Here is a 57,671-nt window from a genome sequence, read left to right as displayed (position 1 = left end):
ACAATTAGCTGGTTCTGCTGGTTTCACTGCCTTAATTGGGATTACAGAGCCTTCACTTTACGGAGTTACACTTAAATTAAAGAAACCATTAATCGCGGCGATGATTGGTGGGGCATGTGCAGGAATTTATGCCGGTCTTTCTGGTCTTGTCCGCTACGCATTCGTTTCACCAGGTCTTGCGGCTATCCCTGCTTTTATCGGGGAGAATCCAATGAATATCATACACGCACTCATTACCATTGCCATTGCGTTTGTTGTCGCATTTGCCGCAACATGGATTTTAGGCTTTGAGGATTCAGTAGAAGAAACAACACAAACACATACACATACAAAAACAGAAACAATGAACCAAACAGAAGTCATCGCTAGTCCGCTATCCGGAAAAGTCATGCCCCTAAACACTGTAAACGATCATGTCTTTTCAAATGAACTGATTGGAAAAGGGATTGCGATTTTACCGGATCAAAATGAAGTGAAAGCACCGTTTGCCGGTGAGATCTTGACAATGATGGAATCCAAGCACGCCGTTGGTCTTCGAAGCGACAATGGCATTGAATTATTGATCCATGTGGGGATTGACACAGTCAGCCTAAAAGGGGAATACTTTGAGACGCACGTAAAACAAGGCGACCGAGTAGAACAGGGTGATACACTTGTCACGTTCGACCGGCAAGCCATTCAGGCAAAAGGATATGAAACTGTCACACCGATCATCATCACTAATCATGACGAATTTAATTCATTGGATGTAATTAAAGAAAAAAGCATTTCTTCAGGCAAACCACTGATGCACATTACGAAACTGGAGGCATAAATTATGCATTACACAAATCTGAAGCCATTCCCAAGGGATTTCCTTTGGGGGGCTTCCACATCTGCTTATCAAGTCGAAGGTGCTTGGAATGAAGACGGCAAAGGAAAATCCGTCATTGATATGATGGATCATCCAGAAGGCACCGCCGGCTTCACCGTAGCGAGCGACCACTACCATCACTACAAAGAAGACATCAAATTGTTCCATGAGCTCGGCCTAAAAGCGTACCGTTTTTCCATTGCTTGGACGCGTATTTTACCAGAAGGCTCCGGCACCATTAATGAAAAAGGACTTGCCCACTACGAGCGTGTTATAGACGAATTACTTCATTACGGAATCGAACCCATCGTCACGCTGTACCATTTTGACCTCCCGTACGCACTTGAAGAAAAAGGCGGATGGAACAACCGCGAGACAATCGATGATTTCGCGAACTATGCCCGTATTTTATTTGAACGCTTTGGAGACAAAGTCACGCACTGGCTCACAATCAATGAACAAAACACGCTCATTTTACATCCTGGAGCTGTCGGCATTCCAAAAGGTGGATCGTCGCCATCCAAAAAAGAGCTTTATACGCAAAATCATCACATGCTCGTTGCGCAAGGAAAAGCGATGTCACTCTGCCATGAACTCTGTCCACATGCAAAAATTGGACCAGCACTAAATATGACATCCATGTACCAAGCAACCAGCAAACCAGCAGACGCGATTGCTGCCCATAACTGGGAAACGCTCCGTGGCTGGAGTTTTCTCGATCTTGCTGTACACGGACGATACAATCGATTATTATGGAGTTACCTAGAAGAGAACGGCTGGACACCTGTGATTGAAGAAGGCGACTTGCTTGCGATCCAACAAGGGCAACCTGATTTTATTGCCATCAATTATTATTCAACCGCAACGATTGCAGAGAGTAGGGGAGATTCAAGTGACGTAAGCCCCCGAGCTGGTGACCAGCAAATTATGCTAGGCGAACCTGGCGTCTATCGACCAGAGGAAAATCCATATGTCAATAAAACAAAATACGGTTGGGTCATCGATCCGGTTGGCTTACGCCTCACCTTGAGAAAAGTATACGAACGGTACCATCTGCCAATCATCATTACCGAAAACGGCATCGGCGCACCCGATGAACTCACAGAAGATGGCGCTATTCACGACGAATACCGAATCGACTTTATTCAAGCACATCTTGAACAAATTCAATGGGCTCTTTCTGATGGCGTTGAAGTGTTCGGTTACTGCCCATGGGCTGCGATGGACGTTGTCAGTACGCACCAAGGCTACGCCAAACGATACGGATTCATATACGTAAACCGGGGAGAATTTGACTTAAAAGACATGAGCCGAATCAAAAAAGACAGTTTTTACTGGTATCAACGTGTCATTACATCCAACGGAAATGAAAGGCTATGCCAACGCACGTAAATGTTACGATAAAGATGGTGATGATTAATGAAGGTAAAAAAAGTATTAAATAACAGCCTTGTGCTCTCAAGCGATGAAAATGGACAAGAAATCATTGTCATGGGAAAAGGCCTTGGCTTCAATAGCAAAGAAGGCGATCTCATTCAGGAAAGCTCTGTCGAAAAAATCTTCACGCCAAAAGATCAGCGCACAAAACAAGAATACGTCCACCTACTCGAAAGCATCCCAAGAGACTACTTGGACACAATCAATAGCGCACTCGAAGAAATGAAATCCGATTGGCGTAACGAACTCGACGACCGCTACTTCTTAATGCTACTCGACCACATCGCCTTCGCCATCGAACGCGTCGAAAAAGGCGTAATCTTACAAAACAAACTCTTAAACGACGTACGCATTCACTACCCGGAAGAGTACGCAGCAGGCATGATCGTCATCACACACCTAAACGAGCACCTGCACATCAACTTACCAGAAGAAGAAGCTGGCAATATCGCCTTTCACCTCGTCAACGCCAAAAACGAGGAAGAAAACTTTGAAAACACCGTACTCGCCGTCACCATGCTCAAAGATATACTTAACATCGTACGGTACCAACTAAATGTCAAACTCGACCACCAATCCATGCGATATAACCGATTCGTCACCCACCTGCAATACTTTATCCGACGAATCTTCGACAACAAACAACTGAATTCCAAGGACTCATTCCTATACGAACACCACAAAACCAAATATCCAAACGAATTCAAATGCGCCCAATCCATCGCTACCTACTGCGAAAGCATGACTGGCAAATACAGTACCAACGAAGAAGTCTTTTATCTAATTATTCACCTCGTCAGATTTACAACCAATGAAACCTAATTACCCAAAAAAAGAGCCTTCGTTGATCTGAACCCAAAAAGTTAGGCACAAATATCAAGCAGCTTTCTGGGCATGAATCCGGTATTGAACCGGACTCATGCCCTTTAATTTTGCCTAGATTCGTTTGTGGTTATAATAGGTCATGTAGCTTTTTAACTCCTCAATGAAATGATCCATGCTCTGGAACTCTTGAAGATAAAGCAGTTCTGATGATTCTTATCAATAGAGTTAGTTCTACTACGCTTTGCCAAATGAATCACCTCTGAAATATCAGAAGAATAAAAAAAATGACCTCTTAATATCCCAAGAGATCATTTTTATCAATCTTTTTTATAAATTATCAATTTTTTTTATCAATTTTCGAACTTTAAAATCCACATTTCGATACACCTTCCATCTTTCCTTCCAAATTTCTTATTGAACCTGCCCGTTACTTTAAGTACAGAATTTCACAATCTCTTCTAAATTTTAACCTACAAATCCAATTTTCTTTAAAGGTATTGCTCCAGAATATGGCCCGTTTGCGGAAGACTTGAATTCAAGATAAATTCCTATACCCATTGACCGATTTTTTAAGATAACAACTTATAAGAGAGACTGGTTATACTAGAAATCATTAAGGGGCTGTCTCAAAAGTAACTGAGACAACCCCCGTTTACATTATTAAAGATTTTCTTTATAGAAAGCGCCCAATTTTTCAACGGCTTTGCTCACTGGCACTGGCCTGTCGTACAGGTCATAGTGGCTTGCCCCTTCAATAACGAACAAATCTTTTTTCTCAGAAGCTGCTCTGTCATAAAGCTCATGACCATCCTTGTATGAACCAAACGCTCCTTGTACGTCACCGACAATGATTTGCAAAGGTTGAGTCAGCAGACTTTCTGCTAAATGGAAAGCATCAAAACCGATTACCGAGTCCATGCTGGTGAATTTCAATTTGTTTGGAGAGTTAGGGTTCTGACCTCTTGGTGTTCTGTAGTAATCAACCGCTCCTACAAGATCGAGTTCAGACATACCAGCTTCTTCTCTTTCTGCATGACTATTAGGAATCCATTGTGTAACCATAGGTTCGGCTCCGCGCGCTTCAGCAGTGCGTTGTTGAGCAATTTCCTCTAAAACTTTGATTGGATCTTCTTCACGATATCCACGACCGATATTCACGCCGACGACTGTTCCAACTGCTTTGATGCGACGTTCTGTCATTGCAGCATTTACAGCATATCCGCCTCCTGCACAAACACCTAACACGCCAATACGATTTTCGTCGACATAATTTAGTGTAGTTAGGTAATCAACCGCAGACCGAATATCCTCAACACGTGCAGCCGGGTATTCGGCATAACGAGGCTCGCCTTCGCTTTCTCCTTGATAGGATGCATCAAATACAATCGTTACATACCCTAGCTCAGCAAGTTTCTCCGCATAAATGCCCGCCGTTTGATCTTTACAGCTGCTGCCCGGATGAATGCAAACAATTACTGGATTTTGTTTCTTTTCTCCAGCATGTTTAGGTGCATTTACTATTGCTGCTACTTGTAGCCCATGTACATGAAATTTTACTTTCTTTTTAGTAACTGTCACAGTTAAAACCACCTATTCATGTTTTAAATACACTTGTGCGTATTAATCGCCTTGTGTATATTTATATTAAAATGAAGGAGCAGTTGATTCAATTACCACATTAAGCAATATGCGTATTAATACACGAATTGTTTTGATTGTGTACAAAATAGAGGAGGACTGCTGTGTGCATAAAATAGATCGAAGAATTTTAAAATCTCGACAGGCTATTCAATCGACTTTTTTGCAGATGTTAGTGAAGGAAGGGTTTGACAAGATTACGGTTAAAAATATTACGGAAAAAGCCAACATTAGTAGAAAAACATTCTACCTACATTATATTGATAAATATGATCTGTTAGGTAAGGTTGTGGATGACCATTTAGTAAAATTGCGAGAAATATGTGATCAAAAACAAGACAAAGGCATTATAGAAGGTTCGATATTATGGTTTTCTTATTTTGAGCAGCATAAATCATTTTTTGCGGAATTGTTTAAAAGTAAAGGTGCTTCATCCTTTCGCAAAAAGCTATTGGCTTTTACTATGGGGGAGATAAATAAAAAGCTTAATGAAGAGTCGAATCCCCTTATCGATAGGCATATTTTTTTGAAGTTTTTAGGAACGGCAACAATGGGAGTATTGGAATCTTATGTACTAGAAGAAGTAGATAGTGATATTGAAGCTGTAGCAACGCAAGTTGTGCAGCTATATAAAAAACATATTTAGATTCCTCAATATAGAAAGAGCACCATGGAGACTCTATCTCGAGGGGAGTTGGTCCTCCCATAGAAGCCTGTGTGACAAGATCTTCAGCCCCCTCACCGTTGTGATTTGAAAATAAAGTTGGTAACTAACCAAGCTTTAAACACGCATTATACCTACCATTGTAAAATATGTTTCTACAATAAAGTCGGTAACTGAATTTTTACCCTCAAAATTTAAAGAAAGGTACCAGCTCTTTGTTCAACAATCTCGCGTTCGTGGAATAACTAAGATGCTTATATTAACTGATATAGTTCCTTAAATCTTCTAATTCGACTGATAAAAGCTCCCTTGTTTGCTTCGACAGGCATCAACTCGTTGAATCCCCCAGTCAAGATTATTTCGTCAATGAACAGCTGTTGCAATTATAAAAGACCAAATCTACTAATGATTTGGTCTTCTATTTGTAACCTACCTAAGTTATACGGAGTTGTTTACTCAATATTCAGTAATTTAATTATATGCTTTCTTATTTCCTTTTAGGTATTCAACAATTTCTTCTGGTGTTTTATTGTTTAAACCTAAATCAGTTAATTGTAAGGCATTTGCTCGTAAATCCTCTTTTCTAATTAAGGATGCCAAATCAATAAGTAAATTGGATGCAGGAGTTTCTACACCTAATTTTTCACCTAGCTTTACAAATGGATATAACCCATAAGGAATATCTTCATAAATATACCGATAATTTATCGTCGCCGGTGCTTTACCAGTCTTATAAGCTGGATTGTTTTGAATTGCATCGTATATATTATCTTCATCCACATCATAGAATCTGTTAAGAAGTTCTGGACAAGTAGATAGATTTATATTTAATTTTTTACCGATTTCTAATCGTTCATTTTCAATTTCCTCAATTACATTTACAACAGACGGCGTTGCACCATCTGGGTAAAAGAAGAAATCTCCCTCTGATTCTATTCTGCCAGTATTTAATAACAATATAGGTACATGAAATTGAGGATTCAAGTTGTTTAAGGTAGTAGTTAGTACACTGTCCGTAGCAACTAATTGCGGATAAACTTCTTTTAGTCTTTCCTTTACGATTGAAGCGTCAGTTGCTGGGAGAGTGGCAAACTCTAAATTCTCCTTTATCTTTCTGATACGAACATGCCCTGGTTCAATATAGCGGCAAGTATAAATAAGGGATTCCGTTTCAGCAATATAAACTTTTTTATTCATTCCGACTTCGTTAAATATATTTCTAAACTCAAGAGCTCCCCAATAGCCTGGGAATATCATGATAATCTGATTGTCTTTAAGATACGGTGCAATAGAACGAGCAACACTCTTATGGGCCGTTCCAGTAGTTGTTACCATTATTACTTCGGATTCGCTCATAGCAAACTCCAAATCTGTTGTTGCAGTTACAGAAGCAAACCCTTCAAATACGCCCTCTGCCTTAATACCACCATTTTCTTTAATTTTTGCAATTAATTCAGTTTGAATATCATATAATGCAACTTCATGATTTAGATGGGTAAGATGCGCAGCCATACTTTGACCGCCATTTCCCGCTCCAATAATAGTAAATTTCATTTTTTATCCCTCTATTTCGTTTATTTTTTTTGTTACTTTTTGATCTTCTTTTTTGGAACTAAAGTACAATTGAACTATTATACTAGCTAAAATTAATCCTAAACCTATTGCATCTGTTATTAACCCTGGAACAATAAGTGTTAAAGAGGCTGCAACGAGTAAAATTCTTACGAGAATATTAGCCATCTTACCTATAAACCATCCTTCTACGCCGCATGCCAGTACGAATGCCCCAATTAATGCAGTTAATGTAGCAACAATAATTTGAGTCGGTGTACCTTGTAATAAAATAGCTGGGCCATAGACAAATACAAAAGGAATGACAAATGCTACAATTCCAATTTTCATGGATGTCATTGCAACCTGCATTGGTTTCGCATTAGCTATACCTGCAGCTGCGTATGCTGCAAGTGCCACAGGTGGTGTAAACGCTGACAAACAAGCAAAATAGAATACAAACATATGTGCAGCTAAAGGAGATACGCCCATCTGAATTAATGCTGGGGCAACAACGGCGGCTGTTATTAAGTAGGCAGCGGTTGTAGGAAGTCCCATTCCTAATATAATCGTTGCACACATGGTCATAACCAAGGCCAATGCTAAATTATCACCAGCTATTGATAGAATCAGTGAGGCAAATTTTAACCCAGCACCTGTTAAATTTAAAACTCCGATGACGAGCCCAGCAGTTGCACATGCCGCAATCATTCCAAGGGCAGATTGGGCTCCGTCAACTAAACAATTCATGAGTTTTGAAAAGTTCATCCTTGTATGTTTTTTAAAAAAAGATACAATAATTGTTGATGCAATTGCCCAAATTGCAGCTTTAATTGGACTTGTATTTAAAATGGTCATCGTAAAAATTAGAACTAACAATGGAATAAATAAGTGACCTTCCTTCACTAAAACATTTTTTAAGTTAGGAAGTTCATTCTTAGGTAAACCCTTTAAGCCTAATTTGGCCGCCTGTAAATCAATCATGATCATGACTGTAAAAAAGTATAATAATGCGGGTACAATAGAAGCATAAACGATATTAAGATAGGAAGTTCCCAGCAATTGAGCCATAATAAAAGCGGCTGATCCTAATATAGGCGGCATAATTTGTCCGCCAGTTGATGCTACTGATTCCACCGCACCAGCATAACGGGCAGGATAGCCAATTTTCTTCATCAATGGGATAGTAAAAACACCTGTTGAAACTACATTCGCCACTGAGTTTCCAGAAACCGAACCAAATAAAGCACTTGAAACAACAGCTGCTTTTGCTGGCCCTCCCCTTTTTCCACCAGTTGCACCAATAGCAAAGTTTATAAAAAACTTACTTCCACCCGTTTCGCCTAAAAAGGATCCAAATAGTATAAATAAGAATACAAAGGTTGCAGACGCACCAATCGGTACACTAAAGATAGCATCCATACTATTCAAATAACTTAATATGCGGTCCCAGCTATAACCTCGATGTCCTAAATCACCTGGAATATACATTCCAAAATGTGCATACAAGATAAAAATTAAAGCTAAAATTGGTAGAATTAATCCTGTCGTTCTTCTGGTAATTTCCAAAACTGTAACAATTAAAATAATACTAACTAGTAAGTCCAAAGATGTAGGGGCGACACCTATTCTATAAACTAATTCATCCATTTCAATAATGAGGTAAGATCCTGCAAATAAAACTAGCAATATTAATAGATAATCAATAATGGTAGTTAATTGGCTTTTATGCGCTGATTTCCTCATTGGATAAACCATTAAAACTAAAATGGCCCCTAATCCTAAGTGGACTGTGTATAAAACCCATGGTGTAATTGGATAAAATCCTAGCACATATAGGTGAAATAACGACATAAATATGGCTATAAGGGTGAAAAGCTTTAACTCTATCCCACTAAGGGCTTTCCTTGAGCCAGAATTCTCTTGAATCTCCAAATCAGTTATTTTTTTTTCAGACACGGTGAACCTCCTGATATCAGATTCCTTGAAAACGCTTCTATGCTATTAATCGTAATTAAATAGGTTAATAAAACTTTTTTAATTCTTTTGTTGTAAAATTCAGATATTTTTCAGATTAATATTGTATCTACAGATTTTGTAGATACATATTATTTGTTAGAAAATTAAGGTTGATATATAATGATAATGGGGACTTCTCGGCAATTTTTATTGACTAATAAGTCTCCTTTTGAAGATTTGACGAATTCCCTTAACTTCCTTCTATAAAAAGTATTTTCCTATTGTGCTTCAGGAGGCATAAGGTGATCAGGAATTTCAACCCCAACTTCCTTATAATACTTTACTGCACCTGGGTGGTATGGGATAGTACTATACTTTACATTTTCAACCAGCGTTTCTTTTGCACTTGGGTCTACTGCTAATAAGTCTTCATGTTTTTCAAATGTTGTTTTCACTAGATTATATACTAAATCTTCTGATAATTCAGATGATGCAACTGCTATGTTCCAAAAGCCTGGCAGTAAAATATCTTCTTCTTGGTGCTTATAAGTACCATTCGGAATCGTTGCCTCAGACCAATAAGGATATTTTTCTAGTGCCTTTTTCATTTCTTCTTCAGTTAAACCAATGTGCTGAACTTCGTGCGTAGTTTCAAGATCAAGCATGAAAGGCCCTGGTACTCCTGTTACCGCAAAACCAGTATCGATTGTTCCATCACGTAAACCATCAACTGCAGCATTAGTTGGTATTGCATTAACCCTAGCCGGCTTTAAACCTAATACCTCCAAAAGCCCATTTCCTGCTTCAGCACTAGTACTTCCTGGACCCCCTGTACTAACATTTTTACCAGCAAAGTCGCTAATACTTGTAATACCACTATCTTTTAAACTGTAAATATGCATGACACTGGCATACATTGGGAAAATCGAACGAATCTTAGTATATTTTTTATCTGCCCAACCTTCTCCGTTATAGGCTTCGCCTCCAAGCCAAGCGGTCACAAAGCCTAAATCCATCTCTCCATCTTCAATTAATTGAATATTTGCAGTTGGACCACCTGTAACTTCAACAGCAACGTCAGTACCTGGGACATTCTTTCCGATAATATCGGCCCAGCCGCCTCCCCATACATAGTAAGTACCACCTTGGCTGGACGTACCTAAGAGAAGTCTATGCTCTTCTACTTTTTCCTTATCAGTAGTTCCGCTATTAGTAGTTTCTGAAGTGCTATTTTGAGAACAACCTACAAGAGCAAGAGTTAAAATAACAACTATAATAAATAACTTTGACAATCTGCTTTTCATTTCATTTTCTCCCCCTATCAATTATTTATTAACTCAATCCTTTCCTTATAAATCTATTAAATCTTGCACTCCCCCTTTACTTAGGTAATATTTTTCACACTTGAACTTTTGACAATTGTTGCTTTTTATATTGAAAAATACCTTGATGCTCATTTAACCATTCTTTATCTTGCTTAAATACTTCATTTAATTTTTGTAGCTGTTTTTTAACTTCCTCTGGTGCTGGGCCACCACTTGTATTCTTTGATTCAACATTATGTATCGGATCTAAAGCCTTTTGAATGCCTTCTTTTGATAAAATGATTTCTCTACCTAATACTAATTTTGAAATATCCTTAACGATCTCAGAATTTATTTTAGAAACCGGAATTTTTTTATCTATCATTTCACTTACTAGGTACCCTATAACCTGATGCGCTTCTCTAAATGATATATTTGCCTCGCGAACGATTGTATTAGCAAGCTCAGTAACTGTTGAAAAGTTCTCTAATGAGCGAATAAACATTTTTTCTTCATTAAATTTTAATGTCTTAATTGTCACTGTCATAAGGTGAAGACAAGAATCTACCTCATAGAAAGCATCCCAAAGATATTTAAAACTTTCAGTGGCATCACGACTATGTCCATAAGAAGTGTTCTTTAAACAACTAGTTGCTGATACTAAGGCTGCAATTACATGTCCTGATTTTGCCTTGATATGCTCTAATGTAATTGGGTTTTTCTTCTGTGGCATGATGCTGCTGCTAGCAGCTACCGAATCCCCTACTTCAACAATTCCAAATTCATCAGTAGACCATATGTATAGGTCATGACTAAAACGACTTAAGTTGTTCATTAATATATTCATAGCTGAAAGTGCTTCTAAAACGTAATCTCTAGAAGCCACACCATCAATTGAGTTAGCCATTGCGTTGTTAAATCCTAGTAGTTGTGAAGTTTCACTGCGGTCAATATTAAAAGATGTTGATGCCATTGCTCCGGCACCTAATGGGGAGATGTTGGTCTGGTTGAAGGATTGAATAAATCGTTTATAGTCTCGTTCTAATGCAGAAAGAATAGCCGACAGATAATGAGCAAGTGTTACTGGCTCTGCTGGTTGCATATGAGTATAACCTGTCAAAACCGTATAAAGCGTGTTTTCGGCTATTTTAATAATTTCTTCTCGAAGCTTAATGATCTGTTCACAAATGTTCAAAAGACTCTCTCTGCTGTTCATCCTTGCCAAGGTGGCATATAAATCATTTCTACTTCGGCCGGTATGAAGTTGACCACCAACCTCGACACCTACTATCTTTATGAGAGCAGCTTCTATATTAAAATATAATTCCTCTAATTTAGGGTCTAATTCTAAACTAGAGGCACCCTTTTGACTTATCTCATCAAGCGCCTCCATAATTTTCTGCCCATCTTCACGCGTAACAATTCCATTGGAAATTAACATTAATAAATGCCCTTTATTAATATCCATAATATTAGTAAAGGATCTCTTCTGCTCAGCCTCTAAAGCTGGCAAAAGAAGATAATTAATAACTTCTTCTGAAAGATCTACCTTTAAACGCTCTCTCATGACAAAAATCACTCCTTTTGTTAGTTACGTAAGAAATAATTTAATTTCAGAAGAGATAGACAACTCATTCTGAACTAAATAGCAACTTGCATCTGTCTCCTCTAAAAATACTGGTACTTAACATAACAGGGGTTCCCTGTGGTGTCATTAATAGCTTTGTTATTTTTAGAGCCGGTTGATTTTGTTTCACTTCTAATACTTTTGCCTCAAAAGAATCTAGCAGCACAGGCTCAATAGAGTTCTTATATTTTGTCATTATGATTCCATATTTTTCAGTTATTAGATCAACAAGTCTTCCTTCGAGATTATTATCAAGCAAGTCTGGAACAAGCCCCACAGGGATATAAGAATTCTCAATTGCAGCAGGCTCTTCATTAAAAAATCTTAAACGAATGATTTCATATACTTTTTCATGACCTTTTAAATTAAGTACTTTTAATTTCCCAGAGGTACCTTCTATAGCTTTTATACTAATTGGAGTGTGTTTTGTTCCTAGTTCTTCTGGATAAGAGAAGGTAATAAAGTTCCCCTCAAATTTTGGCTTGGAAACAAAGGTACCAACCCCTTTTTTTCTTGTTAAAATACCTTCATTAACCAATTCCAAAATAGCTTGCCGCATTGTGGATCTACTGACCTTGAAATTTTTTGCTAAATCTACCTCATTCGGAATTTTATCGCCACTTTTCCAGTTACCATTTTCGATTTTTTCCCTTATTAACTCCTTTATTTGGTAATATAATGGAATGCCACTTTGCTCGTTAATCAAATCATTCATCTTAATTCCTCTTTATTCAAATTTTGTTTTTTATTTCTCCGTTTATTATCTTATTAACATATCTAAACTAACTGCACTATTAAAAATTTTGAATGAATTGAAAAATAGGTAGTAAGACTTATGGTTAACGACCAATATAAATTTGCTGTATGTACGTATGTTCATATGTCTGTACATATTGATATTATAAATTATAATTTTTCGAAAAACAATTAAAATTTAGAATTTTTTTATATTTTTTGGTTTTTTAAATATATGACTGGCAGCTCTAAATTTCTAACCCTATAGAATGATCAAAATAAACTTTAGAGAAGCTGAAAGGTTTTTGGAAATCATTGATCTTTTGAAGAAAGTCTAAAAAGGACATAATATTCAATAAATTCCTGCTAATGGAGTAACAAAAAAGCCCAATTTCTCATTAATCCTGAGAAATTGGGCTTTTTTGTGCAAAATAATGCTTGAAACAAGTGCAAAATAACTCCTAAATTGACAACAGTACTAGGAAAATAGTGTCAAAACTTTTAAGTTATGATTCGATATAGGTGGCTGTACTTCGCTGGTGGCAGAATTGTTCCTTTATTAAACCAATTATGTCTTATTACTGATTAAAACCAAAAAAATGGACTGCTGAAACAGTCCATCGTTGTTCAATTCTTGCTCCCGATTACGGAAGATTATTTATAATTTTCTTATTGAAGATAAGCCCACGTTAGAGGAACCTTTGTTGCTCCTAATGCCGCTCGTTCTATAACCATTTCCACGGATAAAATGGTAGATAGCATTGATCTTGGCTTTGTAGCAATCTTTTGAGCAAACCAATGGTGAAGTAACAGATATTATTCAAAAGGTTGAGAATAAAAGTTATTTGGAGGAACTATTAAATTACAAAGATCAGACTGGTATCCCACATCAAAAGACGGCAGCCCTAAACTGGATGAAAGGGTTAGGTATTCAAGCGAATCAAGAGCAAATAGCGATTGTTTCTGGTGCTCAAAATGCCTTGTCTATTGCCATGGCTGCTTTGTTTGAGCCTGGTAACAAAATTGCGACCGACTTATACACATATTCAAACTTTATCGAATTAGCAAAAATGTTCCAAATTCAGTTGGTGCCTATTCCTGGAGACCAGTTTGGTATGTCACCAGACGAACTTGCAAAGCAGTGCAGCCAACTAAATATTCACGGTATTTTTCTAATGCCTTCTTGCTGTAATCCTACTACAGTTATGATTCCAGAATTTCGAAAAAAAGAATTAGCTGAGGTCATCCGTAAGCATCGATTAATTTTGATTGAGGATGATATACATGCTTTTCTAACGGCAGGTATTATCTCTGATTACCAGCAGCCAATGTTCAATTTACTTCCAGAACAGAGCGTTTATATTTGTGGTACCTCTAAGTCAATATGTTCAGGATTAAGAGTTGCCTATATGGTCTTTGGAGATGCATTACGTGAGAAAATTTTAAGGGCTATTTTTAATATCAATGTAAAAACTTCTTCTTTAGATGGAGAGGTTATCACAGAGCTCATCTTATCGGGTAAGGCTCATGAAATTGTGTCTCAAAAGAAACAGCTTGCACAAACTGCAAATAATATATATTTTGAGTATTTCCTCTATGAAAGAATGTTGGACATCCTCTTAGTTTTTATCGTTGGCTTCCCATTCAAGGGCATAACGATGCATTGCAGTTGGAAACAGATTTAAAGGAGCATGGAATTCGAGTTTTTCATTCCGATCGTTTTCTAAGCGGGCAGACCACCCCTGAAAAGTATTTGCGTAAAGCTCTTTCTTCTACAAACTCATTAGACGAGTTAAAAATAGGATTAAAAATATTAAAACAGTATCTTAACTAATGGATAAATTATTTAACATAAACACCCAAAAATAAAAAGCTTGAAGAAATCAAGCTTTCAGTTTGTCGACAAAAGACGGTTTGAATGGTCTCATTCTTACCCTCTTTTAAATTTTACAGTGCATTTGATGTAATAATAGCGAATAGTGGCGCTATCCTGTTCTAGATTAGCGCCCGATCGTAGGAACAACAAAGGTGTCTGCGGTACAAATGCTACCAACATCAATATGATTCAGTTATTTGTTGTTTATAATACCAACCCTTTAGACAAAAATATCCAAAGGAGCAAACCATCGTCCATAGAAGAAGACTCTTAGGCATCAAGATTAATTACAATGATTCCCATCACATGCCTGGCCATCAATATCTATTTGAATAGTGGTATGTTCAAGATGAAAGTTATCTTGCAGGACCCTTGTAACCTCCGTTACTATATCCTGATAACCGGTACCTGGTTCCACTACAACGTGACAGCTTAATGCTGGAAAGTCCGATGTTATGGACCATATATGCAAGTCATGGACATTGTTCACGCCGCTTACCGTGAGTAAAGCATTTTTTACTTCTTCAACTTTAATGTTATGAGGCGCACCTTCCATAAGAATATGGAATGAATCCCTTGTTACACGAAAACCACTAACAATAATAAGGATAGCGACCAATACACTTGCAATCGGATCAGCTAAGCTCCAGCCAAAAAACATGATTAATAATGCTGCCACAATGGCTCCTATTGAGCCTAATAAATCACCTAGAACATGGAGAAAGGCACTTCTAACATTTAAGTTATCATCTTTATCGCCTCTCATCAGAATAAAGGCGGCTGCAATATTAACGACCAAACCAATAAAGGAAACAATAAGCATTCCCCCGCTTATGACTTCAGGGGGGGAAAGAATTCTTTTGTAAGCTTCCCAAAAAATATAAATAGAAATAGCGATTAACGTGATTCCATTTATAAAGGCTGCAAGAATCTCAAACCTCTTGTACCCAAAGGTTTTTGAAAGGGAAGCTTCTTTTTCACCAAATGTTAAGGCAAGGAAACTAAGTCCCAATGCAGCCGCGTCACTAAGCATATGGCCGGCATCTGAGATTAAGGCGAGGCTATTGGTAAGTATTCCGCCAATTACCTCTACGATCATAAAGGTTGCAATGATAATAAATGAGAGTTTTAATGCTTTTTTGTTTTTACTTCCGTGGTGATGATGTCCATGATCATGACTGTGATTGTGTGAATGTCCCATTAAGGTCACTCCCTTATATGAATATATGCTCATATATATTATTTATTAATTTTCATAAATGTTCAATGATTTTTTTATTATTTTTCAAAAAAATAATTGAATACGCACACTTCACATTCTGTAAGAGAGAATATGTCCAGAGGAGAAAGGTTTTGTGTGGTGAATGATGGAGAAAGGACTCCCTATACAAATTCTGAAACCATTTTATAGTCTCTTCTTCAGATCCTTTGTATAGAGCAAAGTGTTTCTCTCATTATTTCTAATCACTAAAAATTAGAAGACGTAAGGTTATGAGGGTTTGCAACATGACGAATATTTCAAAAGAGGGGTGAAATAATAAGTTAAAAAATGGAGGAAGATCGTGAATGGAAATTGAACATAATACTAAACTAACCGCTGCAGAAGTATCACAATTATGGGCAGCCTATATGAATAGCAGCATGTGTAAATGTTTATTTACTTCCTTCTTAACAAAGATGGAAGATACCGAAATACGTGCCATTCTTTCGCACGGGTTAGAACTATCTGAGACACACTTGCAAAAATTGACCACTATCTTTCAAAAAGAAAATTACCCTGTCCCATATGGTTTTGTAGTGGAAGAAGATGTTAATACTTCCGCCCCTAGACTGTTTTCCGATAGCTTTATGTTGTATTTCAGCTATAACATGGGGATAATCGCTTTAAGCTTTTATGCAGTCGCCAAGGCATTTTCTGTACGTTCAGATATTGATAGTTACTTCTCTGAATGTGTTCATGAACTTAGTGAATTTGATACGATGACTAAAAATCTGTTGCTATCAAAAGGATTATACATACGTTCTCCTTATTTAAATCCTCCAAAGGAAGTGAATTTCATAAAAAGTCAAAGGTTTTTGGCTGGATGGTTTGGTGAAAAAAGACCATTGTCTGCAATGGAAATTACACACCTTTTCACCAATCTACAAAGAAACGCACTAGGAAGAGCGACAATGATGGGATTCAGCCAAGTGGCTCAATCCAAGGAAGTAGGTCAATTTATGGTAAGAGGGAGGGATATCGCTTTTAAACATACTGAAATTTTCGGATCAGTGTTAGAGGAAAATTATTTGTCAGCACCAATGACTTGGGATACAGAGGTAACCGATTCAAAAGGCGCTCCATTTTCAGATAAAATGATGATGTTTATGACGACAGCGTTAATTGGTTTAGGTATAGGATTTTATGGAACGAGTATGGCAACCAGTACGAGAAGGGATTTATCTGCTCATTACGTTCGTCTATCTGCTGAAATTGCAAAATACGCAGAAGACGGCGCAAACATTATGATAAAAAACGGCTGGTTAGAAGAACCGCCACTTTCAGAAGACCGAGACAAATTGGCAAATAACTAGGGTGTCTGTAAAAGTGACGACAAGACTCTTCAATTATAGAGTGAAATAATTATTTAGCACGTTACTTTAGAAGTCTATTTGAGCAGGAAGCCCTTCTTCAAATCTCCAGATTGTTAAGAAAGGGCAATTTTTTTTATATCTAATTATTTCTTTAACAAAGGTTCATACAACTTATTCATGTCTATAGAAATACATGAAAATTGCGGAGAACTGAGCTTGTCTCCTAAACCATAGCTAGCATGAAGGACATAGTGTTGTTTCTCTAAAACAAGCTGGTCAATTATATGATGGACAGGATCAACAATCCAATATTCTTTGATGCCAAAGCGTTCATATAGTTCTTTCTTTAAAATTTTGTCTTTCTTGCTTGTGCTTGGAGATAAAATTTCTACAAGCAAATCGGGTGGTCCTTCTATTCTCTGGTTTTGAATGATATCGTGATTCTCATTTGAAATGTAAATGACGTCAGGCTGAACGGTGTTTTCTTCGTCTAAATGTACATCCATTGGAGCGACAACCACTGTGCTACTTGGGTAACAGGTACTGTAGATTCTGTTCAATAGTTGTGTGACGAGAACTTGGTGGTTAAATGTAGGAGATGGTTTTAAATCATAGCGGACACCATTGATGATCTCATAACGTTCTTCAATGAGAGGTTGTAATCTAGCTTCTTCATATTCTTCAGTATGTTCTTTTACCTTTTCAACTTGCTTTAAGCGCTTGTTTTCTCCCAATATTCTCACCCCTTCCTAAGATCAACTATATTATATCTGACAGAAATTCATAGAACAATAAATTGGAAACATAAAGAAACTTTATGTACTCTGGATCGTATAGAAACGATGCAAATTATTCTGAGACGGTACAAATATTCGGATAACGATGCAAATAGTCTTGTGACGGTGCAAATATTCGGAAAACGACATGCAGCGTTTTTCTAGAGCTTTATCCCTAGGAGATAAAGAGTTCTATTGCTGTGTATCATAGCTCAGCAATGACTGTAATGGAATTATGAGTAGATTTATAATAAGGATATTTCATTATCATGCATATTTGCTTATACTAAATTTAATAGAATTTAAGTTTCATTTCTTAGTATTATGCGGAAGAGATTGATAGCATTTCAAATATCCGGCGAAGAATTCCAGTCAATATAAAAGTTTGAGGAATTTGCAGCGCCTATTAACCAAAATTGAAAGAGGGGCCAATTTGTGAGGAAGAAATATAGACAGCCAAGATTGCTTACACAAATCATTGGGTTAGTTTCAATTGTGGTTGTTTTAACGGTCTTATCTGTAAGCGTTATCTTTTCTTCGATGATAGGAGATATAACAGAAAAATCACTTGGCAACCAAGCGATGACAGTAGCAAAGATGGCTGCTCAAAAGGAAGAGATTATCGAGGCGTTTGATGATCCAAATCCTTCTTTGATCATCCAGCCGATTGCAGAAGAGATTCGTAAATCAACTGGTGCCGGCTATGTCGTGATTGGAAATAAACAAGATATTCGATATTCCCATCATATTGTTGAACATATTGGCGGCATTATGGGGACAAGCAACCGTGAAGTGTTTGAAGAGGGAGCTTCTATTATATATGAAGGAACTGGGATTTCAGGTGAGGCAATCAAAGCAAAAACACCAATTTATGATGCGGAAGGAAAAATTATTGGTGTTTCATCTGTTGGGTTTTTAACCACCGAAGAGGAGAAAAGAGGAAATGAGTATCGCTTAAAATTATTTCAATCTTCAATATTTATCATTCTAATAGGCTTTTCTGGAGCTATTCTTATTGCAAGAAGAGTAAAAAAACTAATCTTTAACCTGGAGCCTGAAGAGATTTCATTTTTATTTAAAGAAAAAGAAGCAACGATTGAATCCATTCGTGACGCAACGGTTGCCGTCAATAAACAATATGAAGTAACTTCTATGAATAAGAGAGCACGAGAACTGTTAAGAGATGATCAAATCGAAACGGGAGGAAAAATTGTTAACACCCGCCTAATCAAGATGATTGAGTCAATTATTCAGACAAGAAAAAGTCTAATCAATCAAAAATTTCTATTTGGGCATCAGCTTTATACGGTTGATGCATCACCAATTTTGTTAAAGGAACAGACAAGCGGAGCTGTATTGACGATTAGACCTGCATCCGAAATTGAAGGTATAAAAGATGAACTGTCAGAAATAAAAAGTATTTCTGATAATATAAGGGCCCAAAATCATGAATATTTAAATAGGCTTAACACGATCTATGGACTGATCACCCTAGAGCAGTATGAAGAAGCAAGAGAACTTATTTCTGACGAGGTAAGAGAGCGCCAGGATATCGTCGTTTTCTTAACAGCTTCAGTGAAAGACCCTTTCATTGCCGCTTGCCTGCTAGGGAAGATTAACCGATCTAAAGAACTAAAGGTACAGTTTGATATAGAGAAAGACAGCAAATTAGAGCAAATTCCCCTTTCTTTAAATACAAAACTACTCGTAACTGTACTTGGGAATGTCATAGATAATGCAATGGAGGCAGCTAGCAGGGCAAAAGGGGATAATGCGCAAGTAAAAGTGTCTTTTACTGACTTAGGAAGCGACATTATTTTTGATATAGAAGATAATGGAAATGGTGTTCCGGAGGAATGGCAGAAAAAGATTTTTACAGAAGGATTTACTACAAAGGATGGGGAGAATCATGGTCTTGGACTTGCAATTGTGAAAAATACAATAGACCTGCTTCACGGGGAGATTTATATCACCACTAGTGATTCAGGTGGCGCACGATTCACAATTTCGATACCTAAGAGGTGAAGGGGGAGCCTTATGTCAAAACAATTTATTCAAGTGATGATTATTGAAGATGATGAAACAGCTGCAAAAATATATGAAAAATTCACGCAAAAGGTAGAGGGATTTCAAGTTGTAGCTACTACCAGTTCTGGAAAACAGGCATTAGAGCTGTTTAATGTATTTACCCCGGATCTTATCTTGCTGGATGTGTTTCTTCCTGATATGAAAGGAACTGATCTATTATGGGAGATTAGAAAAAAATTCAGGGGTGTGGACGTCATTATGATTACCGCTGCAAACGATGTTGATACGGTAAGAGAGGCTATTAGGGGAGGTGCTTTCAGTTACTTGATGAAGCCGATCATGCTGGATAAGTTCCTGGAAACACTTGAACAATATAAAGAAGCCAGGACGAAATTATTTAGTTTAAAAACAGTACAACAAGATGATGTGAACAGCTTTTTCGGAATAAAAAACCGTGAAGAACCAATTTTGGGCGAGGATAAAACAGGTACATTGCCAAAAGGGATTGATAAGCATACGTTAAAGAAAATAAGACAGCAAATGAAAGAAACAGCTGTCAGCACAAATGCAGATGAATTGGCAAAAATCATTGGCGCCAGCCACTCTACCGTTAGGCGATATCTCGAATATTTAGTCTCCAATAATGAATTAGAAGTAGAAATAATGTACGGAACAATTGGCAGGCCTGAGCGAAGATATCGTAGAAAGTAAAGGCTCTATGCAAAAAATAAATAGACAAGGCAAGGGGAAAAGAAAATCCGGAAGGTAGTTTGCTGCCCTCCGGTTTTCTTTAGGTGGCTACTTTTTTGATGAAAGAGCCATCCATTCATCAATGACAAACGACTTGATGCTGTCGTTTGATGTGTTAATCGAAAAATAGTCAATGATTTTATCATTAGCAGAAAGGAGGTGCTTGTTGACTGTTTTTATTTGTTCTTCTGACGTAGTTGTACGTCTGACCCATTCTGGATAATCAAAAGTTTTTTTGCGGGCTTCAGCTTTTAACAAAGTAAAACCAGCTTCTTCGAACCATACTGTCCATTCATTTATAGAGCAGCTGCGGTTATGGCTGTCATCACGGAGTTTTTCCAGACGATTAACGAAATCATCTAATTCCTTGTCCTGAGGAGCAATGTTATCAATTAGTAAAAATTTCCCTCCGGGTTTTAAAACTCTTGCCGCTTCTTTTACAAATTTGTCAGGGTGAGGGAAATGGTGTGGTGCAATTCTGCAAGTAACAGCATCAAACGTATTGTCTAAAAACGGCAGTAACTCTGCATCTGCAATCACATAAGAAATGTTTGACTGTGACTTTTCTAGATGCCGCTTAGCCGCCTGAAGCATTTGATACGTTAAATCGGTCGCGAAAACCTGAGCTGCATGAGGAGCTATTGCTTTAACCACATGTCCGCCGCCTGTTGCGATATCGAGTACGATCGCCTCGGAATGAAGGGTCAACCATTCAGGAAGAAGACTCAGATCGGATCCTTTAGAATGGGTGCTGCTTGTTACATATTTTTCGGAATTTTTTCCAAACTGTTCTTGCACTTTCTGTTTGATTGGTTCGGATTGTTCTTTCATCTGTTCCATTCTCCTTTTTAAATACAAAGTACTTTGAACCAAACGGGCCATCAACTAGGGGTATCTTCATCTGAGATCGTTAAGATTGAGATAAAAAAAGCGTAAGGCGTTAGTCCTTCGGTGACAAGCATTCGGGTGAGCCGGCTGAATTAACCTTCTCGGGTGGATTGGCATGGACCTCAGGCGGGCTAAGTGCTGCAGCTGGCTAATAACAGCTCTATTTAATATATTATACTTTAATTAACTTAAACTCTTTCCTTATAAAAAAGAGAAGAGGACCACCTCTTCCCTCCTGAATTAAGGAATTCATTCGTTAGCTGAATATGGAAAGTTATTTTTGCATGTTAAGAGATTCGAGAATTTCTTGAATTAAAACTTCCTGCTCTTTTAAGAATTTTTTGAACTCATCAGAGTTTTTATAACCGTCTTCCCAGCCATTTGATTTAAGAACCTCTTGCCATTCAGGTGTTTTTGTCATTTCTGTTAACGTTTCATTCCAGTATTTCACAGCATACTCAGGCATGTCTTTTGGACCGAAAAGGCCGCGCCAAATGGTAAACTCCGCATCAATTCCCGCTTCTTTATATGTCGGAATGTCAGCAAAGTCTCCTTCTAATCGTTCAGTAGAAGAAACACCAAGCACACGTATCTTACCTGCCTTTAAATATTCTCCAGTACCCGAAATATCAGTGGCAAGAACATCAGCACTTCCTCCAATTAGGGCTGTCATAGCCTCTCCGCCGCCATCATAGGAGACATATTTAATTTTAGTTGCATCAACACCCGCTTTTACTGCTGGAAGCATGGCAACGAGGTGGTCCTGGGAACCAGGAGCTGAACCGCCGGCTAACGTAAGCATTCCAGGGTCTTTCTTTAAATCATCAAATAGTGATTTTAAATCTTTATATTTAGAGTCAGCTGGAACAACAATTGCACCATAATCCTTTGTTAATTGCGCTAAAGGTGTTAAGTCTTTATAAGAATGCGGGCTGTTTCCTTCTTTTTTCAAGTTGTTGATAAGTAATGGAACTGAAGGAAGGATTAAACGGTAAGGGTCTTTAGGATCTTGGCTAATAAAATCAGCAATTCCAACAGATTGTCCGCCTCCGGGTTTGTTTTCAACGGTCATGGATTCTTTCATTAATTCTGTTTCGCTTAATACTTTAGTTAAAGCGCGAGCAGTTGTATCAAGGCCGCCGCCTGCACCCGATGGAGCATTAATAGTGAAAGGTTTTTCTGGGAAAGAACTCCCCTCTTTGCTATCACCGCTTGTCTTTGACGATGAATCAGAATTTCCACAAGCTGCAAGGCTGAGTGCCAGTACACCGCTGGCAAAAACCATTCCCCATTTTTTTAAATTTATAGAACTCATCATTTTCCCCCTCTATATATGATAACGCTTACATTTTGAATTGTAGCACCCTTACAAAAATGAGAATAGTTTTTGAACATTTATCTAATAAATTCAAATATCTCTTATTTTTTTCATATTTTTCGCGGGTACTGCGTGAAACATATGAAAAAAACTTAAAAAAATACAAACTATTAAAGTTATAGATAATAAACTTCTAATAAAAGTAAAATTCTGATAGCTTGTAAGAAAGCGGTTACATATTTCTTAGAGATCAAAAAATAATGGGGGGCAGATGAATTGAGTAAAACATTTGATCGTTATGCAGGTATCTTATTTCTATTAATCGGAGCTTTTTTTATTTTTGAAAGCCGGAAGATTTCAGATAGTTCCTATGGCAGTAATGTAGGGCCTGATATTTTTCCTATAGGGCTTGGGATTGTTTTAATTTTATTAAGTATCCGCCTATTATTTGAAACAATGAAATACAGGAAGGAAGGGAAAAAAGAAAGTAAACTAGATTACAAGCGATTTTTAGTGATTTTCGTTGCTGCCCTTCTTTATGTTCTTCTTCTTGAACCACTAGGCTATATCATGACTACATTTCTATTTTTAATCATTGGGTTTCAAGTGATAGAACGAGGTAGATGGTTAAAATCAATTGTTATTGCAGCCGTTTTTTCTTTCGGAGTTTACTATTTATTTGTTGAAATATTGCAGGGGTCCTTACCAGGATTCCCAATCTGATAGAATGAGGAGGTGTATACATGGAAGCATTGCAATTTCTTGGAGAGGGATTTCGTGTTGCTATGCAATGGGAGAATTTATTATTCGCTTTTTTCGGTGTGTTGATTGGGACAGCTGTCGGTGTGCTGCCAGGAATTGGTCCGATGAGCGGAGTTGCCCTTTTAATACCGATAACTGCCACACTTACATCAGGCCTTGATCCGCAAAGCGCGGCAGCCAGTTCCATTATTTTACTTGCAGGTGTTTATTATGGAGCGATGTATGGCGGCTCTACAACTTCTATATTATTAAATACACCAGGAGAGTCCTCCTCGGTTGTTACTGCCCTTGATGGTTATCAGATGGCCAGACAAGGAAGAGCAGGTCCTGCTCTATCTATCGCAGCTATTGGATCTTTCGTTGCCGGAATTGTTGCCTTATTAGGATTGACTTTGCTTGCCGAGCCATTATCAGAACTGGCTCTCTCATTCGGTCCGCCCGAGTATTTCTCTTTAATGCTGCTTGGACTATGTGCAGTAAGCGGATTGGCTGGAAAATCCATTACAAAAGCGCTGATTATGACCGTCATCGGATTATTGCTCGCAACGATCGGCATGGATACTGTATCGGGTGTATCACGCTTTACGTATGATTTTGCTTATTTATACTCAGGAATTGAATTTTTGACTGTAGCTGTGGGGTTGTTTGCACTTGGAGAAGTGTTTCGGACTATCATTGATAAAGATCATGATGATGGCAGCATTATGAAGGTTGGCCGGATTTTGCCGACAAAACAAGATATGAAGGACAGCACAAAACCAATTATCAGGGGTTCATTGTTGGGCTTTTTTATAGGGGTGCTGCCAGGAGCCGGAGCTACGCTCGCTTCTTTCTTTTCGTATATTACTGAAAAGAAAGTAAGTAAAAATCCTGGCCAATTTGGAAAAGGTGCAATTGCGGGAGTGGCTGCGCCTGAGTCTGCCAATAATGCTGCATCAGGGGGAGCGATGATCCCTTTATTGACAATGGGTATCCCTGGATCTGGCACAACAGCTATTTTGATGGGTGCTTTAATTATGTATAATGTTCAGCCAGGCCCGCTTCTTTTTGATGACCATCCGGAAGTGGCATGGGGCCTCATCGCCAGTATGTTTATCGGAAATGTGATGTTACTCGTCCTAAATATGCCGCTTGTTAAGGTTTTTGCGAAGGTAATTCAAACACCTGCTAAATATTTGCTGCCAATTATTATTGCGATTTCGATATTCGGTGTGTACGCCGTACAATTTAATACATTTGATTTAGTGCTGCTGATTGCTTGCGGTGTGCTCGGCTACCTTTTATCAAAGCATGACTATCCTGTTGCTCCGCTTGTTCTCGCTCTTGTTCTTGGACCAATGATTGAGAACAATATGCGTCGGGCGCTAACTTCTTCAAATGGTGATTTTACAGTGTTTGTTACAAGCCCAATTTCTCTTCTCTTTTTACTATTCGGACTTTTGTGGATCCTAATCCCGCTGATTTTAAAATGGACAGGTCGGAAAGTGATTGTTAATGAAGAGGAATAAATATAATGAAGAAGTGGCCAAATAAATAGAAGGATTGGAGGACAGATAGTTTGTCTGGGTGACAAACCATATTTTGTCCTCCTTTTTTAACAGAAAGAAGGAAGGGTTTATGGCAATTTTCTATCAAATTTTACTCAATATCATCCTTCCATTATTCCTATTGATAGGGATTGGGGTAGTATTGCAGAGGTCTCTAAAGCTTGATTTATCAACTCTGTCGGCAATTACAATGAATCTTTTACTGCCTGCTGTCTGCTTTGTCAATATTTATGAAAGCGACTTGTCTGGACCACTCGTTGGACAAACACTTTTATATTTAATGTTATTCAATGTATTACTCATCGGGATTAGCATCCTGATTGCAAAATCGAACAAGTTTGATCGCAAGCTGTCAGCAACCTTTAATAATAGTTTTGTTCTAAGCAATTCAGGCAATTATGGCCTTCCAGTTAGTGAACTTGTATTTGCTGCTAATCCAGCGGGCATATCCATACAGATTATCGTTTCTATTTTTCAGAATCTACTTACCTATACATATGGTTTCTACAACTCTGTGTCTACTAAAAGCAACGGCTTGTCAGTCTTTCGGAAAATGATGAAGCTTCCTGTCATTTACGCGCTATTACTAGCCTTACCGCTCCGATGGCTGCATGTTGATATTCCCGATTTTTTATGGAAGCCGATTGAGAATACATCCAACGCCTTTTTAGCAGTCGCGCTTGTAACACTAGGAGCACAGGTTGCTTTTTTGAAAGTTACCAGTCTTTCCAGACCGATCATATGGATTGTGATTGGGAGGCTGATGATATCTCCTATTGTCGCTTTTCTGATCATATCCATGCTTGGATTATCGGGCATAACTGCGCAGGCATTATTCATTGCCAGCTCATTCCCCTCATCAAGAAACAGCGCCCTACTTGCACTTGAATATGATAATTATCCGGAATATGCCTCTCAAGCTGTGCTCTTGACTACTATTCTTAGCAGCTTTACCGTTGCTGTTGTCGTTTATTTATCAAGAGTTCTTTTCAATTAAAGCAAATAGAATTTTCCGATACCTAAGTTCATTCACATTATTTCATTACATATCTGGTTGAACATTTTATTATGATACTAATATATTTATACAAAAATAGAGGTGCACAAACTATTAAATGATTTTGATTCGGTAGTTGATTTATGGGAAAGAACAATATGTATTGAATCATAGAGGAGTCAAGCAAGTTCAGTAATTAAGAAGAAGGACATACAAGTAAGTGAAAAAAATAATTGAGAAACGCTCATTTAAACAGCTAATAAGTAAGCTGGAAATGAGCGTTTTAAATTTTAATTCAAGATAACGATTTCTAATGAAAAAATGGGAAAGCTAGAATATAATAAATGATAATGATTATCATTGTTAAATTCTTTCTTGCAGAGTAAGAAATGGGGAAAGGAGTGACAGAATTGATACACAATCAGAAAAACCAGCAGGAACAATTAGACGATGAAACAATGTGGAATGATTTATTTTATCAAGTTATGGAGATTAATCGAGTCAAAGTTAATGAAGTGCCCTCAAGACTTACGAATTCATTTGAACTAATTATAGTAAAAGAAGGAAAGGCACTTATGAAGCTTGAACAAGAACGCTTTTTCTTACAAGCTCAAGATATTTGTGTTGTCCATCCGTCCCAAGTGTATAGTATTCAAGCGAAGTACGATGAGTATATTGAATATACTTTATGTAAGTTTGATGTTATTTCAAAAGATGGAGGATTTGCTTCGTTACAAGACAATCATCCTTTTCCGTTAAAGGGTAAGCAGACAGTTGGGCAGTTTCCAGCAATATTAGATGTTACTGAAGCACTATATAGATTAAAAAGCAGTGTGGAAAGCTTAGGGCTTTTTCACAAGCGAATTTTATTTGAACAGCTTATTTATTTGATCGTAAAAAATAAAAAAACACCTGTTGAGAAGGATACGCTGAAGGCTATTGAGGAGACAAGGTTATTTCTAGAAAATCATTTCTATGAAAACTTATCCGTTGATATGCTAGCTTCAAAGGCTGAAATCAGTCCGAAATATTTCTCGGAATTATTTAAAAAAGAGTATGGCATTAGTGTAAGCAATTATTTAACGAGGTTAAGAGTAAATAAAGCAAAGTTTCTTTTAGTAAAGAGTGAAGACAAGATACGTGATATTGCGAGCCATGTTGGATATAGCGATGAGTTTTATTTAAGCCGTAAGTTTAAACAGACTGTAGGAATTTCCCCTTCAATGTATCGAAAAAAGAGAAAGAAAAAAGTTGCGGCTTATGATCTTTCAACAACTGGCCATTTACTAGCGTTAAATATTTGTCCCTATGCTGCACCCATTCATCCGAAATGGACATCCCATTATTATCAAAATCATCGACATGAGATTCCAGTACATTTAAGTGCCTTTCAAATTAATAAGGATTGGAAGGTGAATATTGAAACACTTTTAAGGAATCCGCCAGATCTTATTATTAGTAAAGATGGAGTAACTGAAAAAGAGAGGAAACTATTGTCGCAAATTGCTCCTGTCTTTTATTATTCACAAGCACTTAATTGGCGAGAACAGCTTCTTTTGATTGCCCAACACTTAGGTGAAGAGCAAGAGGCGGAGGAATGGCTGCAAACTTATGAAAGATATGCAGTATATACTCGAAATCAATTAAAAAAGCAAGTTGGAAAGGAAACGTTTTTACCTTTACGGTTTTATCGCGGTACACTTTACTTTGACCATTCCTCTACGATCATGGAAGTGTTTTTTGGTGATTTACAAATGAACGCTGAACTATTTAATGATTATAAACCACATAAACAGGCGATTTCTCTTGCTGAATTAGCTGATTTTAATCCTGATCGATTGCTGTTAAATATATGTCAGGAATCGAAGACGATAGAGAGCTGGGAGTCTCTTCAAAACCGTGCGATTTGGAACGACTTGAAAGCTGTCCGCTATCATCATGTTTACAAAAGTTCTTCAGATCCATGGAGGGAGTATTCTGCAAGTGCTCACGAACGTGTCTTAAAGGAAACGTTAACGCTATTTGGAGATTGTTCAAAAGTCTAAAAAAATACAAACTACCGCTCACTTTTTCCATCTTTGTTAAACATGCAGCTATAGAAATATAGATAACAAGTTATGCTTTTTAAATTCTAATAGTCTATTAGCTCTGGTTTTTTATTTGAGTCATGGATCAAAGTTTTTTCCTAAGTTCTTTCCGGAGATCGTCCATATAAATTCCGGAAATTGTACATGGACCCGACAAAGAGTGTGGTTTATCATTGATAATGATAATTGATATCAATTAACAATTCGGTGAGAGGAGTTTTTCAGCCATTATGAAAAAGAAATATCCTGGTTTAGGCCTTATTGCTTTACTAATTCTATTATTGGCAGCGTGCGGTGATAAAAATGAAGCTACTGAACCAGTAAATGCAACCGCAGCAGAAGAGAATACGACAGAAAACAATTCGGTGGAGGAGAAAAAAGAAGATACTACAAATGAACCAAGAAGCATCAATTACCTCGGTCAAGATTATGCGGTTCCTGCAAAGACAGAAAAAATTGTGATCACCGGCAGTCTTGAAGCAATGGAGGATGCGCTTGTACTTGGAGTCGAACCGGTTGGCGGTATTACCATAGGAGGAGAGTTTCCAGATATGTTTGCGGAAATCACAGATTCCACAGAATCAATTGGAGAAAAAGCACAGCCCAATATGGAAACCATACTGAAACTTAAACCGGATGTCATCTTGGGCACCACAAAATTCCCAGCGGATGTTAGCGACAAATTAGTTAAATTCGCTCCAACAATCCCGATTTCCACTATTTCAACGGATTGGGAAGAAAACTTGCGCCTTTTGGCAGAGTTAACAGGAAAACAGGAAAAAGCGGAACAAGTTTTACAAAAGTATAAGGATGATGCCGCGGCAGCGAAGGAGCAATTAAGTGAGCAATTAAGAGATAAGAAGGTTGTCATCGTTCGAATTAGAGGCGGAAATATTATGATTTATCGTGATGATGTATTCTTCAATCCTTCGCTATACAAAGATTTGGGACTGACAGTACCAGAACAAGTCAAAGCTGCGAAAACGCAGGAAATGATCTCACTGGAAAAATTCAGTGAAATAAATCCTGATTACCTCTTTGTACAGTTCTCTGTGGATGAGAATAAGGATCAGCCTAAAGCTTTAGAGGAGCTGCAAACCAACCCAATTTGGCAAAGTATCAAGGCGGTGAATAATGATAAAGTGTTCGTCAATGTTGTTGATCCTCTCGCGCAAGGCGGTACAGCATGGAGTAAGATTAACTTCCTTGAAGCAGCTGTTGAGAAGCTGTCCAATGAATAAAATAAAGAGAGAAAAATGATATGCGAAAAAAAATTCCTTTGCCGACCTTTATATTATGGCTCTCGCCCCTTGTCATTGTGTTCACCATTCTTTCCTCCATTCTTTATGGAGCAAAAGATATCGGTTGGAGTACGGTTTGGGGTGCATTTTTTCATTTTGATTCTGGAAATGTAGATCATCAAATTGTGATGTATTCCCGCCTGCCAAGGGTAATCGGAGCGATTCTAATTGGAGCATTTCTGGCCATATCGGGAGCGATTATGCAGGGGATGACAAGAAACTATCTTGCATCCCCTTCTATTATGGGGGTTTCTGACGGATCGGTTCTTGCCATTACTTTTTGCATGATTTTTATTCCAAATGCTTCTTCTTTGGATATGATCATCTATTCCCTTATTGGTTCAGCAATCGCTGTAGGCATCGTCTTTGGATTTGCGTCACTATTACCCAATGGAATGTCCCCAGTTCGAATGGCTATTATTGGAACTATTATTGGAACGTTTTTGAGTAGCATTTCAGCAGCCATGGCTACCTATTATCAAGTTTCACAGAATATTAGTTTTTGGTATAATGCCCGACTGCATCAGATGGATCCAAACCTAATCAAACTAGCCTTTCCTTTTGCACTTGTGGGGGTTGCTATGGCTCTATTTATTTCAAGGTCAGTTACGATTCTTTCATTGGGCAACGAAATTTCCGTAAGCTTGGGGCAAAGAACCGTCCTAATAAAAGTGGTTGCTACCACTAGTGTTGTCATATTAACCGGTATTTCTGTTGCTTTGGCCGGTAATATCGGTTTCGTAGGGTTGATTATTCCCCATATTACCCGGTTTCTGGTCGGTTTTGATTATCGTTGGATTATTCCTTGCTCTGGCGTACTTGGAGCCATCTTTTTAGCCCTATCCGATATCTTTAGCAGATTTTTAAATTATCCATTCGAGACACCAATCGGGGTTGTCACCGCGTTAATCGGTGTTCCGTTCTTCCTCTATTTAATCCGAAAGAGAGGAGGGTTGAAACATGCCTAAAGACTCGGTAAGGCGGTTTTGGTTGGTGTTAACCGCCAGTTTTGTGATGACCTTGGCGGCAATTTATGTCAGTCTAACGAATGGGGCATTTGACATTGCGGTGATGGATGTGTTGAGGACTCTTTTTCGAATCGACCCAGTCCCGGATTATGATTTAATCATATTTGAGTTTCGACTGCCCCGCATTGTGATTGCGGCATTAGTCGGTTTTGGTCTAGGTGTTGCAGGAGCTGTACTTCAAGGGATAACCAGAAATGGACTCGCTGAACCAGGGATTTTAGGAATAAATGCAGGGGCAGGGACGGCTATTGTTCTTTTTATGTTCTTTTTTCAGGGTCAAATAACTGGAAGCGGATGGTTGTCTATTTTGGCGATGCCTATCTTTGGAATGATTGGTGGTTTAGGAGCTGCTGCTTTGATTTATCTTTTTGCTTGGAGAAATGGTAGATTGGATCCCCAGAGTCTTATTCTGGTCGGAATTGCCATAGGATCTGGATTCGGAGCCTTGTCTCTATATGTTTCACTAAAAATGAATCCGCAGGACTTTGAAATGGCGACGGTATGGTTCACAGGAAGCATTTGGAACGCAAACTGGGAATATATCCTATCCATGCTGCCTTGGCTTGTCATTTTAGTTCCTATCATTATAAGAAAATCGTATATTCTTGATATATTTCAATTAGGGGAGGAAAGTGCTACAGGTCTGGGAGTATCAACAGAAAGGGAAAAAAATGTAATGCTTTTATGCAGTATCGGAATCGTAAGTGCGTGCGTTTCGGTATCCGGAAGCATTGGATTTGTTGGTCTAATAGCGCCTCACATCGGCAAGCGTCTAGTCGGCATTCATCACAACCGGGTCATTCCCGTTAGTGGAACCATTGGCATGCTTCTTGTCATTATTGCCGATTTTATTGCCAAAACTGTCTTCTCTCCGGTCGAACTACCTGTTGGGATTGTCATTTCTATCATTGGTGTACCTTACTTTATCTATTTATTGTTTAAAGCCAAAGTGTAGGAAGAAAGTTTAGGAGGGGATAACGAATGAGTATTTTAAGTTTAAGTAATCGTACGTTTGTAAGACGGCTCCAAAAATTAGATGAAAAGGGAAAGGAGGGAGAATAGATAATGGAAGAAATATCATTATCTTGTCCGTTTACGATTGCGGGGACTGAACAGCATCAGATTGTTTCTAAAACGAATCGAGAATATCGAATCTTTGTTTCAAAGCCAAGTGAGGATCCACCGCCATCTGGTTATCCGGTGATTTATTTGTTAGATGGTAATTCCATATTCGGAACGGTCGTGGAAGCAGTCAGAATTCAATCGAGGAGACCTGAGAAAACAGGAGTTGTACCGGCTGTTGTTGTCGGAATTGGTTATCCGACAGAGGTCCCTTTTTCTTCTGAACGTTTTTACGATTATACAATGGCACAAGCAGACGAGTCATTGCCCTTAAAGCCTGATGGCACAGCATGGCCTGAACAAGGTGGAGCTAGGGAGTTCTTAGCTTTTATAGAAGAAGAACTAAAGCCGAAGATTCACCGGACCTATAAGACAGATCCAAATAAGCAAACGATCTTCGGTCATTCACTTGGTGGATTATTTGTATTGTATACCCTTTTCTCGAACCATGCTTCTTTCCAAACATATATCGCAGGAAGCCCTTCGATCCATTGGAATGAGCGGAGCATTCTTGAGAAAGAAAAAACATTTATCAATCGACTCGAAAGAGATGAAATTCACGCCAATCTGTTAATAGGAATTGGTGAATTAGAGAAAGAACATAAAATTTTCAAAATCGGAGAACATGCCAAAAAAATGTCAGAGCGACTTTCTACCTATAAAAATCAAGGGTTGAATGTAAAATTCATTCAATTTGAGGAAGAAGGTCATACATCTGTCCTGCCGCCTCTTATTAATAAATCTTTACGCTTTTCCTTGCAATCACATACCGAATCGATTGGGAAATAGTACTTAGAACTATGAACCTGTCTTTGGTATTGTAGTTGGATTGGCTTTTGGGATAGCTTATAGGCTGTCAGGGTCATTGCTTGTAGTAATCATGATTTATAGCTTATGGAATATTATCTTTAGCTGATGGAAATAAATGATTAAGCCAAAGTAAAGTAAAAAAGTGCAAATTGAATATAGGATATTAACTTAATATAAATATAGAGAGGTGTTTGAAAAATTAAATATTGATGCTTTCAGCTAGCGTACTGCTAGCTGAGTGTAGGGTATTTCAATAGATATCAAATCCAAAGAAGGTACCACTGTAAAAGGCGAGTAAATCCCCACCAAATATTATAGTGCTATCTGTCAATTATGAACTTTCTAATAGTATTGAGTGTTAAACCAGCATTTTGTAATGTATTTTTAAACGCTGCATTGATGCTGTCGCCAAAATGATATTCATTTAAGACATCTGTATCTTTTAGCATATTTCCAGTTAAAATACATAGAACCGATTCTTCTTTGTCAATCAGCTGCTGAGACACTAAGCTGCGAAGCCCTGCAATCGTTGCAGCTGAAGCAGGCTCACAACCAATCCCACTTCTATCAATAACTGCTTTTGCGTCAAGAATTTCTTCATCTGGTACGGATATTGTTATCCCATTTGTTCCCTTTAACGTTTGCAGTGCCTTTTTCCAGCTAGGGGGATGACCAATATTCAACGCGGAAGCCCGAGTATAGGGAAAAGGTTCAGGAATCAGCTCCTCTTTCTCTTCAGCTACCAACTTATGAAAGGGGCTTGCCCCCTCTGCTTGTACGATTGCCACTCGCGGCATTTTATCAATAAATCCAAGTGTAAATAAATCTTGTAGCCCTTTACCTAAAGCTGTTGCATTACTTAAAGCGCCCCCAGGTACGATGATCCAATCAGGCAATTCCCAGTTCAAATATTGCGCCGCTTCATAAATAATACTTTTTTGCCCTTCAATTCTAAATGGGTTGATTGAATTGCATACATATAATCCTAGATCGCTGCTATATTTCTCTAAAAACTGAATGCCATGGTCATAGGTTCCTCCAAAACTAAAGACCTTTGCCCCATAGGCTAATGTCTGCAAAACTTTATTTATCGAAATATCTTTATCTGGAACGAAAACATAAGAGTCAGCATTAGCGATTGAAGCATACATCGCTAAAGAAGATGAAGTGTTACCAGTTGAAGTGCAAGTGAATTTCTTATACCTCAACGATTTTCCATGAGAAACGGCGACAGTCATGCCATTATCCTTAAAGGAACCGCTCGGATTCTCACTTTGTGCCTTTACCCACACTTGTCTAACACCCGTGTACTTTTGTATGGATGCTGAAGAGTATAACCCTGTATTCCCTTCATATTTTGTGACAATATCCTCGTCAGGCAGCTCTGGAAAAATTAATTCTTTATATCTCCAAACCCCGCTGGCATAAGGTGTCATCCGTTCAGAAAGTCGTTTGTGAAATAATTGTTTCAATAAATCAGCATCGTATTCCCTGAAATCATGGACGATATCAAACAATCCTCCACATGTACAATGATAATCAAATTCGCCCTTTGACAATTCTTTCCCGCAGTCGATGCAAACAAGCTTCATAATTATAGCCGTCCTCTCATTGGAAAAATTAAGTTGAAGATTAGTATTTGTAATATTAGAATAAAAGAGAATTTTTAATAAATCTAATATATATTTATTTAGTATTAATAACTATAATTTATGAATATAGAGGTGAATGATGAATCTTCATGCATTAAGACTATTCCACATGGTCGCTGAAAAAGGCAATGTTACAAGGGCTGCTGAGGAACTTAACATTAGTCAGCCTGCCGTAACATCACAAATTAAAAGGTTAGAGCAAGAAAGTGGTTTGATTTTATTAGCTCCGAAGGGCAGAGGGATCTTATTAACTGAGGCAGGACATGAACTAGCTAAACATGCTAAGAGGTTGTTTTCGCTTGAAAAAGAAATTGAAGCATATGTTGAGCAATATAAAAATGGATATACAGGAAGGCTGCGTATCGCAGCAACTCATCTTCCCGCGAACTTTTTACTTCCAAAATGGATTGGGCGGTACAAACAAAGATACCCCGATGTTGAAGTAGAACTAACGACTACTAATTCAAAAAAAGCGATTCAGCAATTAATCAATTATGAAGCAGAAATAGCGTTTATTGGCGGGAGAAAAGAGGATAATCAGCTCATCCATAGTGTGAAATTATTTGAAGATGATATGTGGTTTATTGTACATAAAGACCATAGGTTTGCAGCAAAAAAAGTGACATTGGCTGAAATTGCAAGAGAACCATTTGTTTTTCGCGAAGAAGGCAGCTCGGCGCGGGAAAAATTGGTTTCCTTGTGTAAAGTAAACAACGTAAATGAACCAGTTATTGGAGTGCAAATCAATGGGTTAAATGAAACGATCAGAACTGTGATCGAAGGTTATGGAGTTACGTTTGCATCATCACTCGAAGTGAAAGAATACATCGCACGCGGAGACGCTGTAAAGGTTAATGTAGAAGAGATTGAATTAAAAAACCCTATTTCATTATGTACAAGAAAAGAGGAGGCATATTCAGAAACAGCACATCATTTCATACAAAAGGTTACGGATGAGGTTGATGGGGATAAATAAGAATCTAAGCTGCCTTTACTCCTCTTTTTAGGCAGAAATGATGTGTTTATTTTTCTCCCTTATAATTGCTGAGAAAAAAACTAATAATTGCCGTTCCCGCACAAACAAATGGCAGCATGGAATATCCCCAAATAGTGATGACATATCCTCCAAGCATAGATCCTAGTGTAATTCCAATATATAGGGCTGTATTATTCCATGCCATGGCAATTCCTCGGTCCTCGGGGTATTCGGCTGCAAGGCGGGCCTGATAGGAGGTGAACCCTGCATATCCAACCAATGCCCACATGAACAGGAAAAAATAAAGCCAACCTCCAGCTGAAAAGAAAATCCCGATTGCTAAAAGGGTTATTGTTAGCAAAAGGAGTGTAACCTTTGATAGGGTATGCTCTCCGAACCTATGGGTTAACTGACCGCTTGAAAGACTCCCTAAAACAGCGCCGATTCCATAAAAGGCTACGGCCAATGCAATTTCCGACGAGGAGAATTGGTTTTCAGAATAAAGAGCAGCCCCAAGGTATACATAAAGAGCATACATGGAAATCGCCCAGATTGTCGTCACACTTACAGATCTCAGTATTCTAAGAAGATTCCCTTGCTTTTGATAGTTTCTTGAACGGTTATTGGGAACAGTTCTCCATATGTTGAAATTGATAAGGGCTAAAGTTACGCCAGCAAAAGCCATTGTGAAAAATACAGAACGCCAGCAGGCAAAGTGTTCTAGCAATGTTCCGAAAGGTGCTCCAGCCGAAAGAGCCATTAAATGCCCTGAAACGACAATCGAAAGCCATACTCCCCGCCTCTTGGGAGGCGCTATATCTCCGATGATTGCATAAATTAAAGGTGTTATTGAAGCTACAGATAAGCCGGCTAAAAACCGGCTGACGATTACCCATGAAAAGGAAGAAGCAAGACCGGTTAACGCATTAGAAAAAGCAAAAAGAATTAAACCGCAGGTGATAAGGATCCCCTTTTCCTTTTTATCAGACAACCAGCCAAAAAAAGGCGCAGAAACAGCATAGGTTACAGCAAAAACGGTTACCATCCACCCCGCGTCCGCAGAAGTAATCCCAAACTCCTCTGAAATAAATGGCAGTAATGGTGAAACGACAAATAAATCAGTTCCAATAAGAAATAATGTAATCCACCCTACGGCCAAACGTAACCTATCTTTTTGAGACATAGAATACCTCCAAAATAAAGGTTTTTTATATGGTATTCAAATAAATGGAAAGTGGGCTTTTGATGGTATTAAAAAAGAACCTACTTATCCCTTTAAACTTTAAGCTGAGTGATGAATTCACTTCTTAAGATCCAATGAGAGGTATTTTTAATAACAGCAGTTCAATCAGTGTAGATGAAGTTCTTGTCCAGCTTAAAGAGAGGGAGAAAGGGTGGTTCGTTCACCTGCATGTAATGATCATAATCAAACGTTTGTTTAAGCGTGGAAATATGAAGGAAGATCTAAGTAACAATAAGATGTTGTAATAAAGTAAAGAATATAATATTTTTTATTGATTTAGCAGGTAATTTATGTTATATTTTTACCAACTTTAGAGAAATGGAGGTTTTCCTTGTAATGGCATCAATTAGACTTAGATTCCAAACTTTGAACCAGTAATTGAATATGTTCAAAGGCTCTGCTTGTGTGCAGAGTAGATGGGATTGGTCTGCCTATTTTTAAGGAAACCTTTATTTTACGATTTAATGAAAAAGAGGGGACGATTCTACCCTCTTTTTTGTTGTCTTTAAAAATAGAAAACAAAATATCGATGTAGAATTACGTTATTTGTTCTTAACCTTGGCGAATGGGTTAAGTTTCATTCAGTACGTCATTCTTCATTAAAGGACCAAAAGTATAGTTTGTAAGGGACGGTTGTTGATCTTTTTGAAAAACAACTTATCCTTTTCGGTTTTCTTTAGGTATGTCCTTATCCATTTACTTAAACACAGGCAGATTGTCTGTGTTTTTTATTTTGGCTGTTTTCGGAGGCTTTGCTGCTTCTAACAACATGGTCTCTTACTTCGAAAGATTAAGCAGCTCTGGAGGTTTGAGGTTAAATGGGGGACTGGATAAATCGGTGATTCATCAACAAGCCCTAAAAAGACCTAATTAATAAAAAGTAATGGAGGATAAGCATGAGAAGACAAAATAAACGTCATCGTAAGGTACGTAAATGTATAGAAGGCCCCAATTTTTCTGGGCAGCATCTTATGCACAATAAACAGATCATTAAAGATTTAATTGAAAAGGCAAATGTAAGTTCAAGTGATACAGTGGTGGAGCTTGGAGCTGGAAAAGGAGCGCTCACTTTTCCATTGGCTGAAAAAGCAGGTAAGGTATTGGCTATCGAGTATGATGAAGGTTTTGTAGAAGTCCTTCAGAGAAAGGCAGCTTCAAATTCAAATATAAAAATTATTCAAAAGGATATATTGAGTTCTCATCTTCCAAAAGAGCCTTTTACTGTAGTCGCTAATATTCCATATGCCATTACTACACCAATCTTAAAGATGCTTCTGAATCAGCCCAATAATTCTTTACGAAGAGGAGTGTTAGTAATGGAAAAAGGAGCAGCTAAACGCTTTACATCTGATTCCATAACCAATCCTCTCATTTTGAAGTGGCGGATGTGGTTTGATTTAGAATACGTGAAAGGAATTTCTCGAAAAAACTTTTCCCCTCCGCCAAAGGTTGACTCAGCAGTCTTACGGATACGGAGAAAAGTTAAACCGCCTGTTCATCCCCGGTTTCATGCCAGTTTTACAGGTCTTGCTGAATATAGCTTGAAATATCCTAAGCTGGAATTCCATCAGGCGTTAAAAGGCGTGTTTACTCCACCACAAATGAAGCATTTGGTGAGAAATCTAGGGGTTAACCGTGATACGCCTATCCATTTATTGACCGAACATCAGTGGGGAATTGTTTTCAATACAATGGTTCAGTATGTTAAGCGGCCGAATTGGCCGAAGGCAAAAAAATACTAAATCAAAAAGAACCGGAGGGAATGGAAAATGACCAAAAAACAGAAAGCAATAGTTGTAGGTGTAAACCTTAAAAACCAGGATGACTTTGACTATTCTATGGAGGAATTAAAGGGATTGGCTGCCGCAAATAATGTAGAAGTAGTTGGTGAAATGACTCAAAACCTAAGCCGAATTAATAAATCCCATTATATAGGAGCAGGCAAGGTTCAAGAGCTTATCAATTTGTTTCACATGACTGGTGCTGATCTCGTGATTTTTAATGATGAGCTATCTCCGTCACAAATTCGCGTGCTTGAGGAAAAGCTTAAAGGAAGAGTGATTGATCGAACGATGCTGATATTAGATATATTCGCTCTTCGCGCCAAAACGAGAGAAGCACAACTTCAAGTCGAAGTAGCACAATTGGAATATATGCTGCCCCGATTAGTCGGCCAGGGAGAATCCTTAGGCAGGCAGGGCGGAGGAGCAGGTTTGAAAAACAGAGGGGCTGGAGAAACAAAATTAGAACTAGACAGGCGAAAAATTGAAGAAAAAATAACTGCTTTGACTAAGGAATTAGAGTTGCTTGTTGCAAATCGCGAAACCCAGCGTAAACAACGGCAAAGAAGGGAAGTCCCTGTTGTTTCTTTAGTAGGGTATACCAATGCTGGAAAATCCACCATTATGAACGCATTGGTAGAAATGTATAATCAATCCTTAAACAAACAAGTTTTTGAGAAGGATATGTTGTTTGCAACACTTGAAACATCTGTCAGAAAAATAAAGCTTCCTGACAAAAGATCCTTTCTGCTTACCGATACAGTTGGTTTTGTGAGCAAATTGCCCCATCATCTTGTGAAAGCGTTCCGCTCTACACTGGAGGAAGTGGCAGAAGCCGATTTATTGATTCATGTTGTAGATTATTCAGATCCTAATCATCAAAAGCTAATTAATGTTACAAAGCAAACATTGGAAAGTATTGGCATCGAAAATATCCCTGTCGTTTTCGCCTTTAATAAAGGTGATTTAACAGATAGTAAGATTCCAAGGGTGGAAAAGGATTCAGTATATCTTTCAGCTAAACAAAAAATGGGAATGGATGAACTGCTCAACCTGATTACCAACCATATTTTTAAGGATTATATTCACTGTGAGCTGCTGATTCCTTATGATCGAGGACAATTAACCTCTTATTTTAATGAAAATGCTCATGTAATATCGACTGACTATGAACCGAGCGGCACTAAGTTGACATTGGAATGTAAACAAAGTGATTTTGAAAAGTATAAGGAATATGTTCTTAGTAATTGAGATATGGAACACTTATCGATTAGTAAATGGGTAGTTCCATCATAAAAAAACGGGGATGCAAAAGCGCATTCCCGTTTTTTTCGCTGACGGTGCAAATAATTGAAGGACGGCGCAAAAATTTCGTTGAAGGTGCAATTATTCATATAAGCGTGCAATCACTATAATTACACTGGTATTTTTCCGACCAGCGCCTCAAGTAATGTGGCCTAATTTGTATTGTCTGGCTGACTTTCGTACAAAAAACTCATAAAAACGTCCTATCCATGCGTAAAATCAACATTTTATCCTGCAAATTCTCATCTCTTCCACTAGTGAAACCGATTGCTTAAGAGGATATCTTCGATTTCTAGACATTTATCTTCGAATTTTGGAAAATATCTTCGATTTCTCAATGTTTATCTTCGAAATTTCTGAAATATCGATTATTCGACAAAAGAACCAAATATCGACAACCTCTTTTTTTACTTGCAGGGCTTAAAAAATGCGAGCATTTTTCGTTCGGTCTCTTTTAAAAAAGAAATTTGGATTACAGCAAACGTATTCTGGATGGACTGAATTTGTAATAGGCTATGAATTGGGTGTTCAATTTTATGCGGTCGAAACAGCTTTAGAAAAATTCAAGAAAAACAAAAAGTATTTGCAAAGTTTAATATATTCTCGTCACAGTCCCATGAATAAAGTGGATTGGAATGTACAATTGCCTAATTCTATCACATTTAGTAAATGAGCTGGATGTTGTAAATTAAATCATAGTCCCCAATTATATGGTTGGATTAAACAGATAGAGAAAAATCCCTTGTATCCATTCTGTGGACACAAGGGATTTTTGGCGTGAGGAAATTATTTTTCGACTGCAGGCTGATAGCTTCCAGGTATGTTATTAACAGAAATCGATAAACGGTTCCATCCGTTGATCGTAATGATAAGGAAAACGAGATCAACATATTGTTTTTCATCAAAGTGATGGCGGACCCGCTCATATAGATCATCAGGTACACCGCTAACCGAGATAGTGGTCACCGCTTCCGTTAATTCTAACGCAGCCCGCTCTTCCTCACTATAGAATGGTGACTCACGCCACGCATTTAAACAGTAAATCCTTTGTTCTGTTTCACCGATTGCTCTGGCATCCTTTGTATGCATATCTAAGCAATAGGCGCAGCCATTGATTTGAGAAGCACGGATTTTAATCAGTTCTATTAATTTCTTATCAAATCCGGTTGTTTTCTTATACTCCTCTAATTGCAGGATTAAATTGATTGCTTCAGGAGCTGTTCTTAAGTGGTTTATACGTTGTTTCATCTGTATCTCCTCCGTTAAGTCATTTTTTGTTTCATTAATAAGACAAAACAGAGGGTTGATTTGTGACAAAAATAATAGAAAAACATACTTCTTTATAAAGGAGCCGTGATATGAGTTAATTTATCAGGATTTGTAATCATAAAAATTCTTCGAATGTCTTTTTGCAGCGAGTCCAACCCAAAGCAAATCACCTTGCTTGGACGGTTCTCTTTTAGTTGCAAAATTCCAATCTGGCCGTTGACGATTACCGGGTATATCTCTCCTATGAAACTTCCTTTCGCGGAAATTCCTTTGAGAAATGCTGATACGCGCTCCTTGTTTACAATTGGGTTTAAAGCAGAAATTACTTTACCGCCGCCGTCGGATACAAGGACAACATCTTCTGAAAGGAGACTAATAAATTCCTCAAAGTTTCCTGTTGTCGATGCATGAATAAACGCTTTAGCCAGAAAATCTACACGTTCAGTATTCTCTGAACGGACTGAAGCTTCATCCTTTAATTTTCGCTTCGCACGACTGAAGATTTTCCGGCAGTTCACTTCGCTTTTTTCTATTAATCCGGCAATCTCACTGTAGTCATACTCTAATGTTTCTCTTAGAACGAACACCGTTCTTTCTACTGGTGAAAGTTGTTCCAACAAAACAAGAAAGGCATAAGAGACCGTTTCATCCGTCACGACTTTTTCTAAAGGCTGATCAGATCGCTTTATCTGCGGTTCGGGCAGCCATGGTCCAGTGTATATTTCTCTTCTCATGCGGGCTGATTTGATAAAGTTTAAACAACGATTTGTCGTCATTTTAGTAAGGTATGCTTTCGGGTCAGTCATTTGATTTGTGTCAAACCGTTCCATTTGCATGAAGATATCATGTACAATATCTTCCGCATCTGTGACGGAACCAAGCATGCGGTACGCAATGGAAAAAAGAAGCGGTCGATAGGCATTGTATAAGGTTTCGAACTCCTTCAATTTATATCACCTAGTTTCTCGATATTTATCGATTAGTTTAAAAGATTCGTAGATATTAATGAATTTATTTCGCTAATTCAGGCTTGAGTTTGTTCAAGTTTGGCTGGCTGCAAATGCTTTTACAGATTTTATGAATAAAAGTAGTTGATCCTGTTTCATATTGCGAAGGATGGATTAAATTGTATTTTTTCAATAATATCATCTAGCAAAATCTTTCATTTTATTGACGTCATAACTATCATACAATTTAATATAAATCTTTTAAATTATTTCAACCCGGTTAGGAATTGAGGTTAGCAATAGGTGGAATGGGGGAGATGAAGATGAATTGGCTTTTTTTATTGTTAAGTATTATCGGCGGCGCTGGTTTAGCATTTCAAGCTGGGGTAAATGGTGAATTAGGGAAAAGAATGGGAACGATAGAAGCAGCGTTTGTGGCTTATACAGTAGGCTCGTTCGTATTACTTATCGGTACTGTATTTTTTGGGAAAGGGAGCTTAGGTGCTCTATTTTCATTTCAGGCTTGGAAGTGGTTTGTAGGAGCGCTTGGTGCCTCATATATCTTTATAATGGTGGCTGCAATCCCAAGAGTAGGGGCTAGTGCTGCAATTATTGGTGCGATATTAGGACAACTTCTTATCGGAATGATTATTGATCATTTTGGACTCTTTGGAGGGAAAACTCTTCCTATTAATCTCTATCGTATGGCTGGTGCAGTATTGATGATCATTTCTTTACTTCTGTTTTTTAAAAAATAAGACTGCTTAACAATGCTGTTCATGGGAATAGTATGAATCTTCTAGAAATGGAGACTCATTTTTTACGATGAAAGAAATGCTTCTCTCTTCGTGTAGAAAAGTGAATTTCACTACTGTTCAGCAAATCAGAGAAGCATAGTTTCTTTTATTTGTTCGTACGGTTTATTTTACTGTTTCTTACTATTCCGTAAATTGTAAGGGCGATGAATAATAGACATATAATAATAAATGTAACAGTATAACCTATATTATTTTCGTTGTTATTTTCATAAGCAAACATTCCCATTGCAATAGCATTGATAAAAAGACTTATTAGTATCAATGGATGGATTTTTGTTCTATCCATTATTTACCACACTCCCTTTTCTAATATTCTACCATATTATATTCAATTCTTTTAGCAACAATCTTTTAGAAAAGAGCCTTTACGATAGAATAGTAATGCGCTATTATTAGCACATTTTAGTGAAAGGTGAAATTGGAGTTAATGAATATAGTACAGAAAAAACTTCATCACAATCATAAATGTAAGCGCTTTAAAAATTGTGATCAACAATACGTTTTTTTGAGTTTTTTTCTCTTACAATAGAATTGTAAAGGAAATGAGGTGAATCTAAAAGATGAATTCTGAGTTAGAGAGAGTCAGCTTGCATTTGCTTTTAAATCAAACGACGAGCCTCGAAGAATTGGAAGAAGATGTTGGCCTTCATCCTGCCAGGTCCAGACAGTGTATCGATCAAATTAATGAAAAATTAGAAGAATATGGCGGGGTGCTCGTTTCTTTAAAGAAAGACGGAGACATTGAGGTGTCGTTGCAAACAAAAGAGCATTTGTATTTTCTCTTAAAAGAAAACACATTCTCTTCGTTTGACTATCTTGCTCCTGAACTCCGTGAAAGACTTATAATCATCAAGCTATTAATGCATGGGGAAGGGGATTCTCTGCAGGATCTGGCTGATTTTGCCGGGGTTAGTAAGAACACAATGATCAATGATTTGAAAGGGGTCAAGAAAGCTCTGCTGAGGCAATCGTTAACATTAAAATACTCAAGAGTTTATGGGTATCGAGTTTTAGGGAACGAGCTTCAATGCCGTACGATGTTAATGGCTACGTTAAAACATGTCCTCTTGAGGAGGGGAGCTGCTGCTTTATTAGAAAGGAAAGATCTCTTGCAAAAGGACGAGCGATTTTTTATGAAACAAAGACTTTTAGAGGTAGAACGGCGTTTATCCATTTCCTTTACGGATGAACAGTTGGAGGATTTGCCTGTTTTATTGCTCGCGCTGCTAACTAGGATGCAGAGAACTGAAGGTGTTTGTGAAAGTGAATTCAAGGAGTATGAGCTGACCCAAACAAATGAGTATGATGTCATTAAAGATTTGTTTTGGCATTTCCCAAATTTATCTGAATCAGATAAGGTCTACTTGACCATTCAAGTATTGTCTGCCAATATGCTGGATTCCTCTCTGAATTTCTTGCATCTTCATAAATTAGAACAGGCAGTCGATGCATTTTTAAAAGAGTTAGAGCCTAGTTTAGCTACGAGTCTAGCAGGGAAGCGGGGATTAAAGCAAAAGCTGATCCATCATTTAAAACCAGCATTGTTTCGCGTGAAATTTGGTTTTTCCATTCGCAATCATTTGACAGAAGAATTCATGACAGAATATTCCTCGATTTTTGCGATTGTAAAGAGTTCCTTAGCGCCGCTGGAAATGCTGGCGAATCGAATTTTTAATGATGAAGAAATTGTCTATCTTGCCATGCATATACAGGCGTGGATTTATCAATCGAACGAAGAGGAAGAGTATGATTATCGAGCTCTTGTTGTATGCCGTAACGGTACATCCGTATCAAAGTTGTTATTAGAAGGGTTAAAAGGGCTGTTTCCTTCGATCCACTTTGTTGGTGCGTTTGCAGAAAGAACGTACCACGAAAGGGAAGAGGAAGTTGATTTTATTTTCTCTACAGTCGAGTTAAATACAAGAAAGAAGGTTTTTTTGACTCACCCGATCTTGAATAAAGCAAATCGCGCTGCCTTAAAGAAAATGGTTTATCAGTGCGTGGATTCAGACGTTAGCCTGAGGGTCTCCAAGCTTATGAACGAATTAAAAGAGTATGTCCAACCTGAAGACCAATCAAAGGTTCATCAAAAAATTACTCATTATTTGAAAAACTCCAGGAAACCTGTAGAACAGCTGGAAGAAAAGACGGAAGAAACGCTATTTCCTTTCTCGACCGATCATATTCTATTTGCGGAAGATGGAATGGATTGGAAAAAAGCGATTTTATATACAATTGAACCTTTGCTCCAAAGAAAGTCAATTACGAAAGAGTATATTGAGAAAACGGTCGAGCTCTTTGAAGCAGAAGGAGAGCGGATGATGCTCGGACCTTCTGTTTATTTGCCGCATGCAAGTCCGGATGATGGGGCGATTCGGAATGATTTTAGCTTGCTAATATGCAGGAAGCCTGTCAAGGTTCGTGATGATCAAGAAGCAAAAGTGATGATCGTTCTCTCCCCATCACGTGATAATCAGCACGTTGCGACGTTACTGCATCTAAACGAACTGTTCTTGAATGAAAAAGTAGCGAATCGAATTATACAAGCAAAAACCAAACGTGAAGTCGTGGAGCTTCTATCGCTGCCATCATGAGGAGGTGATGTTGTTGAGCGTAGCAAAATTGATTGATAAAGAACTTGTCTATCTGAATGAACATATAGAAACGAAAGAAGAGCTCTACGGTTTTGTGGCAGATCACCTTTTTCAAATAGGTTTTGTTAAAAAAACGTATAAAGAAGCCCTTATAGCAAGAGAAAGAGAGTATCCGACTGGACTTTCGCTTGAGGGAGTCAATATTGGAATTCCACATACTGATTGCTTTCACATTGAAGAGCCTTTTATTTACCTAGTGAAGACGAAGCACTCAGTTACCCTCACGCATATGGGGACAGATGATGTTGAAATTCCTGTTCACTATTTATTCTTTCTTGGTATAAAGAAACCGACAGAACAAGTTCAACTTCTGCAAACATTAATGGATAAGTTTCAGGATCCCGAATTTGTCCATCTTCTTAAGCACATTGAGGAAAATGAAAGATTAGTCTCATTCTTAAAAAAAGAGTTCAAGGAGTGATTCACGTGAAAAATGTTATTGTAGCTTGCGGATCTGGAGTAGCAACAAGTCAGACTGTTGCATCAAAAGTAAAGAAAATCCTGGATCAACACAAAGTGAAGGCAAATGTAGAAGCGGTTGATATTAAGTCACTCAACCAATACACAAAAACAAGTGATGTCTACATTGCGATTACAAAAGCCAAAAATTCTCCTGATATTCCAACCTTGAATGGAATCGCTTTTTTAACTGGAATGGGGATTGAAGCAGAGACTGAAAAGCTATTGAATTTATTAAAGTGAGGTGACGATCATGGACGTCATTCAAAGCATAGTTCAGTATGTGTTGGATTTAGGTGCTCCTGTTTTTGTTCCTCTCATAATGATTTTGGTTGGGTTAAGTGTAAGAATGAAGTTCAAAGAAGCGTTAAGCGCAGGGGTCATTTTAGGTGTGGCATTCACAGGAATGACGATTGTCATTGGCTTTATGCTAGATAATTTGACTCCGGCAGCACAAGGGTTGGTTGAGCGAACAGGAATTGAATTGAATATTATCGATGGGGGATGGACGTCACTTGCTACATTGGCTTGGGCTTGGCCATTAGCCTTCCTCATGTTTCCGCTGCAACTGGTAGTTAATGGAGTGATGCTCATTACGAATAAAACGCAAACGCTGAACGTTGATTTGTGGAATATTTGGGGCAAAATCTTAACTGCCGTACTCGTTGTTGCTGTGACCGGAAATATATACATCGCCTTTGTTGTGGCAGCGATTTCGATGGTGGTCGAGCTGATTTTAGCGGATGTCAATCAGAAGCAGATAGAGAACATTACAGGGATACCAGGAGTGACAGTCCCGCATGGTATGCTCCTGTTCGGGGTATTTCTCTTTCCCTTTAACTGGTTAATTAGCAAGATCCCAGGACTGGATCGTCATATTGATGCAGATACATTAAAGGATAAGCTTGGTATTTTTGCCGAGAATCACATTATGGGCTTTATTATCGGGCTTCTGCTCGGAATTGCAGCCGGATATTCTGTGCCTGAAACATTAACTTTGGCGGTTTCGGCAGCAGCGGCATTAACACTTTTCCCAATGGTTGCTAAACTCTTTATGCAAGCGCTGTCACCTTTATCTGAAGCAATCTCTGAATTTATGAAAAAAAAGTTTTCGAACAGGCAGATCCATATTGGACTTGACTGGCCGATCTTAGCGGGAAGCAGTGAAGTCTGGGTGGCTATGATCCTGATGGTTCCAATTACGCTTATCTATGCCATTATTTTGCCGGGAAGCAACATTTTGCCTTTTGCAGGGATTATCAATATTTCCTTGGCCGTACCGGCATTAATTATAACTGGCGGAAACTTGCTGCGCATGTTGGTATTGGGTGTTGTGACTACTCCGGTGTTTCTCTACATCGCCACAGCGTTTGCGCCAGCGATTACGCAGCTTGCTTATGATACAGGTGCGGTTGATGTTGAATCAGGACAGCTTCTTTCATGGAGCACGATTGAACTCCCGGTTTTCCGCTATATCTTCGCTGATGCCGCTCAAATCGTCAATGGCCAATTTTCGATTGGACTTATCTTTGTGCCAATTTGGTTTGTCTGCCTCGTTGCGTATTACAAAATGATGAAGAAACGGACAGAGCAATTAGAAGAAGCAGAAGAAGCAGCGTAAGGGAGGAGTGCTGGAAATTGATTTACACGATTACCTTGAATCCAGCGATTGACAAAATCATTGAAGTCGATGGCCATTTAACAAAAAAGAAAACAAACCGAGTCCGTAAGCATGAATATGACCTGGGAGGGAAGGGTCTGCATGTCTCGAATGTGATGAACCAATTCGGGGTTGAAAATACCGCTCTTGGTTTTATCGGTGAGAGAAATGAGCGTCTAATGCTGAAAATCCTTGATGAAAAGGGGATTCATCATCAGTTGATTCGTGAACCGGACAAGGAAACACGGGAGTGCATTGTGATCCTTGATGATTCAAAGGACGGAAGTACGATGATCACGGGTGCAGGTTTTGAAATATCGTATGAACGTTTTGGAAAGCTGCTTTCATTTATTCAAAAGAAAGTGCAAGAGGAGGATGTTGTAGTCGTGGCTGGCTCACTCCCTCCTGATATGTGTATGACCCAGTTTGAACAGCTTCTCATGCAAATCAAGCAAACCTCTTGTTTCCTTGCATGCGACCTTTCGGGAGATGCACTAAAGAAAGCAGTGGAGGTAGGGGTCGACTTTATTAAACCGAACCAACACGAAATTCAGGATCTGGAGCTTCCGAAAGATGTTCCTTTAATTGGGCAGCTGGAGCAGTTAGCACGCAATATCCAATACGTGGTTGTCAGTTTAGGGGAAAAGGGCTGTTATATGGCACATAAGGATTCCATCTATAAAATAATGGCTCCTGCTGTGGAGGAAGTGAATGATACAGGGGCTGGAGATGTCTTCGTGGGAGCCTTCATCGCGCAACTTGCGAAAAGGGCCCCACTTGAAACAATGATTCGGTACGCTGTTGGCTGCTCGGCTTCAAAAGTGACACATCGCAACTGTACGGACTTTGATATTGAACACGCAAAATCTCTATTTCAACAAATAAAGATCAAACAAGTGGAGGTAGAACAAAATGCTTTATCGTAAGGAACGAACGGAGTTATGTGAAATAGTACACATGATGTTTCAACGCTTTGAAACAAATACTGCCGGCGGCAACGTCAGTGTCCGAATGAATGAAGACCATATTATTATGACACCGACGCTCATGTCCCAACAAAAGCTATGCAATTTGAAACCGTATGAGATTTTGGTTGTCGATATGAATGAGCAGAAGGTAGAAGGAGAAGGAGGTATTACACGAGAGATTAACATGCATATGGCTTGCTATCTAGAGCGCCCGGATATTGGTTGTGTCTTGCATGCCCATCCAAAGGAGTCGCTGGTTTTCGCTACAGCCGGGCTGGCTCCCCCAAATTTAACAGAAGGCACACAAAAACTTGGGGATATTCCTGTCTTGCCTTTTGCCCCGGCAACCTCGCTGGAATTAGCGGAGACAGTACGCTCGCATGTTCGATCTCTTGAAGACAGTTCATTGCCAAGAGCGATGCTCCTTCGAACACACGGCATACTTGTCTTAGATAAAACCTTACACAAGGCATACGACATCCTTGAGAGAATTGAGTTCAATTCCTATGTCGCCTCAAAAGTCCTTTTATTTGATGCTTTAAACATTAAGAAGATGGAAGACCAAATGCAGTATCAGTTTAATCTGAAAGAGTAATGTCATAAAGAAGGGATGGGGAAAACATGTCATATAAGAAAGAAGTAGTCTTTTATGCACAAAAGGCCTCAGCAAACGGGCTGTCAGAAGGAACAGCGGGAAATGTGAGTATTCGAAATGGTGATAGGATGTATATCACACCATCAGCTTTGCCGTATGACCAAATGGAAGAAGCGGATGTACTAACCGTTGACATTCGGACAGGGGCCGTGTTGGAAGGAGAAAGAAAGCCTTCTACAGAAACACCGATGCACCGTTTTATTTATCTGAAAGACGATAGAATTGGCGCTATCGTTCATACGCACTCCCGCTATGCGACCATGTTTGCCTGTGCACATATGCCGATTCCACCAGTTCACTATGTGATTGCCAATATAGGAAGGGAAATCCCGGTTGCCCCGTACGCAACATATGGTTCGGAGCAGCTTGCCCACAATGCAGTCCAAACACTTGGAGACAATAATGGAACTTTGCTCGCCAATCATGGAGTCATTGCAATCGGGGATCATCTAAAAGAAGCCTATAATCGAGCAGAAGTCATTGAAGAAGTAGCGGAACTGGCATATGGAAGTTACATGTTAAAAAGCCTTCATCCATTGTCTGATAAAGACCTGGATGATGCACTTGAGAATTTCAAAATGTATATTAGCGGATGAGGCTAAAGACGCTCTTTCTGTCCTGATTAGGGGTAGAGAGAGTTTTTTTCTAGTCATCTGATTAAATTGTAAATGTATTAAATTAGTATAAGTAAACCGAAAATATTCAATTCTACCGAATCTTAAATCTTATTGAGTCTTCTGGGTTAGGAAGAAAATGAGTGTGAACTAATGATTGTTCAGCTCATTTTTTATATGCGAATCACCAATCAAATTTTAGAATTATTTAATAAATGGTTTACTCTTTATTAAGAAATTTCGCCTATTCTTTTATTGGAGGACATTTCCAGTCTAACTGTGATTATTTTTTTCTTTAAGATATGATGTATTTAACAATGAAGAAGATCGTTTGAAAATTGGTGCATGAGTGTCTATCCGAAAGCGATTGCTTTTATCTAATATTGCTATGATTCTCATACCGGTAGTCTCCTTTATACTTATTGAAATTCTGTTAAGTGTTTTTCTTTTTTACATTTTTAATATGGATCTCGATGAAAATGTTGGGGGCACCTTTATTTCCTTAAGGTTTGCAGGATTATTGATTGTTTTAATCGTAACAAATGGATTGCTGACCTATTTTGTTTCAAAAAGCATTATTAAACCGATAAAAAAGCATTCAAATGCAGCGGAAGAAATAAGCAAGGATAATTTGGATTTTCGGATTGAACCAATGAATAATGGTGAGCTTGGAAAGCTGTCAGAAACCTTTGAAGTGATGCGTTGCAAGCTGAAAGAATCTGCAAAATTACAGATGAAATATGAGAATAACCGCAAAGAATTAATTTCTTATATATCTCACGACCTTAAAACACCGATTACCTCTATTAAAGGATATGTGGAGGGAATCCGTGATGGGGTTGCAAATACACCTGAAAAAATGGATCGCAAACCATATTCACAAAGGCGATTGATATGGACCATTTGATTGATGATCTTTTTTTATATTCAAAATTAGATTTAAACGGCAGTCCATTTGATTTTGAGAAAATAGATCTTAACACCTATTTTTTAGATTTTATTGAAGAACTCCAATTTGATTTAGATAAGGAAGGTGTCTCCATTTTTTATTATGCCGAACCAGCTGCTTCATATATAGTGAAAGCTTGATAGAGAACAATTAAAGCGGGTTGCCATGAATATTATCCATAATAGTTTAAAGCATATGGATAAAGAAGAAAAACATATAAATGTTTATTTGAAGGCGACAACTGAACATGTCATTGTCCAGATTCAGGATAATGGAATTGGTATTTCCAAGGAGGCCTTGCCCAATATTTTCGAACAGTTTTATCGGTCAGACCCATCAAGAAATACAGCAACTGGCGGTAGTGGATTAGGACTTGGGATTGTCAAACGCATTGTTGATAACCATAACGGAGATATATGGGCTGAAAGTGAATTAGGAGAAGGGACTAGTATCTTCTTTGCTTTTAAGAAGTCCTTGAACGAGGGGTTATTATCATGAACAAAATTTTAATCATTGAAGATGAAATGAGCATTGCAGAATTGGAACGGGATTATCTTGAAATAAACGGGTTTGCAGTAGAAATTGTAACAAGCGGGGAAAAGGGGCTTCAAAGGGCTGTTTCGGAAAATTTTGATTTGATTTTATAGATTTAGTGCTTCCCGGAATGGACGGTTTTACAATATGTAAGAAGATACGGAAAACGAAGGGTATTCCTACTTTAATGGTAACTGCTAAAAAAGAGGATATTGATAAAATACGAGGACTTGAGCTAGGGGCAGATGATTATATTGTAAAGCCGTTTAGTCCAAGTGAATTAGTGGCAAGAGTAAAAGCACATCTATCAAGGTACAACCGTTTAGTAAACCGGGAAGGATTGGCAGATGAGATCCAAACTAATGGGTTACATATTGATATTGCGGTTGTCGTCCCCATCTGGACCAAAAAACCTCAAAAAACCACTGACTTATAGATTGGAAAAAATAGGTGAGATTCACCGAAGACCCATTTTTGAGATGGGTTTTTCTGATCAGTTAAGAAAGTTTAAGTTAATTAAAGTATTAACGTGATAAAGATTGGTATCTATGTCCAGCTCCGAGCGCCATCGGCTAGAGGTCACAAGTCAATCCCTGCCGGCACGCCTTGTGCTTGTCGCCGATAGACGGGCGCTCTGCGCTTTTCGTTCTTGTTTCAGAAAATAAAAAAAGCATTGGGGAAATCCTCCCCAATGCCAAAGCTGTGCCAATTAAACTAAACTAGAAGTGGTATGATCAGACCTGACAGGAGTAAAATCAATGCTCCACCTAATCGAGATGAGATTTGGGCAAATGGCATCAATTCCATTCTTTTAGCTGCTGATAACACAGCTACATCTCCAGTCCCCCCCATGTTAGCCATACATAATCCTGCTGTAATGGCAGCTTCGATTGTGTAAAAGCCGACTAATTTTCCTAAAAGTCCTGCTCCAATGATAGCGCCTAATACGACACCAAATACCGTTAGGACATATTGAAGAGTAAGTGCTTCCAAAACTGTATTTAAATCTGTATACGCAACACCAATCCCAAATAATAAAGCAAATGTCCAGTTACTTGCCACAAATTGATACCATTGACTCGCACCATCAAGTATAATACCTGGAATCACATTTGCTATTTTTGCAACAGCGACAACAATAATCATAATTGCATATGGATGTAATGGTATAAAATCTCCTAAAACATTTCCGATTGTGAAGAAAGCTAATGCAGCTAATAAACCCACACCCATCTTTCCTATGTCATATTTCTGTTCACTTTTTTCATACTTGAATCCTTTAATTAACTGTCCATTCCCTGATAGTGAAGGGAATCTTTTCCCAATCATATCTAATACACTTGCAAGAACAATCGCAAATACATTACCTAGAGCCAGCGCTGGGACTAACATTGAAATATAATAGCTTGGTTCGTTTCCTAATAATTCTGAATATATTTGACTCATCGGCACAGCACCTGCACCCATTCCGCCACCCATAATCGGCAGTGTCATAACTAAAATTGCGTCCTGAAGTGAAAAACCTACTAATGTGCCAATAATACCTGCTATCACAATTGAACCAATAACTGCACCAAAGATTGGAATAAAGTAACGTAATCCTACCTTCACCAATATTTTTGAATTCATCCCTAAAATACTACCTGTAATTAACGCTGCGATATAAAAATCTAGAAATCCACCTGTTTTCATAAAATCTGTAACAGATGTTGTTATTGTTTCTGGAAGCAGACCGCTGTAAACCATGTAAGCAGCCCCAAATATAGCTATAATAGCTCCTCCACCTAAGAAGGTTTTGACAATTGGTGTACGATCTCCAATCCACCCAAAAGCTTCACCCAACACAATCATGACCAGCAAACTACCTATCATTCCACTTGGAAGACTACCAGTATACATGCTAATTAAAGTAATAATTGCAAAAATTCCGAACCAAACAATAGGTGTATTAAATATTTTATGTTGTGGATTTGTATCTAATTGACGAATACTTGATTTTTTTTCAAAGGATAATTCTTTTGCTGTCTGTTCCATACTAGAACTCCTCTCTTAAATCATCTTCTATGAAAGCGAACTTTTTGTATTTTGTTTTACGTAAAAGCTTCTGCTGTTCTTTCATTAAGTGTGTTATGAATGATGCCGGTCCTTTTAAGGATCCATTTGGAGAGAAATAGGCCTAGAATCGCCTTCCAAGCTTACAAGAATGTTCGTTTAAGCAAGACTTAAGTCAGCTTCTTTGGTTTACATCCATTTTGCTAACCATTTCTATTTTCCTGATTGTTGAGGATAAAGATTTATCGGTTGTTTTTTTAGGATTATTTGCGAACATATTTTATCAACCCCCCTTCAAGTAACCGCTTTCACAACATGAACTCATCATACTCGAATAATCAATCAATAGATATCTTTTGTAATTATTAATACCTTTTTGTAATTAAAAAAAGCAGCAAAGGCTGCTTTTAAATTTAATCATATTCGTCTAGTATTGCTTGATTGGACTCATTATACATATAAGAATAAAGCGGCCTGCCTATTCCATATGTTAATGTCTCATCAATTACATGAATATCATTTAAGAATGTCAGATACTTTCTAATTGAAACTCTTGATATATCTGTTATTTCAGCTATTTCCTCTGTAGTAAAGGGAGACTTACCTTGCCTTTTAATAGCGTTAAAAACTGTATTTAGCGTCTTTCTTGATAATCCTTTTGGTAGAGGTTTTAATGGTTCATCTGCAAATTTTTCATTTTGTTTGACGAATAAAAGTTCATCTAAGTCCTCCTGATTCATTTTCCTTTGTTGATTTAGATAAAGGTATTTATCTTGGTAAGATGTGAGAGCTTGATGAAATCTTTCAAATGTAAATGGTTTAATTAAATAATCAACTATTCCAAGTCTTAGGGCTGTTTGGACTTTATCTACTTCAGATGCTGCTGTAATAAGAATTACATCTACTTCTTTTTTTTCTTCTCTAATTTTCCTTATAAGAGTTAACCCATTTTCTTCTGGCATGTACACGTCTAAAAGTATAAGATTAACCTTATTGCAATTAAGAACTTTAATTGCTTCCTTTACAGAATGTGCTATACCAACTAAAAAGAACCCCTCTATTTCCTTTAGGTACTGTTTATTAAACTCTGCTACCATCGGGTCATCCTCAACAATTAATACGTTTATCATTCGTCACCCTCTTTTACTTCGTATGGAATTTGAATTATAAATTCAGTCCCGTTTTCATTGCTCAAGTTCAGCTGAATGGATCCTCCTAAGCTTTCAATGCTTTTATTCACTAAATATAATCCATATCCACGGTTTGATCCCTTTGTCGAATACCCTTTTTCAAATATTTGAGTAAACTGATCCTTTTTGAGACCTGGGCCTGAATCGCGGATTTTTATTTGAAGTTGATGTTTACTATAGTTTAATTTTACCTGTACCTTCTTTTCTTTCATATTATTTAAAGCTTCTATTGCATTGTCTATTACATTTCCAAGGATTGTTATTAATTCATGGGTAACATAAGCCTCTCTCGGTTCTGGAATGACGGTCTCATTCTCAATCCGCATCTCCACTAGGTTTTCTCGAGCATAGCTAAGCTTGCCCATAATAAATCCAGCAAGTGCTGGATCTTTAATATTTTTCGTAACATGGTCAATTTCATGAACACGATGATCGACAATTTGATTGATGAATTTTTTTAGCTCATCAAAACACCCCATTTTAACCAACCCAAGAATAACATGAAGCCGATTCATAAACTCGTGTGACTGGGCACGTAAAGCTTCGGCATACATCCGAACACCTGTTAATTGTTCTGCTAATTGATGAACCTCAGTTTTGTCCCTAAATGTTGAAAGTGCTCCGACAATTTCCTTGTTTACAATCAGAGGAACTCTATTAACTAAAATCGATACACCGTTGACAGTTAACTCTACATCTTGTTCGGGTTTGCCTGTCTTTAACACCCGATCTAATTTTGAAGAGGGCATATACTCTGTTAATTTCATACCAACAGGATTGTCTGGCAAACCAGTATTCATAAAGATTCGTAAAGCTGACTTATTTACGAGTGTTATCGTTGAATCCTTATCAACTGCAATAATTCCTTCGTGCACAGATTGAAGCATCGTATTTCTTTCTTCATGAATTTTTGCAATGGTAAGTGGTTCTAATCCAAATAATATCTTTTTGATGTACCTTGCTAAAATAACCGCTCCTAGTACGCCAACTAATATACCTATAATTGAACCAATGATAATATTTTGATGTCCCTTTTCTAGTGCTTGTTCAACAATATTAAGGGATATCCCTACTGCCACGGCTCCAATTTGTTCATTATCAGGGCCGTAGATAGGAGTGAATGCACGTAATGATTGTCCTAATGTTCCAGTAGAAAGTGATATATGTTCTTTTCCATTTAATACGGCCTTTTCATCTCCACCAACAAAACTTTTTCCTATCATTGCTGGATTAGGGTGAGATTTTCTAATTCCGTTCATATCCATAACTACGACAAAAAGAACATTAGTAGCTTGTTGAATTTCGCTAGTATATTGTTGGATCGCTCCTTCATCCTGTTCTTCATTTTCTAATCCATTTTTAACGATAACAGATTTGGCAACTGTTCTTGATACAATCTTTGCTTTTTCTTCTAGATTGACACGAATCGAATTGCTTACGGTATGACTAATTAATAAATCAGTAAAAAGCAAGGATAGAAGTACAACTAAGCATACAAAGAAAATGATAATAGTACTTAGCTTAAACTTTTGTTTTGACAAGGGAACCACTCCTATGAACGGATGAATAGGCTGTACACTTTTCTTTATATAACTCAACTTTCACAGAGGAAAATCGGTGAATAAACTCGTTATAAATGACAAGGAGACTTGTTGATCAGGGTTTGAAGGAATTAATAGAGAGATTTAGTTACCGCTTACATTTATATGTAGAATTAGCCTTGAACATTATTCCTACACTCATTATTACAATGATCGTGAAAGGATGTTCAAGGCTTTAACGAAAAATACTTATATCCCTATGTGTATAAGCTTTCTTAAATTACACTAGATTTATTCCATCAACTTTTTGTTTCTTCGCTAATGCTAAAAGGCGCTTTTTCGTATCTTCTACGTTGACATTTTTTTGTGAAACACCAGTTTCTATTGCGGTAGTTGCAACTGCTGCTGCTACATGTGCCGCTACCCTGCAATCAAATGGATCTGGAATGACATAATCAGCATGTAGTTCTTCATCTGAGATTAATCCAGCAATCGCAAAAACGGCAGCAAGTTTCATATCTTCATTGATTTCTTTCGCATGAACATCTAAAGCCCCGCGGAAAATTCCTGGGAATGCAAGGACATTATTGACCTGATTTGGGAAATCAGAACGTCCTGTCCCTACTACGAGTGCTCCCGCTTCTTTTGCCTCTTCTGGCATGATTTCTGGTATCGGATTTGCCATAGCAAAGATAATCGGATTTTGATTCATAGATCGTACCATTTCTTTCGTAACGGCACCTGCAGCTGACACACCAACAAACAAATCAGCGCCAATTAGTGCGTCCGCTAATGTTCCTTGCATTTGTTCTTTGTTTGTAATGGTGGCCATTTCTTCCTTGAATTTATTCATACCAACCGGACGACCTTGATAAATGACTCCTTTTGTATCACATAAAATAACATCTTTTACGCCCATACATAGCAACAGCTTAATAATAGCCACGCCTGCAGCTCCAGCCCCATTTACTACCACACGAATATCCTCTATTTTTTTGTTCGCCAGTTTAAGAGCATTTATTAGACCTGCTGCGGTTACAATGGCTGTTCCGTGTTGATCATCATGAAAAACAGGGATATTGCACTCTTTTCGTAAACGATCTTCAATTTCAAAGCATCGAGGAGAAGCGATGTCTTCTAAATTCACTCCGCCAAAAGTCGGCTCTAATAATTTAACAACCTCTACAATTTTATCTGGGTTAGTAGTATTTAAGCAAATAGGGAATGCGTCCACATCTGCAAATGATTTGAATAACAAGGCCTTTCCTTCCATGACTGGCATGGAAGCTTTTGGGCCGATATTTCCAAGACCAAGTACAGCTGTTCCATCTGAAACAACGGCAACTAGATTTCCCTTCATTGTATAATCATATACTGTACTTTCGTTCTCATGAATAGCTAAACAAGGCTCCGCTACACCAGGGGAATAAGCAAGACTTAAATCTTTTGCATCACGTACTGGAACCTTAGAATGGACACTAAGCTTTCCTTGATTTTTTATATGCATCTTCAATGCTTCTTCACGTAATGTTGACATAATAGGATCTCCCTGCCTTTGTTGAATTTTTAAGTGATGACTACTAATAGAAATGAAAGATATTCAGAATAAAATAGCTTTTTGATACATTCCATTTCATCAATCCATTTACTCTAGCTATTTATCAAAATCTCCAAATTGAAATCTTAATAAAATTCCCATTTCAATAATGATGATTTAATATTGATATGCCATTAATAAGTACTAATTAGCAATAAAAGGGAAGGAATAACTAGATCTGATATCCTATGCCTCCTATCATCCTTCATTATTATTGTTTTTTAGAAAATTTCAAAGCTTTTGTAATTAAAAAAATTGTCTCTCCACCATTGTTTGTGAAACACACAGAATTCTGACAATAAGATAGCTAGATTGGTACCTGCTCAAACTCTCTCCTTCTTCATCTTACA

At 38.0% G+C, this 57,671-nt stretch carries 48 protein-coding genes and 4 pseudogenes (1 of these 52 running past the window's edge); 33 read left to right on the top strand and 19 right to left on the bottom strand.

Annotated features, from left to right (window positions below):
* The 3 genes in view from IC621_RS21835 to IC621_RS21825 are tightly spaced (at most 27 nt apart) and all read left to right on the top strand, a layout consistent with a single transcriptional unit that may run on beyond the window.
* On the top strand, positions 1-814 hold the 3' portion of the coding sequence (locus tag IC621_RS21835) for a beta-glucoside-specific PTS transporter subunit IIABC (RefSeq protein ID WP_191161434.1). 1,052 nt of this gene lie to the left of the window's left edge; only the last 814 of its 1,866 coding nucleotides appear in the window; its start codon lies beyond the left edge, outside the window; it ends in the stop codon at positions 812-814.
* Positions 815-817: 3 nt separating this feature from the next.
* Positions 818-2,245: a glycoside hydrolase family 1 protein gene (locus IC621_RS21830; protein WP_191161433.1), complete on the top strand. Its 1,428-nt coding sequence runs from the start codon at positions 818-820 to the stop codon at positions 2,243-2,245.
* A gap of 27 nt (positions 2,246-2,272) precedes the next feature.
* Positions 2,273-3,112 (top strand): PRD domain-containing protein, encoded by an 840-nt coding sequence (locus IC621_RS21825; RefSeq protein ID WP_191161432.1) that lies wholly within the window; start codon positions 2,273-2,275, stop codon positions 3,110-3,112.
* 114 nt (positions 3,113-3,226) lie between these two features.
* Here the strand turns inward: IC621_RS21825 and IC621_RS21820 are convergent.
* Together IC621_RS21820 and IC621_RS21815 are read right to left on the bottom strand one after the other, a co-directional pair.
* A pseudogene (locus IC621_RS21820) lies at positions 3,227-3,322 on the bottom strand (IS3 family transposase); the annotation flags it as partial.
* A 453-nt stretch (positions 3,323-3,775) separates the two neighbouring features.
* Positions 3,776-4,693 carry an alpha/beta hydrolase gene (locus tag IC621_RS21815; RefSeq protein WP_191161431.1) on the bottom strand — a complete coding sequence of 306 codons (918 nt, stop codon included), beginning with the start codon at positions 4,691-4,693 and terminating at the stop codon, positions 3,776-3,778.
* Positions 4,694-4,859: 166 nt separating this feature from the next.
* Between IC621_RS21815 and IC621_RS21810 the strand changes: the two genes are divergently transcribed.
* Complete coding sequence (locus tag IC621_RS21810; RefSeq protein WP_191161429.1) at positions 4,860-5,399, top strand: TetR/AcrR family transcriptional regulator; 540 nt, start codon at positions 4,860-4,862, stop codon at positions 5,397-5,399.
* 489 nt (positions 5,400-5,888) lie between these two features.
* Here the strand turns inward: IC621_RS21810 and IC621_RS21805 are convergent, their stop codons facing one another.
* The 5 genes from IC621_RS21805 to IC621_RS21785 all read right to left on the bottom strand — a co-directional run bounded on the left by IC621_RS21805 (position 5,889) and on the right by IC621_RS21785 (position 12,573).
* Complete coding sequence (locus IC621_RS21805; RefSeq protein WP_191161427.1) at positions 5,889-6,971, bottom strand: NAD/NADP octopine/nopaline dehydrogenase family protein; 1,083 nt, start codon at positions 6,969-6,971, stop codon at positions 5,889-5,891.
* A 3-nt stretch (positions 6,972-6,974) separates the two neighbouring features.
* Entirely contained in the window at positions 6,975-8,927 is a 1,953-nt protein-coding gene (locus IC621_RS21800; protein ID WP_191161425.1) for a TRAP transporter permease, read from the bottom strand.
* A gap of 278 nt (positions 8,928-9,205) precedes the next feature.
* On the bottom strand, positions 9,206-10,231 hold the full coding sequence (locus IC621_RS21795) for a TAXI family TRAP transporter solute-binding subunit (RefSeq protein WP_191161423.1): 1,026 nt from the start codon (positions 10,229-10,231) through the stop codon (positions 9,206-9,208).
* Between the two features lie 94 nt (positions 10,232-10,325).
* Positions 10,326-11,798 (bottom strand): argininosuccinate lyase, encoded by a 1,473-nt coding sequence (argH, locus tag IC621_RS21790; protein WP_191161421.1) that lies wholly within the window; start codon positions 11,796-11,798, stop codon positions 10,326-10,328.
* 64 nt (positions 11,799-11,862) lie between these two features.
* On the bottom strand, positions 11,863-12,573 hold the full coding sequence (locus IC621_RS21785; protein ID WP_191161419.1) for a GntR family transcriptional regulator: 711 nt from the start codon (positions 12,571-12,573) through the stop codon (positions 11,863-11,865).
* Positions 12,574-13,287: 714 nt separating this feature from the next.
* Between IC621_RS21785 and IC621_RS21780 the strand changes: the two are divergent.
* A pseudogene (locus IC621_RS21780) lies at positions 13,288-14,427 on the top strand (aminotransferase-like domain-containing protein); the annotation flags it as partial.
* 325 nt (positions 14,428-14,752) lie between these two features.
* Here the strand turns inward: IC621_RS21780 and IC621_RS21775 are convergent.
* Entirely contained in the window at positions 14,753-15,670 is a 918-nt protein-coding gene (locus tag IC621_RS21775; protein ID WP_191161417.1) for a cation diffusion facilitator family transporter, read from the bottom strand.
* A gap of 365 nt (positions 15,671-16,035) precedes the next feature.
* Between IC621_RS21775 and IC621_RS21770 the strand changes: the two genes are divergently transcribed.
* Positions 16,036-17,043, top strand: coding sequence for a DUF3231 family protein (locus IC621_RS21770; RefSeq protein WP_191161415.1), 1,008 nt, complete (start codon positions 16,036-16,038; stop codon positions 17,041-17,043).
* Positions 17,044-17,186: 143 nt separating this feature from the next.
* On the opposite strand, the gene IC621_RS21765 is transcribed toward IC621_RS21770, so the two are convergent.
* Entirely contained in the window at positions 17,187-17,777 is a 591-nt protein-coding gene (locus tag IC621_RS21765; protein ID WP_191161414.1) for a Uma2 family endonuclease, read from the bottom strand.
* Between the two features lie 477 nt (positions 17,778-18,254).
* On the opposite strand from IC621_RS21765, the gene IC621_RS21760 reads away from it, so the two are divergent.
* On the top strand, positions 18,255-19,844 hold the full coding sequence (locus tag IC621_RS21760) for a sensor histidine kinase (protein WP_318153106.1): 1,590 nt from the start codon (positions 18,255-18,257) through the stop codon (positions 19,842-19,844).
* A gap of 12 nt (positions 19,845-19,856) precedes the next feature.
* Complete coding sequence (locus IC621_RS21755) at positions 19,857-20,558, top strand: response regulator (protein WP_191161412.1); 702 nt, start codon at positions 19,857-19,859, stop codon at positions 20,556-20,558.
* Positions 20,559-20,645: 87 nt separating this feature from the next.
* Here IC621_RS21755 and IC621_RS21750 read toward each other — a convergent pair whose 3' ends face one another.
* Both IC621_RS21750 and IC621_RS21745 read right to left on the bottom strand, forming a co-directional pair.
* Positions 20,646-21,428 (bottom strand): class I SAM-dependent methyltransferase, encoded by a 783-nt coding sequence (locus IC621_RS21750; protein ID WP_191161410.1) that lies wholly within the window; start codon positions 21,426-21,428, stop codon positions 20,646-20,648.
* Positions 21,429-21,759: 331 nt separating this feature from the next.
* Entirely contained in the window at positions 21,760-22,803 is a 1,044-nt protein-coding gene (locus IC621_RS21745) for a tripartite tricarboxylate transporter substrate binding protein (protein ID WP_191161408.1), read from the bottom strand.
* A gap of 276 nt (positions 22,804-23,079) precedes the next feature.
* Here IC621_RS21745 and IC621_RS21740 point away from each other — a divergent pair, with 276 nt between their 5' ends.
* From IC621_RS21740 to IC621_RS27260, 9 genes are all read left to right on the top strand, one after another.
* Positions 23,080-23,526 (top strand): tripartite tricarboxylate transporter TctB family protein, encoded by a 447-nt coding sequence (locus IC621_RS21740; RefSeq protein WP_191161406.1) that lies wholly within the window; start codon positions 23,080-23,082, stop codon positions 23,524-23,526.
* 20 nt (positions 23,527-23,546) lie between these two features.
* The gene (locus IC621_RS21735) at positions 23,547-25,073 is read left to right on the top strand and encodes a tripartite tricarboxylate transporter permease (RefSeq protein WP_191161404.1); all 1,527 of its coding nucleotides are present in this window, start codon (positions 23,547-23,549) and stop codon (positions 25,071-25,073) included.
* 109 nt (positions 25,074-25,182) lie between these two features.
* Positions 25,183-26,109: an AEC family transporter gene (locus IC621_RS21730; RefSeq protein WP_191161401.1), complete on the top strand. Its 927-nt coding sequence runs from the start codon at positions 25,183-25,185 to the stop codon at positions 26,107-26,109.
* A gap of 410 nt (positions 26,110-26,519) precedes the next feature.
* Positions 26,520-28,154: an ABC transporter substrate-binding protein gene (locus IC621_RS21725; protein ID WP_191161399.1), complete on the top strand. Its 1,635-nt coding sequence runs from the start codon at positions 26,520-26,522 to the stop codon at positions 28,152-28,154.
* Positions 28,155-28,426: 272 nt separating this feature from the next.
* Complete coding sequence (locus IC621_RS21720) at positions 28,427-29,437, top strand: ABC transporter substrate-binding protein (RefSeq protein WP_191161397.1); 1,011 nt, start codon at positions 28,427-28,429, stop codon at positions 29,435-29,437.
* Between the two features lie 20 nt (positions 29,438-29,457).
* The gene (locus IC621_RS21715) at positions 29,458-30,465 is read left to right on the top strand and encodes a FecCD family ABC transporter permease (RefSeq protein WP_191161394.1); all 1,008 of its coding nucleotides are present in this window, start codon (positions 29,458-29,460) and stop codon (positions 30,463-30,465) included.
* On the top strand, positions 30,458-31,480 hold the full coding sequence (locus IC621_RS21710) for a FecCD family ABC transporter permease (protein WP_191161392.1): 1,023 nt from the start codon (positions 30,458-30,460) through the stop codon (positions 31,478-31,480). The genes IC621_RS21715 and IC621_RS21710 overlap by 8 nt, the downstream gene beginning before the upstream one ends.
* A gap of 110 nt (positions 31,481-31,590) precedes the next feature.
* Positions 31,591-32,436: an alpha/beta hydrolase gene (locus IC621_RS21705; protein ID WP_191161390.1), complete on the top strand. Its 846-nt coding sequence runs from the start codon at positions 31,591-31,593 to the stop codon at positions 32,434-32,436.
* 28 nt (positions 32,437-32,464) lie between these two features.
* Positions 32,465-32,563 carry a hypothetical protein gene (locus IC621_RS27260; RefSeq protein ID WP_396653100.1) on the top strand — a complete coding sequence of 33 codons (99 nt, stop codon included), beginning with the start codon at positions 32,465-32,467 and terminating at the stop codon, positions 32,561-32,563.
* A 214-nt stretch (positions 32,564-32,777) separates the two neighbouring features.
* On the opposite strand, the gene thrC is transcribed toward IC621_RS27260, so the two are convergent.
* Positions 32,778-34,049, bottom strand: coding sequence for a threonine synthase (gene thrC, locus IC621_RS21700; protein ID WP_191161388.1), 1,272 nt, complete (start codon positions 34,047-34,049; stop codon positions 32,778-32,780).
* Between the two features lie 139 nt (positions 34,050-34,188).
* Here thrC and IC621_RS21695 point away from each other — a divergent pair, with 139 nt between their 5' ends.
* A complete protein-coding gene (locus IC621_RS21695) occupies positions 34,189-35,085 on the top strand; it encodes a LysR family transcriptional regulator (protein ID WP_191161386.1) in 897 nt (298 codons plus the stop codon).
* A gap of 46 nt (positions 35,086-35,131) precedes the next feature.
* Here the strand turns inward: IC621_RS21695 and IC621_RS21690 are convergent, their stop codons facing one another.
* Positions 35,132-36,268, bottom strand: a complete 1,137-nt coding sequence (locus IC621_RS21690; RefSeq protein WP_191161384.1) for an MFS transporter — start codon at positions 36,266-36,268, stop codon at positions 35,132-35,134.
* A 956-nt stretch (positions 36,269-37,224) separates the two neighbouring features.
* Here IC621_RS21690 and erm point away from each other — a divergent pair.
* From erm to IC621_RS21675, 3 genes are all read left to right on the top strand, one after another.
* Positions 37,225-38,070, top strand: coding sequence for a 23S ribosomal RNA methyltransferase Erm (gene erm, locus IC621_RS21685; protein WP_191161382.1), 846 nt, complete (start codon positions 37,225-37,227; stop codon positions 38,068-38,070).
* 27 nt (positions 38,071-38,097) lie between these two features.
* On the top strand, positions 38,098-39,360 hold the full coding sequence (hflX, locus tag IC621_RS21680; protein ID WP_191161380.1) for a GTPase HflX: 1,263 nt from the start codon (positions 38,098-38,100) through the stop codon (positions 39,358-39,360).
* Between the two features lie 481 nt (positions 39,361-39,841).
* Positions 39,842-40,087, top strand: coding sequence for a hypothetical protein (locus IC621_RS21675; RefSeq protein ID WP_191161378.1), 246 nt, complete (start codon positions 39,842-39,844; stop codon positions 40,085-40,087).
* A 113-nt stretch (positions 40,088-40,200) separates the two neighbouring features.
* Here IC621_RS21675 and IC621_RS21670 read toward each other — a convergent pair whose 3' ends face one another.
* Together IC621_RS21670 and IC621_RS21665 are read right to left on the bottom strand one after the other, a co-directional pair.
* On the bottom strand, positions 40,201-40,662 hold the full coding sequence (locus tag IC621_RS21670) for a carboxymuconolactone decarboxylase family protein (protein WP_191161375.1): 462 nt from the start codon (positions 40,660-40,662) through the stop codon (positions 40,201-40,203).
* A gap of 92 nt (positions 40,663-40,754) precedes the next feature.
* The gene (locus tag IC621_RS21665) at positions 40,755-41,630 is read right to left on the bottom strand and encodes an RNA polymerase sigma-70 factor (protein ID WP_191161373.1); all 876 of its coding nucleotides are present in this window, start codon (positions 41,628-41,630) and stop codon (positions 40,755-40,757) included.
* Between the two features lie 323 nt (positions 41,631-41,953).
* Between IC621_RS21665 and IC621_RS21660 the strand changes: the two genes are divergently transcribed.
* The 12 genes and pseudogenes from IC621_RS21660 to IC621_RS21615 form a co-directional block, all read left to right on the top strand.
* Entirely contained in the window at positions 41,954-42,388 is a 435-nt protein-coding gene (locus tag IC621_RS21660; RefSeq protein WP_191161371.1) for a DMT family transporter, read from the top strand.
* Between the two features lie 620 nt (positions 42,389-43,008).
* The gene (locus IC621_RS21655) at positions 43,009-45,042 is read left to right on the top strand and encodes a BglG family transcription antiterminator (RefSeq protein ID WP_191161369.1); all 2,034 of its coding nucleotides are present in this window, start codon (positions 43,009-43,011) and stop codon (positions 45,040-45,042) included.
* 13 nt (positions 45,043-45,055) lie between these two features.
* Complete coding sequence (locus IC621_RS21650) at positions 45,056-45,523, top strand: PTS sugar transporter subunit IIA (RefSeq protein ID WP_191161367.1); 468 nt, start codon at positions 45,056-45,058, stop codon at positions 45,521-45,523.
* Between the two features lie 5 nt (positions 45,524-45,528).
* On the top strand, positions 45,529-45,804 hold the full coding sequence (locus tag IC621_RS21645) for a PTS sugar transporter subunit IIB (protein ID WP_191161365.1): 276 nt from the start codon (positions 45,529-45,531) through the stop codon (positions 45,802-45,804).
* Positions 45,805-45,814: 10 nt separating this feature from the next.
* On the top strand, positions 45,815-47,182 hold the full coding sequence (locus IC621_RS21640) for a PTS galactitol transporter subunit IIC (protein WP_191161363.1): 1,368 nt from the start codon (positions 45,815-45,817) through the stop codon (positions 47,180-47,182).
* A gap of 17 nt (positions 47,183-47,199) precedes the next feature.
* A complete protein-coding gene (locus IC621_RS21635) occupies positions 47,200-48,147 on the top strand; it encodes a 1-phosphofructokinase family hexose kinase (protein WP_191161361.1) in 948 nt (315 codons plus the stop codon).
* The gene (locus tag IC621_RS21630) at positions 48,134-48,784 is read left to right on the top strand and encodes a class II aldolase/adducin family protein (RefSeq protein WP_191161359.1); all 651 of its coding nucleotides are present in this window, start codon (positions 48,134-48,136) and stop codon (positions 48,782-48,784) included. Before IC621_RS21635 ends, IC621_RS21630 begins: the two co-directional genes overlap by 14 nt.
* A gap of 26 nt (positions 48,785-48,810) precedes the next feature.
* Complete coding sequence (locus tag IC621_RS21625; RefSeq protein WP_191161357.1) at positions 48,811-49,440, top strand: class II aldolase/adducin family protein; 630 nt, start codon at positions 48,811-48,813, stop codon at positions 49,438-49,440.
* 367 nt (positions 49,441-49,807) lie between these two features.
* Positions 49,808-50,365 (top strand): histidine kinase dimerization/phospho-acceptor domain-containing protein, encoded by a 558-nt coding sequence (locus tag IC621_RS26660; protein ID WP_318153105.1) that lies wholly within the window; start codon positions 49,808-49,810, stop codon positions 50,363-50,365.
* Complete coding sequence (locus IC621_RS26655) at positions 50,353-50,547, top strand: hypothetical protein (RefSeq protein WP_224752721.1); 195 nt, start codon at positions 50,353-50,355, stop codon at positions 50,545-50,547. The genes IC621_RS26660 and IC621_RS26655 overlap by 13 nt, the downstream gene beginning before the upstream one ends.
* 10 nt (positions 50,548-50,557) lie before the next feature.
* Positions 50,558-50,905: pseudogene (locus tag IC621_RS26650) on the top strand (sensor histidine kinase); the annotation flags it as partial.
* Positions 50,902-51,320: pseudogene (locus IC621_RS21615) on the top strand (response regulator transcription factor); the annotation flags it as partial. The pseudogenes IC621_RS26650 and IC621_RS21615, both read left to right, overlap by 4 nt.
* Before the next feature lie 335 nt (positions 51,321-51,655).
* On the opposite strand, the gene IC621_RS21610 reads toward IC621_RS21615, so the two are convergent.
* From IC621_RS21610 to IC621_RS21595, 4 genes are all read right to left on the bottom strand, one after another.
* A complete protein-coding gene (locus IC621_RS21610) occupies positions 51,656-52,975 on the bottom strand; it encodes a 2-hydroxycarboxylate transporter family protein (protein ID WP_191161355.1) in 1,320 nt (439 codons plus the stop codon).
* Between the two features lie 431 nt (positions 52,976-53,406).
* Positions 53,407-54,123, bottom strand: coding sequence for a response regulator (locus IC621_RS21605; RefSeq protein WP_191161353.1), 717 nt, complete (start codon positions 54,121-54,123; stop codon positions 53,407-53,409).
* Entirely contained in the window at positions 54,120-55,724 is a 1,605-nt protein-coding gene (gene dcuS, locus IC621_RS21600) for a DcuS/MalK family sensor histidine kinase (protein WP_191161351.1), read from the bottom strand. Before dcuS ends, IC621_RS21605 begins: the two co-directional genes overlap by 4 nt.
* A 280-nt stretch (positions 55,725-56,004) precedes the next feature.
* Positions 56,005-57,261 (bottom strand): NAD(P)-dependent malic enzyme, encoded by a 1,257-nt coding sequence (locus tag IC621_RS21595; protein ID WP_191161349.1) that lies wholly within the window; start codon positions 57,259-57,261, stop codon positions 56,005-56,007.
* Between the last annotated feature and the right edge of the window lie 410 nt (positions 57,262-57,671).

Source organism: Metabacillus arenae (genome assembly GCF_014773385.1).
Lineage (GTDB): Bacteria > Bacillota > Bacilli > Bacillales > Bacillaceae > Metabacillus_D > Metabacillus_D arenae.
This window is presented reverse-complemented; position numbering and strand designations above follow the sequence as displayed.

What these genes read in the sequence shown, in the direction of transcription:
- IC621_RS26655 (WP_224752721.1), top strand. Translation starts at nt 50,353, where the DNA reads ATGGACCATTTGATTGATGATCTTTTTTTATATTCAAAATTAGATTTA.
- IC621_RS21695 (WP_191161386.1), top strand. Translation starts at nt 34,189, where the DNA reads ATGAATCTTCATGCATTAAGACTATTCCACATGGTCGCTGAAAAAGGC.
- IC621_RS21720 (WP_191161397.1), top strand. Translation starts at nt 28,427, where the DNA reads ATGAAAAAGAAATATCCTGGTTTAGGCCTTATTGCTTTACTAATTCTA.
- argH (WP_191161421.1), bottom strand. Translation starts at nt 11,798, where the DNA reads ATGAGAGAGCGTTTAAAGGTAGATCTTTCAGAAGAAGTTATTAATTAT.
- IC621_RS21770 (WP_191161415.1), top strand. Translation starts at nt 16,036, where the DNA reads ATGGAAATTGAACATAATACTAAACTAACCGCTGCAGAAGTATCACAA.
- IC621_RS21605 (WP_191161353.1), bottom strand. Translation starts at nt 54,123, where the DNA reads ATGATAAACGTATTAATTGTTGAGGATGACCCGATGGTAGCAGAGTTT.
- IC621_RS21735 (WP_191161404.1), top strand. Translation starts at nt 23,547, where the DNA reads ATGGAAGCATTGCAATTTCTTGGAGAGGGATTTCGTGTTGCTATGCAA.
- IC621_RS21745 (WP_191161408.1), bottom strand. Translation starts at nt 22,803, where the DNA reads ATGATGAGTTCTATAAATTTAAAAAAATGGGGAATGGTTTTTGCCAGC.
- IC621_RS21595 (WP_191161349.1), bottom strand. Translation starts at nt 57,261, where the DNA reads ATGTCAACATTACGTGAAGAAGCATTGAAGATGCATATAAAAAATCAA.
- IC621_RS21775 (WP_191161417.1), bottom strand. Translation starts at nt 15,670, where the DNA reads ATGGGACATTCACACAATCACAGTCATGATCATGGACATCATCACCAC.
- IC621_RS21640 (WP_191161363.1), top strand. Translation starts at nt 45,815, where the DNA reads ATGGACGTCATTCAAAGCATAGTTCAGTATGTGTTGGATTTAGGTGCT.
- IC621_RS21750 (WP_191161410.1), bottom strand. Translation starts at nt 21,428, where the DNA reads ATGAAAGAACAATCCGAACCAATCAAACAGAAAGTGCAAGAACAGTTT.
- IC621_RS21655 (WP_191161369.1), top strand. Translation starts at nt 43,009, where the DNA reads ATGAATTCTGAGTTAGAGAGAGTCAGCTTGCATTTGCTTTTAAATCAA.
- IC621_RS21690 (WP_191161384.1), bottom strand. Translation starts at nt 36,268, where the DNA reads ATGTCTCAAAAAGATAGGTTACGTTTGGCCGTAGGGTGGATTACATTA.
- IC621_RS21705 (WP_191161390.1), top strand. Translation starts at nt 31,591, where the DNA reads ATGGAAGAAATATCATTATCTTGTCCGTTTACGATTGCGGGGACTGAA.
- IC621_RS21715 (WP_191161394.1), top strand. Translation starts at nt 29,458, where the DNA reads ATGCGAAAAAAAATTCCTTTGCCGACCTTTATATTATGGCTCTCGCCC.
- IC621_RS21630 (WP_191161359.1), top strand. Translation starts at nt 48,134, where the DNA reads ATGCTTTATCGTAAGGAACGAACGGAGTTATGTGAAATAGTACACATG.
- IC621_RS21755 (WP_191161412.1), top strand. Translation starts at nt 19,857, where the DNA reads ATGTCAAAACAATTTATTCAAGTGATGATTATTGAAGATGATGAAACA.
- IC621_RS21610 (WP_191161355.1), bottom strand. Translation starts at nt 52,975, where the DNA reads ATGGAACAGACAGCAAAAGAATTATCCTTTGAAAAAAAATCAAGTATT.
- IC621_RS21825 (WP_191161432.1), top strand. Translation starts at nt 2,273, where the DNA reads ATGAAGGTAAAAAAAGTATTAAATAACAGCCTTGTGCTCTCAAGCGAT.
- IC621_RS21730 (WP_191161401.1), top strand. Translation starts at nt 25,183, where the DNA reads ATGGCAATTTTCTATCAAATTTTACTCAATATCATCCTTCCATTATTC.
- hflX (WP_191161380.1), top strand. Translation starts at nt 38,098, where the DNA reads ATGACCAAAAAACAGAAAGCAATAGTTGTAGGTGTAAACCTTAAAAAC.
- IC621_RS21830 (WP_191161433.1), top strand. Translation starts at nt 818, where the DNA reads ATGCATTACACAAATCTGAAGCCATTCCCAAGGGATTTCCTTTGGGGG.
- IC621_RS21785 (WP_191161419.1), bottom strand. Translation starts at nt 12,573, where the DNA reads ATGAATGATTTGATTAACGAGCAAAGTGGCATTCCATTATATTACCAA.
- IC621_RS21795 (WP_191161423.1), bottom strand. Translation starts at nt 10,231, where the DNA reads ATGAAAAGCAGATTGTCAAAGTTATTTATTATAGTTGTTATTTTAACT.
- IC621_RS21675 (WP_191161378.1), top strand. Translation starts at nt 39,842, where the DNA reads ATGCGAGCATTTTTCGTTCGGTCTCTTTTAAAAAAGAAATTTGGATTA.
- erm (WP_191161382.1), top strand. Translation starts at nt 37,225, where the DNA reads ATGAGAAGACAAAATAAACGTCATCGTAAGGTACGTAAATGTATAGAA.
- IC621_RS21805 (WP_191161427.1), bottom strand. Translation starts at nt 6,971, where the DNA reads ATGAAATTTACTATTATTGGAGCGGGAAATGGCGGTCAAAGTATGGCT.
- thrC (WP_191161388.1), bottom strand. Translation starts at nt 34,049, where the DNA reads ATGAAGCTTGTTTGCATCGACTGCGGGAAAGAATTGTCAAAGGGCGAA.
- IC621_RS21660 (WP_191161371.1), top strand. Translation starts at nt 41,954, where the DNA reads ATGAATTGGCTTTTTTTATTGTTAAGTATTATCGGCGGCGCTGGTTTA.
- IC621_RS21625 (WP_191161357.1), top strand. Translation starts at nt 48,811, where the DNA reads ATGTCATATAAGAAAGAAGTAGTCTTTTATGCACAAAAGGCCTCAGCA.
- IC621_RS21710 (WP_191161392.1), top strand. Translation starts at nt 30,458, where the DNA reads ATGCCTAAAGACTCGGTAAGGCGGTTTTGGTTGGTGTTAACCGCCAGT.
- IC621_RS21670 (WP_191161375.1), bottom strand. Translation starts at nt 40,662, where the DNA reads ATGAAACAACGTATAAACCACTTAAGAACAGCTCCTGAAGCAATCAAT.